At 71.2% G+C, this 46,662-nt stretch carries 35 protein-coding genes, 2 pseudogenes and 1 riboswitch; of the genes and pseudogenes, 13 read left to right on the top strand and 24 right to left on the bottom strand.

Annotated features, from left to right (window positions below; translation table 11 throughout):
* Positions 1 to 237: 237 nt before the first annotated feature.
* The gene (locus ACWD5Q_RS28685; RefSeq protein ID WP_451429959.1) at positions 238 to 1,452 is read right to left on the bottom strand and encodes an epoxide hydrolase family protein; all 1,215 of its coding nucleotides are present in this window, start codon (positions 1,450 to 1,452) and stop codon (positions 238 to 240) included.
* Positions 1,453 to 2,098: 646 nt separating this feature from the next.
* A complete protein-coding gene (locus tag ACWD5Q_RS28680; RefSeq protein WP_451429958.1) occupies positions 2,099 to 2,572 on the bottom strand; it encodes a nuclear transport factor 2 family protein in 474 nt (157 codons plus the stop codon).
* Between the two features lie 662 nt (positions 2,573 to 3,234).
* On the opposite strand from ACWD5Q_RS28680, the gene ACWD5Q_RS28675 reads away from it, so the two are divergent.
* Entirely contained in the window at positions 3,235 to 4,011 is a 777-nt protein-coding gene (locus tag ACWD5Q_RS28675; protein WP_451429957.1) for an SDR family NAD(P)-dependent oxidoreductase, read from the top strand.
* A 238-nt stretch (positions 4,012 to 4,249) separates the two neighbouring features.
* On the opposite strand, the gene ACWD5Q_RS28670 is transcribed toward ACWD5Q_RS28675, so the two are convergent.
* Both ACWD5Q_RS28670 and ACWD5Q_RS28665 read right to left on the bottom strand, forming a co-directional pair.
* Positions 4,250 to 4,588 carry a hypothetical protein gene (locus tag ACWD5Q_RS28670; protein WP_451429956.1) on the bottom strand — a complete coding sequence of 113 codons (339 nt, stop codon included), beginning with the start codon at positions 4,586 to 4,588 and terminating at the stop codon, positions 4,250 to 4,252.
* A 162-nt stretch (positions 4,589 to 4,750) separates the two neighbouring features.
* Positions 4,751 to 5,631 (bottom strand): annotated as a pseudogene (locus ACWD5Q_RS28665) (IS5 family transposase); the annotation flags it as partial.
* 1 nt (position 5,632) lies between these two features.
* Here ACWD5Q_RS28665 and ACWD5Q_RS28660 point away from each other — a divergent pair.
* Both ACWD5Q_RS28660 and ACWD5Q_RS28655 read left to right on the top strand, forming a co-directional pair.
* A complete protein-coding gene (locus ACWD5Q_RS28660) occupies positions 5,633 to 5,917 on the top strand; it encodes an RHS repeat-associated core domain-containing protein (RefSeq protein WP_451429962.1) in 285 nt (94 codons plus the stop codon).
* A gap of 86 nt (positions 5,918 to 6,003) precedes the next feature.
* On the top strand, positions 6,004 to 6,675 hold the full coding sequence (locus ACWD5Q_RS28655; protein ID WP_451429955.1) for a hypothetical protein: 672 nt from the start codon (positions 6,004 to 6,006) through the stop codon (positions 6,673 to 6,675).
* A 1,096-nt stretch (positions 6,676 to 7,771) separates the two neighbouring features.
* Here the strand turns inward: ACWD5Q_RS28655 and ACWD5Q_RS28650 are convergent.
* Positions 7,772 to 8,755: a helix-turn-helix transcriptional regulator gene (locus ACWD5Q_RS28650; protein ID WP_451429954.1), complete on the bottom strand. Its 984-nt coding sequence runs from the start codon at positions 8,753 to 8,755 to the stop codon at positions 7,772 to 7,774.
* A gap of 145 nt (positions 8,756 to 8,900) precedes the next feature.
* On the opposite strand from ACWD5Q_RS28650, the gene ACWD5Q_RS28645 reads away from it, so the two are divergent.
* Positions 8,901 to 10,313: an aminopeptidase P family protein gene (locus ACWD5Q_RS28645; protein WP_451429953.1), complete on the top strand. Its 1,413-nt coding sequence runs from the start codon at positions 8,901 to 8,903 to the stop codon at positions 10,311 to 10,313.
* A 510-nt stretch (positions 10,314 to 10,823) separates the two neighbouring features.
* On the opposite strand, the gene wrbA is transcribed toward ACWD5Q_RS28645, so the two are convergent.
* The 5 genes from wrbA to ACWD5Q_RS28620 form a co-directional block, all read right to left on the bottom strand.
* Positions 10,824 to 11,435 carry an NAD(P)H:quinone oxidoreductase gene (gene wrbA, locus ACWD5Q_RS28640; RefSeq protein ID WP_451429952.1) on the bottom strand — a complete coding sequence of 204 codons (612 nt, stop codon included), beginning with the start codon at positions 11,433 to 11,435 and terminating at the stop codon, positions 10,824 to 10,826.
* 83 nt (positions 11,436 to 11,518) lie between these two features.
* Positions 11,519 to 11,851 (bottom strand): hypothetical protein, encoded by a 333-nt coding sequence (locus ACWD5Q_RS28635; protein WP_451429951.1) that lies wholly within the window; start codon positions 11,849 to 11,851, stop codon positions 11,519 to 11,521.
* 25 nt (positions 11,852 to 11,876) lie between these two features.
* On the bottom strand, positions 11,877 to 12,494 hold the full coding sequence (locus ACWD5Q_RS28630; protein WP_451429950.1) for a TetR/AcrR family transcriptional regulator: 618 nt from the start codon (positions 12,492 to 12,494) through the stop codon (positions 11,877 to 11,879).
* Positions 12,495 to 12,711: 217 nt separating this feature from the next.
* Positions 12,712 to 13,278: a cysteine hydrolase family protein gene (locus ACWD5Q_RS28625; protein ID WP_451429949.1), complete on the bottom strand. Its 567-nt coding sequence runs from the start codon at positions 13,276 to 13,278 to the stop codon at positions 12,712 to 12,714.
* A 171-nt stretch (positions 13,279 to 13,449) separates the two neighbouring features.
* Positions 13,450 to 17,877: an HAD-IC family P-type ATPase gene (locus ACWD5Q_RS28620; protein ID WP_451429948.1), complete on the bottom strand. Its 4,428-nt coding sequence runs from the start codon at positions 17,875 to 17,877 to the stop codon at positions 13,450 to 13,452.
* Between the two features lie 151 nt (positions 17,878 to 18,028).
* Here ACWD5Q_RS28620 and ACWD5Q_RS28615 point away from each other — a divergent pair, with 151 nt between their 5' ends.
* Positions 18,029 to 18,415, top strand: coding sequence for a hypothetical protein (locus ACWD5Q_RS28615; protein ID WP_451429947.1), 387 nt, complete (start codon positions 18,029 to 18,031; stop codon positions 18,413 to 18,415).
* A gap of 123 nt (positions 18,416 to 18,538) precedes the next feature.
* On the opposite strand, the gene ACWD5Q_RS28610 is transcribed toward ACWD5Q_RS28615, so the two are convergent.
* The 3 genes from ACWD5Q_RS28610 to ACWD5Q_RS28600 form a co-directional block, all read right to left on the bottom strand.
* Entirely contained in the window at positions 18,539 to 18,673 is a 135-nt protein-coding gene (locus ACWD5Q_RS28610) for a hypothetical protein (protein WP_451429946.1), read from the bottom strand.
* Positions 18,674 to 18,934: 261 nt separating this feature from the next.
* A complete protein-coding gene (locus tag ACWD5Q_RS28605) occupies positions 18,935 to 19,384 on the bottom strand; it encodes a DUF5709 domain-containing protein (RefSeq protein ID WP_451429961.1) in 450 nt (149 codons plus the stop codon).
* Between the two features lie 415 nt (positions 19,385 to 19,799).
* Positions 19,800 to 20,678, bottom strand: coding sequence for a helix-turn-helix transcriptional regulator (locus ACWD5Q_RS28600; protein WP_451429945.1), 879 nt, complete (start codon positions 20,676 to 20,678; stop codon positions 19,800 to 19,802).
* Positions 20,679 to 20,783: 105 nt separating this feature from the next.
* On the opposite strand from ACWD5Q_RS28600, the gene ACWD5Q_RS28595 reads away from it, so the two are divergent.
* Together ACWD5Q_RS28595 and ACWD5Q_RS28590 are read left to right on the top strand one after the other, a co-directional pair.
* Positions 20,784 to 21,482: an SDR family NAD(P)-dependent oxidoreductase gene (locus tag ACWD5Q_RS28595; RefSeq protein WP_451429944.1), complete on the top strand. Its 699-nt coding sequence runs from the start codon at positions 20,784 to 20,786 to the stop codon at positions 21,480 to 21,482.
* Between the two features lie 351 nt (positions 21,483 to 21,833).
* Positions 21,834 to 22,091 carry a hypothetical protein gene (locus ACWD5Q_RS28590; RefSeq protein ID WP_451429943.1) on the top strand — a complete coding sequence of 86 codons (258 nt, stop codon included), beginning with the start codon at positions 21,834 to 21,836 and terminating at the stop codon, positions 22,089 to 22,091.
* Positions 22,092 to 22,161: 70 nt separating this feature from the next.
* On the opposite strand, the gene ACWD5Q_RS28585 is transcribed toward ACWD5Q_RS28590, so the two are convergent.
* The 7 genes from ACWD5Q_RS28585 to ACWD5Q_RS28555 form a co-directional block, all read right to left on the bottom strand.
* Positions 22,162 to 22,977 carry a carbohydrate ABC transporter permease gene (locus tag ACWD5Q_RS28585; RefSeq protein WP_451429942.1) on the bottom strand — a complete coding sequence of 272 codons (816 nt, stop codon included), beginning with the start codon at positions 22,975 to 22,977 and terminating at the stop codon, positions 22,162 to 22,164.
* Positions 22,974 to 23,843 (bottom strand): carbohydrate ABC transporter permease, encoded by an 870-nt coding sequence (locus tag ACWD5Q_RS28580; RefSeq protein ID WP_451429960.1) that lies wholly within the window; start codon positions 23,841 to 23,843, stop codon positions 22,974 to 22,976. The genes ACWD5Q_RS28585 and ACWD5Q_RS28580 overlap by 4 nt, the downstream gene beginning before the upstream one ends.
* Positions 23,844 to 24,006: 163 nt before the next feature.
* On the bottom strand, positions 24,007 to 25,191 hold the full coding sequence (locus tag ACWD5Q_RS28575; RefSeq protein WP_451429941.1) for an ABC transporter substrate-binding protein: 1,185 nt from the start codon (positions 25,189 to 25,191) through the stop codon (positions 24,007 to 24,009).
* A gap of 618 nt (positions 25,192 to 25,809) precedes the next feature.
* The gene (locus ACWD5Q_RS28570) at positions 25,810 to 26,571 is read right to left on the bottom strand and encodes an alpha/beta fold hydrolase (protein WP_451429940.1); all 762 of its coding nucleotides are present in this window, start codon (positions 26,569 to 26,571) and stop codon (positions 25,810 to 25,812) included.
* Positions 26,572 to 26,615: 44 nt separating this feature from the next.
* A complete protein-coding gene (locus ACWD5Q_RS28565) occupies positions 26,616 to 29,399 on the bottom strand; it encodes a helix-turn-helix transcriptional regulator (protein WP_451429939.1) in 2,784 nt (927 codons plus the stop codon).
* 581 nt (positions 29,400 to 29,980) lie between these two features.
* On the bottom strand, positions 29,981 to 31,117 hold the full coding sequence (locus tag ACWD5Q_RS28560; protein ID WP_451429938.1) for an AraC-like ligand-binding domain-containing protein: 1,137 nt from the start codon (positions 31,115 to 31,117) through the stop codon (positions 29,981 to 29,983).
* Positions 31,118 to 31,357: 240 nt separating this feature from the next.
* Positions 31,358 to 31,531 (bottom strand): hypothetical protein, encoded by a 174-nt coding sequence (locus ACWD5Q_RS28555; protein ID WP_451429937.1) that lies wholly within the window; start codon positions 31,529 to 31,531, stop codon positions 31,358 to 31,360.
* Between the two features lie 632 nt (positions 31,532 to 32,163).
* Between ACWD5Q_RS28555 and ACWD5Q_RS28550 the strand changes: the two genes are divergently transcribed.
* The gene (locus ACWD5Q_RS28550) at positions 32,164 to 36,753 is read left to right on the top strand and encodes an HAD-IC family P-type ATPase (RefSeq protein WP_451429936.1); all 4,590 of its coding nucleotides are present in this window, start codon (positions 32,164 to 32,166) and stop codon (positions 36,751 to 36,753) included.
* 35 nt (positions 36,754 to 36,788) lie between these two features.
* Here the strand turns inward: ACWD5Q_RS28550 and ACWD5Q_RS28545 are convergent, their stop codons facing one another.
* Complete coding sequence (locus ACWD5Q_RS28545; protein WP_451429935.1) at positions 36,789 to 37,364, bottom strand: universal stress protein; 576 nt, start codon at positions 37,362 to 37,364, stop codon at positions 36,789 to 36,791.
* A gap of 390 nt (positions 37,365 to 37,754) precedes the next feature.
* Here ACWD5Q_RS28545 and ACWD5Q_RS28540 point away from each other — a divergent pair, with 390 nt between their 5' ends.
* Together ACWD5Q_RS28540 and lysA are read left to right on the top strand one after the other, a co-directional pair.
* Positions 37,755 to 38,189 carry an SAV_915 family protein gene (locus ACWD5Q_RS28540; RefSeq protein ID WP_451429934.1) on the top strand — a complete coding sequence of 145 codons (435 nt, stop codon included), beginning with the start codon at positions 37,755 to 37,757 and terminating at the stop codon, positions 38,187 to 38,189.
* Positions 38,190 to 38,202: 13 nt separating this feature from the next.
* Positions 38,203 to 39,537, top strand: a complete 1,335-nt coding sequence (gene lysA / locus ACWD5Q_RS28535; protein ID WP_451429933.1) for a diaminopimelate decarboxylase — start codon at positions 38,203 to 38,205, stop codon at positions 39,535 to 39,537.
* Positions 39,538 to 39,762: 225 nt separating this feature from the next.
* Here the strand turns inward: lysA and meaB are convergent, their stop codons facing one another.
* Genes meaB through ACWD5Q_RS28520 form a run of 3 tightly spaced genes read right to left on the bottom strand, consistent with a single transcriptional unit; the run spans position 39,763 to position 44,750 of the window.
* Positions 39,763 to 40,749: a methylmalonyl Co-A mutase-associated GTPase MeaB gene (gene meaB / locus ACWD5Q_RS28530; RefSeq protein ID WP_451429932.1), complete on the bottom strand. Its 987-nt coding sequence runs from the start codon at positions 40,747 to 40,749 to the stop codon at positions 39,763 to 39,765.
* Between the two features lie 12 nt (positions 40,750 to 40,761).
* Positions 40,762 to 42,939, bottom strand: coding sequence for a methylmalonyl-CoA mutase (scpA, locus tag ACWD5Q_RS28525; protein WP_451429931.1), 2,178 nt, complete (start codon positions 42,937 to 42,939; stop codon positions 40,762 to 40,764).
* A complete protein-coding gene (locus ACWD5Q_RS28520; RefSeq protein ID WP_451429930.1) occupies positions 42,939 to 44,750 on the bottom strand; it encodes a methylmalonyl-CoA mutase family protein in 1,812 nt (603 codons plus the stop codon). The genes scpA and ACWD5Q_RS28520 overlap by 1 nt, the downstream gene beginning before the upstream one ends.
* A gap of 244 nt (positions 44,751 to 44,994) precedes the next feature.
* Positions 44,995 to 45,140, top strand: a riboswitch (cobalamin riboswitch).
* 35 nt (positions 45,141 to 45,175) lie between these two features.
* Here ACWD5Q_RS28520 and ACWD5Q_RS28515 point away from each other — a divergent pair.
* The 3 genes and pseudogenes from ACWD5Q_RS28515 to ACWD5Q_RS28505 form a co-directional block, all read left to right on the top strand.
* Positions 45,176 to 45,397 carry a CbtB domain-containing protein gene (locus ACWD5Q_RS28515; RefSeq protein WP_451429929.1) on the top strand — a complete coding sequence of 74 codons (222 nt, stop codon included), beginning with the start codon at positions 45,176 to 45,178 and terminating at the stop codon, positions 45,395 to 45,397.
* A 21-nt stretch (positions 45,398 to 45,418) separates the two neighbouring features.
* Positions 45,419 to 46,171, top strand: a complete 753-nt coding sequence (locus tag ACWD5Q_RS28510; protein WP_451429928.1) for a CbtA family protein — start codon at positions 45,419 to 45,421, stop codon at positions 46,169 to 46,171.
* A 346-nt stretch (positions 46,172 to 46,517) separates the two neighbouring features.
* Positions 46,518 to 46,662 (top strand): annotated as a pseudogene (locus ACWD5Q_RS28505) (RNA-guided endonuclease TnpB family protein); the annotation flags it as partial.

Here is a 46,662-nt window from a genome sequence, read left to right as displayed (position 1 = left end):
GTTCTTCCATGCACGCCGACCGGCCAGCAAGATCGTTCGAGGCATCCCCCGCCAGCCCCACCCACCGAACACTGTCCGGTTCACCACCACGCTCTGAGATGGGAGAGAGACTCTTGCCCGTGGTGTCCCGGGCGGAGGTCCGGGACACCACGGGCAAGGGCGAACAGCTGGGAGGTGTCCGCTCCCCGGCTGGTGGAGGAGCCGGGCGAGGCGTCACCGCGTGAGCGGGGCGCAGGGTCAGCGCAGCTGACGGAACGTCTCGCGGAGGTCCTCGATCCAGGCCTCGGGGTTCTCCCAAGGGCCGAAGTGGCCGCCCTTCTGGTGGGCCTTGATGTTGACCGGGTTGTACCAGGAGCCCACCGGGCCGTTCGTGAAGGCGGCGATGCGCTCTTCGGGGGTGCGCACGCCGGGCGGGAAGACGTCGCCGAGCAGGAAGGTGAAGCCGGCGGGGGCCTCGACCTGCGGGACGCGGTCGTGCGAGGGCGTCCACGGGTACCGCACGGCGTTGAGGTAGTTGCGGATGGACGAGCCGACGGACTGGGTGGCCCAGTAGATCGTCGCGTTGGTGAGGATGTGGTCGCGCGGGAAGACGTCCTCGAAGTTCCCGTACCGGTCGCTCCACTTCTTCCAGCGCTGCAGCAGCCAGGCGAGCATCCCGATCGGGGAGTCGTTCAGGCCCAGCGTGAGCGTCTGGGCGTCGAGCATGTGGGCGCTCACGTGGGAGGCGTAGGTCTTCTGGAACAGGACCATGTCGTCCCGCAGCCGCTGCGGCGCGTCGTCGGGCAGCGGGGGAGTGAGCGCGTCCCAGCTCTCGAGCATCGGCGGGATCAGCTCCACGCCCAGCTGGATGCCGTAGAGGTGGTCGGCGTACTTGTGGCCGAGCTGGCTGGTGATCAGCGAGCCGTAGTCGGAGCCGCCGGCCGCGTACTTGGAGTAGCCCAGGACGTCCGTCATGAGCGTGTGGAAGATGTCGGCGTCCTTCCAGTGGTTCAGGTCTCCGCGACCGACGGGGCTGGAGAACGCGAACCCGGGCAGTGACGGCACGATCACGTCGAACGCGTCCGCCGGGTCGCCGCCGAAGGCGGCGGGATCGGCGAGCGGCCGGATGACCTTGGACCAGTCGTGGTACGTCCACGGCCAGCCATGCGACAGGATGAGCGGGATCGGGGCGGGGCCCTTGCCCGGCTCGCGCACGAAGTGGACGGGCGTGCCGTCGATCTCGACGCGGTACTGCTGGTAGGTGTTGAGCTGCTTCTCCACCGCCCGCCAGTCGAAGCCGTCCGCCCAGTACTCCACCAGCGGCCGGATGTACTCCGTGCTCAGACCGTAGACCTCGGTCCGGTTGTCGAGGTCCGGCGCGAAGCGCGTGGCCCGCAGTCGAGTTCGCAGGTCCTCCAGGACCTCGTCGGAGATGTGGATGGTGTACGGCTCAAGGCCGGGGTCGGTCGCCATGAAAGGCTCCTTCTGTCAGTAGCTGTGGTCGAAGTACGAACGGGTTCTGCGTCGACCGGTCGCGCAGTCAGCGCGTCGGTGGCACGTGACGCGCAGTCCACGACGGTCTCGTGCGAAGAAGGCGGTGGACGGAGAGCTCTGACTGGTCGCCGGCGCCGAAGATCGCGAGGCATCTCGCTGGCCTTGTGCCGGGCTGTCCTGGCACAGGGAGGTTGCCCCAGGGTGTCTGCGCGAAGGACCTCACGCGCCATCGGGCGGCGGGTGCCGGGCGCTCGATGCCAGGGATCCGAATCCTGCCGCGGCCTTGGCTCTCAGGGGGGCCGATTGTGCCCCGTTCGAGGCGGATAGGGGAACCGTAGGACACAAATATTGGACTGGCAAGTCCAATATTGGGGCCTGTGACGTGCTTGCGACGGGGCGGCAGCGCCTGGATCGAGCTTGATGTTCCAGTCTTGTACGCACAGTGCCGCGCCCCCCGGGGGCAGGTGCATGCAGGGCGGTCAGAACAGGCCGATTGGAGGAACGGGGACAATGGCGCGCCGACTTGAGGCGTGCAACAGTTCCGGCGGCGATATCCACCAGGGGTATTGGGCGCGCGACCGTCGAGGTGTTCGCGGCCCAAGGCGTTGTCCGAGGAGCGAAGCGCTCAGGTGAAGTCGAGCCGCAGGCGCGTCTGCACCAATTTCTGGATGCGCCACACCCCGTCGGTCTTGACGAAGTCACCGTGGTAGTGGCCGGATCCGTGCATCGTGTTGAACGCGAACTCGTCGGGGATGTCCGTGCGTTCCCCTCCCTCTGTCGTCGTGCCGCGGGTGAACGAGTCCTCCATGGACCAGACGCCGTGGGCTGTCGTCGGCGAGTGCACGTCGATCTCGTCCGAGAACAGGTGGTGGATGACGACGTCGTTGGGTCCGGCGTTTCCGCCGAGGGCTGCAGCGATCTGCTCCTGGCCGTTCATGACGGTCCACTCCGTGCCGTCGACCTTCAGTGGCGTGAAGGTGCCGTCGACTTCGAACAAGTCGGCCAGATCCCGCCACCGGTGCAGGTCGGCGTAGTGGACATAGGCCGCCATTACACGGCGGATGTCCTCGATCGCGGCGAGACGCTCCAGGTCATTCATGGTTGTGCCCCTCTGCTACTCCGGCTTGATTGCCGGGTTGTGCCGCCATGGTGCGTCTGCCAAATTGGACTAGCAAGTCCATTCCATTGGAGGTCGTGGCGTATGGGTGGCTCACTGGCGGCGGCCCGATCGGCCGCCGTGGGCCCGATGTGCGCCTGGGGGGCGATTCGGGACTCGCCGCGCAGGGTCGCGCAAGTGCCTACGGGGACCCGCCGGCGGCCTTCGCCTGAGATGGGTCGCCGAGCCCGGCGCTCGACTGAGCCCGCTCCGATCGCCCCGCTTCGAGTGCGGCCGGTCGGGCTGCTGCGCAGTCGGGTCGAGTTGACGTTGTCTTCAGCTGTACCAGGTCGTCGCGCTCCAAGATTTTGGACTTGACAGTCCAAAATCCTCAGAGGACAGTTCTGGGCGTGGGAGTCCAAAACCTCCCAGGCGACCTGGGGATCGGCATCTTCTGCTCTGCGGAACGGCGCCGACCGGCCCTGACGACCTGGCACGCCGCAGTGTCACCGGCCTTGCCGCGCTTCCGGGTCGCACCGGCAGCGGCCTTCTCCGGCCAGCCTCCCGGTCGATGCGACCGTCGATCGGGGCGTCGTTGCCGACGCCGCTCCTGCGCAGTCGGCATCGCACGTCATCACGTGAATACCTAGTCAGAAGAAAGAGCCATGCCCGAGAGCATCCACACCACCAAGCGTCTTGCAGGCCGCCGTGCCCTGGTCACCGGATCCACCTCCGGGATCGGTCGCGCCGTCGCCGAAGCAATTGCCCGTGAGGGCGCAACCGTCATCGTCTCCGGCCGCAACAGCTCCGAGGGATCGGCGGTCGTCGACAGCATCACGGCGGAAGGCGGAAGCGCTCACTTCGTGGCCGCCGACCTCGTCGGCGGCACGCCGGCGATCGAGAGCCTCGTGGCGAACGCGGCCGAGACCGCTGGCGGGGCGATCGACCTCCTCGTCAACAACGCAGCCCATCTGATCCCTGCCCAGTCGCTCCTCGATGTCGACGAGGCTCTCGCCGACCAGGCCCTGGCTGTGAACATCAAGGCGCCAGCCCTGCTCACCAAGGCGGTCGTCCCCGGCATGCTGGAAGTCGGCGGCGGTGCCATCGTCAACATTGGCTCTGTCAACGGGGTGGTCGGCATGTCCGTCGCCGCCCTCTACGGGGCGACGAAGGCGGCGCTGCACTCCCTCACGGCCTCCTGGGCGGCCGAGCTCGCCGCACAGGGCATCCGCGTCAATGCCGTCGCCCCCGGGCCGACCATGACCCCCGCCAATGCGTCCTACCACGAGATGCTGCTGCAGCTGACCGCGGGCGTTCCGGACCGGCGTCCTGGCACTGGAGAGGAAGTCGCCGCCGCTGCGGTCTTCCTCCTGAGCGACGAAGCCGCACACATTCATGGTGTCGTGCTGCCGGTGGATGGCGGTTTCCTCTCGGCTCGTTGACTTCGAGTGAGACCGCTGGTGGTACACCACCCAGGGGTGCTGCTGCGAGACCCCGTTTCTTGCGATGGACGCCCGGCGTCAGGGCCCCCGACGGCGCCACCACGCCGATGATGCGCAGTCAGATCGGCAAGTCGCCGCCGGATGGGTGCTGCCACGCTTCGGCGGGCGGCAATCTCAGCACGACGGCCCGGGCTCGTAGGAATCTCATGCGAGTATGCACGGGTCGAAGCCGCGGGGCTCAGGCGCTGCTCCTCGGGGAGAAGTGCAGCTTCCGCGCGATCTCGTTCAGGCCGCGAGTGCTCTGTCGCCGCCGGCTTCTCAGCAGGCCGGCGTCCTGCATCGTCCCCAGCTGATCGCGTAGGGTGGCCGCCCATACCTCGTAGGTGCGGCCGACCAGCCCGCGGGTGACCTTGTCCGTGTCGAGCGCGCGACCTGCCAAGGCGGCGACCTCACAAGCGTCGTCCTCCGACTGCTGCTCGTGCAGTCGGAGGATCTGCGCGATCCAGTCCTCCCAGTCCTGCCAGGTGACCAGGTTTGCCGGGGCCTCGGCCTCCGCGAGCCTGGCAAGGTGACGCACGGCTGCGGCTCGGCGGAGCTTTTCTCGGCCACCCGAGTAGTAGTGGAACAACTGTCCCTCGCTCGTACGTGTCGCACGCAGGGCGTCGTCGAGGTTGATGTCGTTTCCGGCAACCAGAAGGTCGGCGGCGGCCTCCAGGATCGGGCGCGTATCGAGTCGTGATCACCGGGCGGTCTGGGTGAGGTCTTTGACCCAGATCATCGAGGCGGGCAGGTGGAGGCCGGCGAGGTAGCTGCCCGGGGTCTTGTCGTGTCGGGTGGCGATGCCTCGCCATGCCTTGAGTTTGTTGATCAGGCGTTCGACGGTGTTCCGCTCCTTGTAGAGGTCGGTGTCGTGACTGACAGGCCGGCCACCCCTGGAGCCCTTCCTCTTCCGGTTGGCGGCCTGGTCCCTCTTCTCCGGGATGACCGCCTTGATACGGCGTTTGCGCAGGTGGGCGCGGTTACCGTGGGACGAGTAGGCCTTGTCCCCGGCGACTGCGTCCGGCCTGGTGCGGGGGCGGCCGACGGGCCCGCGCACTCGCACCTTCTTCAGGACGGGGATGAATTGCGGGCTGTCCGCTGCCTGGCCCGCGGTCAGGATGAACGCCAGCGGGCGGCACTTGCGGTCGGCGGCGAGGTGGACCTTGCTGGTCTGCCCGCCCCTGGAGCGTCCGAGGAGGGCGGCCTTCAGCCGGAGTTTTCGCCGCCGCCGGATGCGTCTTCGTTCTTCCCGTGCGGGATCGCTTTCGGCCTCCTGCCCGCTTTGTTCTTCGAGGCAGCCCCCTTTGATCTGGCCTTCTCCTCCTCAGCGGAGGCTTTCTCCAGGGCGGTGACGACGTCCTCGTCGAGGTGCATCCCAGCCGCGTCGTGGTGGGCCCGGGCAGTGGTGGAGTCGATGCCGACCAGGGACAGGTCCACCTCACCGCGCTTCGCGGCTTTCGCGATCAGCCCCTCCAGCAGCGCCTCGAAGACCCCGGCGTCTCTCCACTGGCGGAAGCGGTTGTGGACGGTCGACCAGGCACCGAACTCCGTCGGCATCTCCCGCCACTGCCCACCCGTCTTGCTGCCGCAGCCGCTCGGGGGTCAGTACCTGCCCTTCGGCGGCACCACCGACGCCGCCACGAGCCTGGTCAACCTCGGTCTGCGCGAGTACGACACGCAGACCGGCCGCTTCGTCAGCCGTGACCCGCAACTGGAGGCGACCGACCCCTCGCAGCTGACGGGCTACGACTACGCCGCCAACGACCCGGTGACCGGCAGCGACCCGACGGGGGCCATTTCGATGCACGTACCCATACCTACTATTCGTCGAACGGGTACTCGTACTGAATCGTCCGCCGCTGTCTGAACTCAGGCCGTAATCCGGGACGGGGGGCGGATGCCTACCGTGACGCGTCCGCCCCTGTTCCTGTCCCTGTCAGAAAGGCACGTTCCTTGTCCTCGACGCTCTACAGAGTGCGCGAACCTTTTCCCGACGCGCGGAGCGCGTTGACGCGGGCGCGCTCGATCATGCGCGACCTGGCCGACTCGAACGGCCTCCCTTGGCCTCGACTGGAACCGGTCACCACACGCGAGCAGTATGTGCACGCAGTGCGCACCTTCAGCGTCGGACGGGTGGGCGGGGAACGGGATCTGCCTGGCCTGAACTCGTACCTGAACGAACTGACATCCCGCGGTATCGCGCTCGATCGTCAGGAGCCGAACCGCTTTTTCGTCGCGGACATCCAGCTCCGCCCCGACCTGGCAGACCTCTGGCCATTGCCCGACGGCCTGACCTTCTTCCTGAACATGACCCCGCCCTTCGGCGGCCCGGACAGCGAGCCGGAAGACGACAGCACTGAGGAGGATCTGAGCCAGATGGTCTCCGTACTCGGACCACTGACCATGAGTGTCAGCTGGGACTGTGGCTGGAGCGGTCTGCCCGAATCCAAGGACTGCGGCGTCCAGCTCTGCCTGAACAGCGTCTGGGCCGGGCAGCACGCCGAGCCGTCCCCCGGTGAGTTCGGCGTCTGGGTCAGCCTCGGTCCACGTGTCGCCTGGACGCCCGAGGGCGAAGCCTGGCGTAGGGACTCGGGACTCGCGCTGGGCGAACCCCAGCAGGGGTGACCCGGACGCCCCGAGCCTCCTGTACCGCGGTGGAGGTGAGACGTGTGCGCCAGCCGCGCGGTGCGGCATCAAGTCGATCCGCGTTCGTCCCTGCCCTGTTCGGAAGGCACATTCCTTGTCATCGACGTTCTACCGAGTGCGCGAACCCTTTCCCGACGCCCTGAGCGCGCTGGCGCGGGCGCGGGCGATCATGCGTGATCTGGCCGACTCGAAGAGCGTCCCCTGGCCCCAACGGGAGCCGGTCACCACGGCCGAGCAGTACGGCGCCGTGCCCTTCCTGGACGAAGAGGCGCGGCGGTGTCGTCACTTTCGATGCGAAGCAGCCGAAGTCCTGGTTTGCAGCAGACCTGCGGCTTCGCCTTGATCTGGCCGACCCCTGGTCGCTGCCCGAGGGCCTGATCCTCACCCTGAACCCGGCCTCTCCCTTCGGCGGTCCCGGTATTGAGCCCATGGACGACTGCACCGAGGGGGAACTGGACGGGATGGTCTCCGTGCTCGGGCTGTCCGGCCCGGGCGACATGGGTCATGGCGTCGACAGGTCTCATAGAGTGTCCGGCGGCAGGTTTACGACCACGAGCGGGGACCAGTTGGGGACCACACGGTGTGCGCGACGGTGCACGAGGGGGCCTTCTCCACGCATCCTGCGTCCTGGTTGAGTCTGCTATATCCAGAAAATTCCTTGGAGGTTCACTCCTGGGGTCAAGGGGTCGCAGGTTCAAATCCTGTCGTCCCGACAGTGATGTCGGATATTTCCGCAAGTCAGGGGCTCTCTTCGGAGAGCCCCTGACGCGTTGGCGGGAGCGGGCTGGGAGCCCTCCTCCGCTCCCAGTCGCCGTTGTCGGCGTCCATTGATGTTGACCGGTCGTCGCCCGATCTGGTCGAGGTGGCCGTGCTCCCCCGGGGGCGGGCCTGCTGCGCCCGGCCCCGGTGATGTCCCCGGGGGCATTCTTGGTCTTGGGGTCCCGGGGCACGGTGAAGGTGCGACTGGTCGGGCTCTGAGAGATGTTGCCGACGAGGGCGACAGCGAGTCGATCAACAAGACCGGAACGACAACAGCGCGCGTTCGTCCGGGTGGGGCCGGGCCAGGGGCCGGCCTTCACAACCATCCGTTGCGCTGGGCCTGCAGGGCCAGTTGGAAGCGGTTCGTGGCGCCCAGCCGGGCCATCAGGATCTGTAGGCGGCGGAACAGTGTGCGGCGGCTGATTCCCAGTTCGCGGGCGATGACGTCGTCGCTCGTGCCGCTGGCCAGGTGCCACAGCAGACGGCGGTCGGCGGGAGGCGGACCGCCTGGGCGGGTCGTGCTGCCGTGGAAGGGCAGAGCGTGCTGCCATGACTGCTCGAACAGCGCGATGAGGGCGGAGAGCAGACCGCATGGCTGTACGACCAGCATGGTGTTGTGCACGTCGGCCTCTTTGATCGACAGTGACACCAGGGCGTACGACTCGTCGATGATCAGGAGCTTGACGGGGACGGACGGCAGCACTCTGGCCTGCTCACCGGCGTTGACGCACGGTTCGATGACTTGTTTGAGGTGGTCCGGGCGTTCCAGCGACTCGCGGGAGTACACGACGCGTTGTGTGACCCCGCGGGCCAGCGTGGCCAGTGCGTCGTCGGTGGCACTGGGCACAGGGGAGTAGGGGGGTGACTCGAACTGCCGGATCTGGTGGCGGGCGCTGGCCCAGGCTTGGCGCATCCTGGGGCCGATGGCGTCACCGGTGACGATCTCGACGAGGTGGTCGTTGTGGGCCGAGAGCCGCTGGCGCCGGAACGAATCGAAGGCGCCCGCGACCGCGATACGGGATTTCTCGACCTCGGCCGCACGGCGCCGGGCGAGGACCTCGAGACCGGCCGCAGGCGCCACCGGCCCCACCACGTCCTCGTCCCTCTCGGCGGCAGGGGCCAGGCCGGCGTCGACGAGCTCGCCGTACGCCGTGGTCAGGCCCGGGCTGTCCAGACCGGCCGCGGCGGCGATGTCGCTCAGTGGCGCAGGGGCCAGCTCCAGCAGGGTGAGATAGACCCGGGACGCCGCCTGACCGATGCCCAGGAGCCGCAGTGCCTCGCCGAGATTCGCGTTCGTCATGAACCGCATTATCGACGGCCGTGGCCGGCCAGGCGTGGCCGATCCGTGCCAGTGGCACCACTGGGCACCATACGTGGGCATCGCGGGATAACGTCGCCGAGCCGTCGGCGCATGGTGGCGCGCGACTTTCAGGAAGGCGGACGCAGTGGCGAAAGGCCGCAAGAACGGTTTGTACTCAGGGATCTCCGAAGAACTGTCCGCATTGATGCGGACGGGGTGGGCGGACACCGAGCGGCGGAAACTGACGCTGGACGAGCAGGCCCCGTACGCGGCCGCGCGCCGGGCCGCGCTCTCCGCGCGCTTCCCGGGCGAACGGCTCGTGATCCCCTCGGGGAACCTCAAGGTCCGTTCGAACGACGACACCTACCCGTTCCGGCCGTACTCGGGCTATGTACACATGACCGGCGACCAGGCCCGGGACGGTGCCCTCGTCCTCGACCCCCGTGCGGACGGGGGTCACGACGCGTACTGCTACCAACTCCCGCGGGACAGCAGGGACAACAACGAGTTCTGGACCGGCCCCACAGCGGAGCTGTGGATGGGCCGGCGCCGCTCCCTCGCCGAGGCGCAGAGCGTGCTCGGCCTGCCGTGCCGGGACGTCCGCACGGCGGCCGGCGAGCTGGCAGCCGCCTCCGGCACACCGACCCGCATCGTCCGCGGTATCGACCCGTCCCTGGAGGCCGCCGTCGCCACCGAGGCGGAGCGCGACGCGGAGCTGGAAGAAGCCCTCAGCGATCTGCGCGTCGTGAAGGACGAGTGGGAGATCAAGGAGATCCGCTCGGCCGTGGACTCCACGGTGCGCGGATTCACGGACGTCGTCAGTGAGCTGTCGCGGGCGATCGCCTCGTCCGAGCGGTGGATCGAGGGCACCTTCTTCCGCCGCGCCCGCCTTGAGGGCAACGCCGTCGGCTACGGCACGATCTGCGCCGCGGGCGAGCACGCCACGATCATGCACTGGACCGACAACGACGGACCGGTGCGCCCCGGGGAGCTGCTCCTGCTCGACGCGGGCGTGGAGTCGCGCACCCTGTATACCGCCGACGTCACGCGCACTCTTCCGATCGACGGCACCTTCACCCCCGTCCAGCGCACGGTCTACGACGCGGTGTACGAGGCCCAGGAGGCGGGCATGGCGGCCGTCAAACCGGGCGCCGCGTATCGGGACTTTCATGAGGCGGCCCAGCGTTCCCTGGCGGCGCGCCTGGTCGAGTGGGGTTTCATCGAAGGGCCTGCCGACCGCGCGTACGAGCTGGGCCTCCAGCGCCGTTTCACCATGGCCGGTACCGGTCACATGCTCGGCCTGGACGTCCATGACTGCGCGCAGGCCCGGACTGAGGAGTACGTCGACGGCGTACTGGAGCCGGGCATGGTGCTCACCGTCGAGCCCGGCCTGTACTTCCAGCCGGACGACCTGACCGTGCCCCAGGAGTGGCGCGGCATCGGCGTACGCATCGAGGACGACCTGCTCGTCACCGCCGATGGTCACGAGAATCTGTCGGCGGGTCTGCCGCGGTCTGCGGATGAGGTCGAGGCGTGGATGGCCCGGTTCGCGGGCTGAGCACATCGAGAACCGTGCCCAGGGCAGGGTCGCCGTCCGGCGACCCTGCCCTGGCATGACCGTGAGTTCGCCGCGTCACGCAAGAGCGAGCGGACGAGTCGGCCTGTGCGAAGGGGCGGCACGGGCGGCGCCCGGTGGTGGGTGTTCCTTGCTCGTGGAACCTGTCTGGCGCCGGGACGCAGCATCGCGCAGGCGGCGGGATCAACGTTGCTTTCCGCGGCCGCCACGGCCGCGGAGAGCACGGGCAGGAGGCGGCTCGATCAGGCCGTGCAGCGGGTCGGCCCTGGGTCGTTGGGATGCTTCTGATGGGGATGTCGTCGGCCCGTCGCGCACGGACGGCGAGGAGCGGCGGCGCCGTCCCGCTGCAGGCCGCTTCAGCCGAACGGCGAAGCGAAGGCCGCCTGTCATCCTCGGCACCAGCAGAGCGTTCGCGGTGTAGCACACACCGGTGCCGATGCCCCCTGTCGGCGCCGCAGGGTCGGCGCCGACAGGCTTGCGTTCAGCGGGCTGTCAGGCGGCGGCCTTGAGAGCGGTGGCGATCTTGATGGCACGCTCGGCCTGTATGCGGGCGGCGGTCCGGGTGGCGTCGCCGACGGGGTTGTTGCCCTGGGCGTCGACGTGAGAGGTGCCGTACGGATTGCCGTCGGTGAACTTGGCGGGATCCGTGAAGCCGGGGCTGACGGTGATGCCGCCGAAGTGGTGGATGGAGTTGTACAGGGCGAGCAGGGTGGACTCCTGGCCCGCGTGGGCCGTGGCGCTGGATACGAAGCCGCTGTAGACCTTGTCGGCGAGCTTGCCCTGGGCCCAGAGGCCGCCGAGTGTGTCGATGAACTGCTTGAGCTGGGAGGAGACGTTCCCGAATCGAGTGGGGGTGCCGAAGAGGACGGCGTCGGCCCACTCGATGTCCTCGGGAGTGGCCTCGGGGATGTCCGCGGTGGCGGCGTGGTGGGCGGCCCAGGCGGGGTTGGAGTCGATGGCCGCCCGGGGGGCGAGTTCGGCGACCTTGAGCAGGCGGACCTCGGCGCCGGCCTTGACGCCGGCGTCGCGGAGTTCCCGGGCGATCTCGGCGATGGTGCCGGTTGACGAGTAGTAGACGACGGCGAGCTTGACGGGGGTGGCCACGGGGGCTCTCCACTTCATGGGGAACTTGGTGCACACGGTCGGAAGTCGACCGGTCGTTTACTATAGTGGACCGGTCGGCTAGTTCAAAAAAGGGTTCTGTGAAAAGGGGTCGGGATGCCGGGCCCTCGCGACCCGTCGCCGGGGCGACCTGGCAGCGCCCCGGGGTTGGCGGCCCATGACTCCCGGGCGATGTCGTCCGGGTCGGCCACGGAGACGAATTCCGTGTAACCGGCGTTCCGCGCCGGCGAACAGGGAACCCCGAGATCGTCCAGGCGCCGCACCCGGTCGTCCAGGGCGGTCCGGTCGGCAACGGCGAGCGAGACCTGGTCGAGCCAGGTGCGGGACGGATCGAACATGTCGCCGCTGCGTCGCGGGGGTTCGTGGACGGCCAGGGTGAGCCCGCTGTCGGTGAGCACCCCAGTGACCCGGGGCCGGGGTCGATCAGGAGGCTGCCGCTACGTCCGGACGGCGTGCGGAGAGCAGTGACAAGCAGTTGTCCCAGAGGGCTTCGAGGTGCCGGGTGTTGTTGTAGAGCTTGGCGAACAGCACCTGGCCCTCGAGCTGGGCGACCACCGACCGGGCGGCCTCCCGGGTGTCCCCCACGGTGACATCCCCGCGCTGCCGGGCTTCGGTGATGACCTTCTCGACCATTTCCACCTGGGCCTGGAAGATCTGCTGCAGGCGTTCGCGGATGGGCTCGGTCTGGTTGCTCAGCTCCAGGGTGAGGTTGCCGAACATGCAGCCGGAGACGGTCCCGCAACTCTGCTGGCCTGCGCGCAGATCGGCCGCGGTCTCCTGGAAGAGCCGACGCAGCCGCAAGAGCGGCTCCGTATCGTTGTGCAGGGCCCGGACCCAGTCACCGCGCTGGACTTCCCAGTGCTCGTCCAGCACGGCCAGGGCAAGGGCCTCCTTGGACTCGAAGAAGTAGTAGAAGCTGCCCTTGGGCACGCCGGCGGCCTTGCAGATCTCAGCCACGCCCAACGCTGAGTAGCCTCGCAGCTCGATGAGCGACTGTGCGGCGGTGAGGATCTTTTCCCTCGCATCACTACTGCGTCCCATGGCTGTGAGTATACGACCGATCGCCTACCAATAATAGACCGGTCGGCTAGTTGTGGTTCCGTCGCACGAAGCGTGGCGGCGTACGGCGGCAGCGTGATGCGGGACCGGCTGTAGAGACGCGGAAGGCCCCGGCTCGGTGGTGTTCACCGGCCGGGGCTCCGCCAGGCCGGGCGGGTCCGCCGCGGCCAGGAGCCCGTATGCGGCGGGCCGGGGGTGCTCAGCGTGATTCGGGCGATGCGAAGGTCACGTCCGCCGTGGTCACGGTGCCCCCGCGGCGTCCGGGCGCCTTCTGCCACGCCCAGTACAGGTTGGTGTGCGCGATCACCTGCTCCGGGGGCGGCGCACCGTACGCGGTGAGGTCCTGCGTGGTGTGGGCGTCGGCCACGAGCGTCGCGTCGTACCCGCGCGCGATGGCTCCGTGGAGGGTCGAACGGACGCATGCGTCGGTCGCGGCGCCCGTGACGACCAGGCGGCCCACCCCGTGCCCGGCGAGCAACGCCTCCAGCTCCGTGTCCTCGAACGAGTCGCCGTACCGCTTGTGGACGAGCGGCTCCGAGTCGTGGCGCTCCAACTCCGGCACGTACTGCCAGCTCTCGCTGTCCGGCACGAGGCCGTCGTCGGAGTGCTGCACCCAGATCACCGGCACGTCCTCCGTGCGGGCCTTGCCGATCAGGGTGTTGATGTTCGCGATCACGCCGTCGCGGTTGTGGGCGTCGGCCACCACCCCGTTCTGGACGTCGATGACGAGCAGCGCGGTGTTCGGCCGGTCCGGCAGGGTTGTCATGGGGACTCCGGATTCCTTTCGAGGTGCCAGGTCGAACCTCACCGTAGAGGGAGGCACTGACAACCCGGCACGAGGCGGCCATCGGCACCTGCATCGCGGCCCTTTGCAGGGCGGCCCCGGAGTGGCCCTGACGCCCGCGGTTCCGGGCGAGGCCGGTCGCCTTGGTGCCGGCTACACGGGAACGGCGGCCGGTTGCGGTTGCGGCTGTGGTTGCGGGTGTGGTCGCGACTCCGGCCGCGGTGCGAAGGCGTGCAGGCGGTGGACCAGGGCCGGCAGGAACGGTGAGACGACCGTCGCCCCGGTCGCCGAGGACAGGGCGATGGCCCAGGCGGCCGGGCCGAGGGGCGTACAGCCGAAGAACTGGCTGAGCACCGGGGTCTGGACGACGGCCGCCAGCGCCACCAGCGAGCCCACGGAGGAGACGACGATCGATCTGCTCCGGCCCCCGGCCAGCAGCGTCTGGCCGAGCTGGGAGCCCACCAGCGCGACCAGGGCGACGGTACGGGCGCGGGTCCCGCGCCCGGTGAACCGCGCGGCGAGCCATCCGGCCGTCGCGCCGAGGGTGGTGGCCACGGCGCGGCACAGGGTCTCCTCGGTCAGCGCCGTACCGAGCGAGACCTCGGGGCCCTCGTGGAGCATGCGGTCGGCGGCCTCGGGAGGCGGCGGGCGCAGCGCCACGGCCATGGCCGGCGCGAGGTCCGTGAACAGGTTCACCAACAGCAGTTGACGGGCCGTCAGCGGAGAGGTGCCGGTGGCGGCCGCACCGAGCAGTGTGAAGGCGATCTCCCCGAGGTTGCCGCCCACCAGGATCGCCAGGGCCTGGCGTACCGAGGCCCACATGGCGCGCCCCTCCACCAGAGCGGCGAGCACCGTCTCCAGCCGGTCGTCGGTGACCACCAGGTCGGCCGCCGCCCGGGCAGCCGGTGTGGCCCGCGTACCGAAGGCGATCCCGATGTCGGCGAGCCGGATGGCGGGCGCGTCGTTGGCGCCGTCGCCGGTCATCGCGACGGTGCGGCCCAGGCGTTGGAAGGCCTGCACGATGCGGACCTTGTGCACCGGAGTGCCCCGGGCGACGACGCCGATGTCGGGCAGCAGCGCGTCGAGAGCGTGGTCGTCGAGGTCGTCGAGTTCGGCGCCCGTCACCACGCGTCTGCCGTCCAGGACGCCCAGTTCGGCGGCCGTCGAGCCGGCGGTGGCCGGGTGGTCGCCGGTGATCATCACGATGTGCACGCCGGCGTCCGCGAGTTGGCGCACCGCGGCTGCGGCGGTCTTGCGCACGCGGTCGGCGAACGCCAGGAACCCGGCGAAGTCGAGCCCCCGCACCGCCTCGTCCGTGAGGTCGCCCTCGGGCGCGTCGCGGAGTTCGGCGACCGCGAGGACGCGGTGGCCCTCGGCCGCCAGTCTCTCCCCGGCGGCGAGGATGTCCGCGCGGCCCTCCGCGTCCAGCGGCCGGCCGCCCCGGGTGGCACAGCGTCCGACGACCTCCTCCGGGGCTCCCTTCACGGACAGGATGCGGCGGCCCTCGGACCGGCACAGGGTGGCGTGGAAGCCGCGGCTGGGCTCGAACGGCAGACCGGACAGGCGCTGCCAGCCGGGGGCGCCCGTCGTCCGGCGCACACCCGCCTCCTTCGCTCCCGCGGTGACCGCGCCGTCGGTGGCGTGTGCGAGCCCGCCCGCGCCGTGCGGACGCGGTGTGGCCCGCAGCGCCACGGCGAGTACGGAGCGCTGCTTGCCGCCGAGCGATTCCAGGGGCCGGCTGTCGCCGTCCGCCGCGACGGAGACGAGGGAGATGCGGCCGTGGGTGAGGGTTCCGGTCTTGTCGAAGCACAGTACGTCGGTACGGCCGGCCGCCTCGATGGTACGGGGATCCCGGACCAGGGCGCCCCGGGCGGAAAGCCTTCTCGCGGAGGCCAGTTGGGCCGCAGACACCAGAAACGGCAGCCCCTCGGGAACGCTCGCCACGGCGAGCCCCACACCGGTGCCGACGGTGTCCCGGGCCGGGCGTCCGCGCAGTGCGCCCGCCGCCATCACCGCCACGGCCGAACCGAGCGCCACCGGCAGGGTGCCGCGGGTGATCCGGGCCAGTCTGCGCTCCACCCCGACGGCGGGGGCGGCGCCCCGGCCGACCGCCGCGGCCCGGCTCGCCTCGGTCGCGGGACCGGTCGCGACCACGACCGCGCGGCCACGGCCCGCCGCGACCGTCGTGCCCTCGTAGACCATCGACGTACGGTCCGCGAGACCCGAGGCCAGTACCGGCGCCACATCCTTGGCCACCGGAAGCGATTCGCCGGTGAGCGCCGACTCGTCGGTCTCCAGGTTGTGCGCCTCCAGCAGGCGCGCGTCGGCCGGCACGACGTCGCCGGCGTTCAGCCGCACCACATCGCCCACGGCCAGGCTCTGCGCGGGGAGGGTGGTGTCCGTGCCGTTGCGCAGCACCTTCGCCATGACGGCCGACTCACGCCGCAGCCGGGCCACCGCCCGGTCGGTCCGGTGTCGCTGGAAACCGCCGAAGAGCCCGGACAGCGCGGTGACGGCCACGATGACGACGGCGTCGAGGACGGCGCCCACGGACGCGGACATGGCCGCGCCGGCACCCAGCACGGGAGTGAGCGGGTTGGCCATCTCGGTCAGATAGGCCCGGCCGAGCGAGGACGTCCGTGCCTCCTCGTCCGGGGCGGTGCCCCGCTCCCGTACCTCTTCCGAGGTCAGCCCGTCGTCCCTGCTCCCGGTCCGCGCGAGCACGGTGGCCGGGTCCATCGCGTACCAGGGGTGCCGGGACGTGTCGGTCAGGGGCAGGGGCCGCCGCAGCAGCCGGGCCGCCGACCAGACACCGGCGGCCGTGCCGAGGGCGGCCGCCGCGTTGAACGCCGTCGTGCTGTGCGTCGCGGCCCGCCGCGACTGCCCGGCCACCGCAGCCGTCGCGCCGACCGCGGCGGACGCCTGCGCGAGCCGCACTCCGCGGTGCGCGCTGTCGCGTGCGCCGCGGCAGGCGTGCACGAGGACGACGGCCGCCGCCGGATCACCCTCCACATACAGGTCGGCGCCCCAGGGCGGGCCGCTGCCGGGGCCGGCCACGCCCACCCCCACGTCGGCGGCCCCCAGCGCGCTCCGGTCGCGGGAGACCAGCAGCACGCCGGTGCCGTCACGCTGGAGGTCCCGTACGGCGTCGAGCACCCGCTCGCCCGCCTCGCGTACCGCGTCGGCCCCCCGCACGGTCGGGTCATGGGCGTACGCGCCCGTGACCGCGACGGTCAGCCCCGCGGCATGGGCGGCGGGCACGAAGGCCCCGGCGGCGTCGTGCATCTGCGGCGCCACGCTGACCACGGCGAGCAGGCGTCGTCCCTGGGCCAGGCCGAGCACGAGCCGTGCGCCGTCGCGCTCCAGCCGCTCCCGGGCCGGCGCTCCCGGGTGTCCGTCCAGCGACAGGCGCTCGACGGGTCCAAGGGTCCACTCCTCCTCCCGGGACAGCCGCTCGGGCGCCGAGCCGTCGAAGAGCCGGTGGGCCCGCGCGGCGAGTTCTCCGGCGGGCGCGTCGACCAGGGGCACCAGATCGGCCAGGACATGGGAACTCGTGGCCAGGACATCCGTGTCGAGGAGCATCGTGCCGATCCGGTCCAGTCGGCGCAGCGCGCGGGGCTCGGCCACCAGGACGCCCTGGTGCGCCAGGCCCCGGCCCAGGGCGCAGGCGAAGGCTTCACGGGCCAGCAGCGGGGCTTTGGGGATCACCGCCAGCGCGCCGCCTGCGGCCTTCCCGGGGCGCCGGGTGACGAGGAGAGATCCGGCGAAGGACGCCGCCGCCACGAGGGGTGTCCGGTCGGCGTAGCGTTCGACGGGGCCGTGCTGCAACGGGGTCTCGCGGGGGAGCGGGGGCGCCGCGCGGTGGGCGCCGGCCGCGGCGCTGCCCGTGAGGCGCGGCTCCGCCGCGGCCCAGGCCTCGCACTCCGCGTTCGCCTCCATCATCCGCAGGGCGTACCGGACGGAGTCCACACAGGTGCCGAGGAGCCCTCCGGAGCCGGCTTGGCCCAGGGCCGTGAGCGCGGCCATGAGCAGTCCGGCGGATTCGGTGCCGACCGCCCGCTCCACCAGGGACCGCAGCCGAGGGTGTGCGTCGACGAGCGGGGCGAATGCCGCGACCGAGGCAGGCAGGGGCGTCCTGCGCACCAGGCCCGTCGCGGCGGCCAGGGGTGCGGCCGCGATGTGCAGTGCCATGGCCACCCCCGCACGCCGGGCCGCCGTGCCGGAGAGCGGGTGGTCGGGCAGAGGGAGATCGACGTCGTGGTCCTCCTCGGTCGACTCGACCGCCTCGGTCAGGGCCTCGACGAGGTCCTCGGCGTCGGACGCGCCCTCGGTGGCGACGACGACGTGCCCGAGCACCGTGTTGGCCACCGCCCAGGTCACTCCGGGCACTTCGGCGAGCCGCCGCTCGGCGTCCTCGGCGAGTCTCTCGGCCCTCGCACGGGGCAGAGCGCCCTCCTGCAACCCCCGTACGGCCACATGCGCGCGCCCGTCGAAGTGCCGTATGCGCCGGCGTCTGTCGTCCCGCAGTACGACGACGGACGACACGACGGTCCGCAGCAGCGTGCCTCCCGGCAGTGCCACCACGCATCACCTGCTCCCGGGCCCGATGGCTGGCTCCGGTTGCACGAGTAGCCACCCAGCGTAGGTTTCAATCCGGCAGGAAGTCTCAGGCTGCACCAAGCGGGTCAAAATGAAATAAAGGGATGTAACGCTCTGAGAGGAGGGCAGCGGGATGTCCAAGACAGTAGGCACCGCACCACAGCGGGACACGTCCCAGAAACCGGCCATGGAAACCCACGCGCATGAGGGTGTCGGCCTGCACCTGCATACGCTCACGCTGCACCCGTCGCTGAAGCTTCCCTACATCACCAGGGACGACGTGACGAGTACGGCGAGGGCGGCGACGTCATGGGTGCCGGGTGTGCCGTCGGCCAAGGACGTCGTGTTCTACGGGGGCCTCGGCGCACTGGCCGTGGCGGGGGCACTCGAATGGCCGATCGCTCTGGCGGTCGGCGGAGCCACCTGGCTGCTGCGCGGCGGCAGGAGGCGGGACGGGGAAGCCGAACCGCAGACCGGGCAGTACGCCGGAGGCTCCGGCGTGACCGGGAGCGGTATGTGAGGCCGTAGACGGGTCACCCGACGGCGCGCGGCGTCGACGGCGCCGTGCCGGGCGCGCGTACATGTCTCGCACACGTACGTTCGCGGCCGGTGCGGCGGGGGTGGTCGGTGCCGCGGCCGTGCGTCAGGCGGCGGCCGGGGCGGCCGTGCGTACACGGCGGCTGTACGCGGCCCACAGCTCCCACGCGAGACGCAGGAGGATCGTCTCGGCCAGCGCGAGACCGATCTTCGCGGCCACGGCAACAAGAATCTCGCCCATGTCGGCTGACTTTCTGTACTCGGTGACGGATGTCCGATATCCGACAGTGCGCCTGTTTCCTCCGTGATGGGTGCCGTCTGGGCGTACATGCGATGTCGCTTCGGTGAACAAACGGGTCGTGCCCGGCCTGTGGTGGGACGAAGTGGCGATCCTGGCCGTGATCAGCACCGACCACTACACCCGTCCGGAGCAACGGTGGTCACGGGGAGCAGGCGCCGGGAGACGCCCGGTGCCCGCCCGCCCGGGTCCTTGCCGGCCGCGTCAGTAGGTGTCGGAGTCGGCGATCAGATGGATCGCCGCCTCCTCGGCCGACGCACCGGCGCCGTCCAGCCCCACGTCGGAGGCGAACAGATCGGACTCGGTGTTCTCATGGCTGCCCTCGTCGGGCGCGAGGAGCCGTCCGGCGCGCTCGCCGCCGACCTCGTCGTCGATGAGTTCACCGTCGGTGTCCCAGGCGTCCCCGAGGTCGTCGCCCTCCGGGAAACCGATGTCCGGCACCTCCTCGGCAAGGCGCTCGTCCAGGCTCTCCCCCCGTTGCTGTTCCGAAGCGGTGACACCGGCGTGCTGCACGCCCCAGGGCCGTTCCGGGGGAGAGTAGCCCTCGTCCAGGGACTCGTCGCCGCCCCCGTAGTCCAGGGTGTCCGACGCGTCCAGCAGCCCGACGTCGTCCTGCACCTCCGAACCGTCCGGCTGGTAGACCTCGTCACCCATCGCTTCGTCGCTCAACTGCGCTCCATCGTCGTTCAGTGGCCACAGGGCCGCGGGTGGCCACCCTTCACCAGGCCACACACCGCACCGCTCCCGTCCCGGCAGCGGTGACAGCTCCCCAGTATCGGCGCCGTCCGCCTCCTCACTCCCGCGACGGCGCACATCGTGCACTCCTGGGACAGCGGTGGGCGCGCTGTGGTGGATCGGCGGAGCTTGCGGGGCGCAGAAGAGAGTGCGGCGCACGGAGCCTCCGCCAACTTGAAATCACAGGTCAAGGAGCTGGTATGACCGGGGCGGAACGAGGGCGCTGTCCGGGCAGTCCGCCAGCGGGCCGTCCTGATCACCCGTCGGTGCGTGTCCAACGGTTTGGTGCGTCACGAAAACCGTGAGCCGTCGGTCGGCCGATGGGCGGGGCGGATCAGTTGCGCGTGCCGGCCGGTGGGCCGACGACGGTGGTGAGCTGGAGTTTGGTCTCGTCCTCACTGCCCGACGCGGCGGTCATGATGACAATCTTGAGCTCCGTGTCGCCGTCGGTCAGGACATCGCAGTCCACCGTGACCGGGCCCACCGACGGGTGATCGACCCTCTTGTGGACCTCGCGGTTCGCGATCACCTCTCCCGTCGCCCACAGCTCGGCGAACCTCTCGTTGCCTGCGTTCAGGTCGCGGACCAGCGCGGCCAGGCGGCTGTCCCGGGGGAAGCGGCCGGTGGCGCGGCGCAGATCGGAGACGAGGGCGGCGTCGGCGGTGTCGGGGTCCGTCTCGGTGACCGGCCACAGCGCGAGGGGGGTGTGATCGACGTCCACCGGGAACCTGTCGCGGGCGAAGTTGCGCATCCGCGGCGGCGAGGCCAAGGGGTCTCCCAGCAGGGCGGCCCACCCGTGGTTCCACCACACCAGTTGCCAGTCCGCCGCGAACACGGCCACCGGTACGTCTCCGAGGCGGACGAGTACCCGTTGCATACCGGGCGGGAGATGGTCGCAGATCGTGCCGTCCGCCGGCGGCACGATCTGGGCCAGCCGGTAGAGGTGGTCCCGCTCGGCGGTGGACAGTTGGAGAGCGCGCGCCAGGGACGCCACCACCGACGCCGAGGGTGTCGTGGCCCGCCCCTGCTCCAGGCGCACGACGTAGTCGACCGACACTCCGGCCAGGTCGGCCAGTTCCTCGCGCCGCAGCCCGACAGCCCGGCGCTTGCGGACGACCGGCAGCCCGGCGGCTGACGGGGGCAGCCGGTTCCGCCACGTGCGGATCATCGCGCCCAGTCCAGCTCCGGGGGGTGTCGTCGTCATGCTCTCCATCCTCCCGCGTCCCCGATCACATGCGGGGGCGCGAGGGTGGTACTGGTCTTCCCACCGTCGAAGCGTCCCTGGTCCGGCTCCCTCGTCAAGGCAACTATCGAAGGCATGACGATCACTTTCATCACCGGAGCCAACAAGGGCATCGGCCGCGAGACCGCCCGCCGCCTCATCGCGTGCGGTCACACCGTTCTCCTGGGAGCCCGCGACCGTGAGCGGGGTGAGGAGGCAGCCGCCGCGCTGGGCGCACGCTTCGTCCCCGTCGACGTGACCGACGGCGCGTCCGTGGCCGCCGCCGCCGCGGACGTCGCCGAGCACGAGGGCAGGATCGATGTCCTGATCAACAACGCGGGGGTCCAGGGTCCCTTCGGTGATCCCGGCGACCTCACCGCCGCCGACGCCCGCGCCGTCCTCGACGTCAACGTCATCGGCGTGGTCCGCACCACCACCGCGTTCCTGCCGCTGCTGCGCCGTTCGGACGACCCCGTGATCATCAACGTCAGCAGCGGCATGGGCTCCCTCGCCTTCACCCATGACCCCGGCCGGTCCGAGTCGCACGTCGTCGTGCCGCTGTACGCCTCCTCGAAGGCGGCGCTGACGATGTTGACCACGCAGTACGCCAAAGGGCTCAAGGGCATTCGCGTCAACGCCGCCGACCCCGGCTACACAGCGACCGACATAAACGGTCACAGCGGCTCCCAGACCGTCACCGAGGGCACGGACGCGATCGTCGCCCTCGCCACCGAGGGGCCCGGTGCCGGCACCGGACGCTTCATCGACCGCCATGGCGAGATCGCCTGGTGCTGAGACCGGCGGTGCCGGGTCACCGGCCCTGAAGAACAGAACGGGCAGAACATCGAGACCGGTCCCGGACAGGAGAACCGCTGCCGCTACTGGCGTCGGCGGAACCTCCGGCCGAGGTGATCAGGACGTACGAGCCGGGGCCCTGCGCGTCGAGACGGTAGCCGCCGTCGGGCGACGCCAGCCCTTTGACCTGTGCCTTCAAGTTGGCGGAGGCTCACGGGGGTGCACCGCCGGCTGCCGGTGCGCCCACGCGATGCACCAGAACTGCACGACCCTGTGCTCAGCGTGCAGAATTCACCGTTCGTATCCCGTAGTCCGTTGTCGGGACCCTGTGCTTGCCCGATGATGTGGGCCATGAGCGAAGCCGATGAAGCCGATGCACACGAGGACCACCACCATCACGGCGTGCGCGGTCTTGTCGAACGGATGGGTGAGCACCACCGGGAGGCCGTCCAGCGCCGCGAGGACGAGGAGCTGGCACGGGCGGCGGAGAGCGCCGGGTTCGATCTGGGCGCCGACATAGCCCTCCCCACGCCGGGTGGCGCCGCGGTCGGCTATGACGTGGAAGCCGATGTCGGGCTGGACAACGAGCCGCCGGAGCTGCGCCGGTAGGCGACCGGATGACCCGGCTCCCGTAGGTCCGGACGACCCAGTTTCCGTAAGAGGGACGGGGCCGCCCTCTTCACTTGACGGCTCCCTTGGCGGCGCCGGCGGCGACGTAGCGCTGTGCGATGACGATCAGTACGGCCGCCGGGAGGGACGCCAGCACGGCGGTGGCCATGGTGGCGTTCCATTGGTTGGTGTGGGCGCCGATGTACTGGTAGACGCCCAGGGTGATCGGCCGCACGGTGTCCGTGGTGGTCAGCGTGAGGGCGAAGAGGAAGTCGCTCCAGGCGAAGAGGTAGGTGAAGAGGGCGGCGGTGATCATCGCGTTGCGGCTCACCGGGAGTACCACGGAGCGGAAGGTGCGCAGCCGCCCGGCGCCGTCCAGGCGCGCGGCCTCGATGATCTCGCGGGGAATGCCCTGCATGAACGAGCGCAGGATGAGGATCGCGAAGGGGACACCAGAGGTGGAGTCGGCGAGGATCAGTCCGGCGTAGGAGTTCAGGAGTCCCAGCTCGTTGTAGGCGCCGTAGAGCACGGTGGCCACGACGATGCCCGGCACCATCTGGGTGACGAGGATTCCGAAGAGGTACAGGTTGACTCCCCGGATGGGGAAGTGGGCCAGTGCGTAGGCCGCTGGGGCCGCGAGGCCGAGGCTGAGCAGCACGCTGCCGAGGGACACGACGAGGCTGGTGACCAGGTTACGTCCCTGATCGCGCAGCGCGGTGGCATAACCGCCGAAGTCCGGGTGGAAGGGGAACCAGCCTGCCCGCAGTGCGTTCCCTGTCGGCTGCAGGGAGGCGTTCACCATCCAGTAGACGGGGAAGAGCATCACCGCGAGCAGGACGATCCCGGCGATCGTGGACCAAAGACCCCGGCGGGGTGCGCGTTTCACGGCATCGCCTCGGAGATGTTCCGGGCACGACGGCCCACCCGCAGGTAGACGAGGGCGAAGGCGAGCGCGACGACGACGAGCAGGTTGTCCATCGCGGCACCGCGCCCGAACTCGAACTGCTGGAAGGACAGCTCGTAGGCCCGGGTGGCGATGGTCTGGGTGGCGTCGGCCGGTCCTCCGCCCGTCACGATGAGGATGATGTCCAGCACCTTGACCGTGTAGACCAGGTCCAGCAGCAGTACGACGCCGGCCACGGGCCGCAGCAGTGGCCAGGTGACATGGCGGAACGAGGCCACCGGACCGGCACCGTCCAGCTTCGCCGCCTCGTACAGATGTGGGGGGATGTCCTGCAGGCTGCTGTAAAGGATCGCGGTGTTGAAGGGGATGCCGACCCAGACGTTGACGAGGATCACCGACGCGAGTGCCTGCGAGGTGCCGGTGAGCCAGGGGACGCCGGACGGCAGGAGGTGGAGATGCCGCAGCGCGTTGTTGACGACCCCCGAGTCGGTGTCGAGCATCCACCTCCACGTCGTGCCGGAGGCGACCAGCGGCAGCAGCCACGGCAGCAACAGCAGCGACCGCAGTACGCCGCCGAGCGGGAATCTGCGCTGGAAGAACACGGCAAAGGACAGGCCGAGCACGAACTGCCCGCAGAGCGACCCGGCGGTGAACACGACCGTGGTCAACAGGGTTGTGGGGAACTGGTTGGACGACAGGATCTTCGAGTAGTTCTGCAGCCCCACGAACGGCGCGGCACCGGTGTAGAACGTCGTGGTCGTGTACTGCTGCAGGCTCATCACGAGGTTCTTGACGACCGGGTAGCCGAAGAACAGCAGCAGATAGGTCCCGGCGGGCACGAGGAACATCCAGCGGGCGAGGGGCTCCGGGAAACGTGCCCGGGGTACGGTCCGGCCCCCGCCGGACGCGTCCTCGGCGCCCTCCTCGTTGTTCTCCGCACCGGCGGCGGCCGTCCTCGCGGCGACGGCGCCGGCCTTCCGCCCGATGCTCTTGCGGCGGGTCGGGGGCAGGTCAGGAGCCGGTCGCGATCTGCTGCGCACGTTCGAGCGCCTCCTGTGGTGTCTGCTCACCGGTCAGCGCGGACTGGATCGCGGTGTAAATGCCGGTCGCCGCCTCGGGCCACTTGACGCCGAGCCGGTCGGTACGGGCCCGGGCGTTCGCGACGCTGTGGACGAAGGCGGTCATCGACGGGACCTGCTCGGTGTACTGGGCGGCCACCGTGGAGCGGGACGGCACAGTGAGGTACTGCTTGGCCAGGGCGAGCATGTTCGTGGAGTCGTTGAGGCAGGCGAGGACCCGGGCGGCCTTCTCCTGCTTTTCCTTGGAGCTGTTCTGCGGAACCGTCCACACCTCACCGCCGAGCGGGGTGACGGGGGTCTGCCCCGCCCGGGGGACGGGAATGGGAGCTACCCCCCAGTGCAGGTTCTTGGTCTGGTCCATGGCGTGGATCCGCCAGGGCCCGTTGATCATCATGGCCGTCTTGCCGGCGACGAACTGATCGTGGAGGTCGGACTGCGTCCAGTTCAGCACCGACTTCGACATGGATCCGCTCTTGACCAGGTCGACCCACAGCTGAAGCGCCTGCGCGGCCTGCGGGGTGTCCAGTCGCCTCTCGTCCCCTCCGTTGGACCACAGGAACGGCATGAACTGCCAACTGCCCTCGAAGGTGGGATTCGCATCGACCGCCATGCCGTAGCGCCCCGGGCGGGTCAGCTTCTTCGCCGCCGTCTTCAGCTCGTCCCAGGTCTTCGGCACGGCGACCCCGGCCTCGGCAAGCATGTCCTTGTTGTAGAAGAGGGCGACCGTGCTGACGGTGGGGGCCAGCCCGTACAGCTTTCCCTGGTAGGTGCCCGCCGACACGATGCCCTGGGCGAATCCGCTGGAGTCGATTCCGTAGCGGTCCAGCGGGGTGAGCGCGCCGCTCTGGGCGATCTGCTGCAGGTCGGGGTTGTCCAGCATCAACAGGTCGGGAAGGGTTCGCGACGACGCCTGCTGCAGGACCTTGGGTATGAGCGAGGACCCCGGAACGCTGGTGTGCTCGACCTTGACTCCGACGGTCTTGCCGCAGGCGGTCAGCCGCTCGCTCCACTGGGCGTGCTCGGTCTCGTCGGTGTAGTAGTCGAGGGCGGTGATGGAGGTGACCTTGTCTGCGGCCGATCCCGGGCTGGATCCGTTACCGCACCCGGTGGCAGCCACTGCCAGGACGGCTCCTGTGCTCAAGAAGGCGGCGATCCGCCGCGCTGACGGTCTGGCCGATGCGATCATGGTGGAGCCTTTGCCGAGTGACGTCTGGGAGCGGAGTGCCGTGTCGGGAAAGGCGGGATCCAGGACGTCCCATGGCGACTCGCCCGGGGTGTGCCTGCCGGTGAAGGGCGGGCTTCCGGGCCGTCGTCGAAACGGTGCATACCTGCGTCTGCCGACTTCGGCGCAGGATATCCGACCCGGTCAACCGGTCGGCGTCGGGCATTCGAAGACGGGCGGCCACACTTCGGAACGTGGGCGTCCACACCTCGGAACGCGGGTGTCCACAGATCGGAAGGCGAGCATCCGTAATGGAAAGCGGGCATTCGCAAAATGAAGCGGGTATTCGCAACGGGAAGCAGGCATGCGCAACGGGAAACGGGCATCCGCAATCGGAAGGAGGGCCTTCACGGATCGGATGGCCGGGGTCCACGGACCGCGAGGCCGGCTTCCGCGCGTCGGAAACGGGCATCCCCGGATCGGGAGACAGGCTTCACCGGTGAGCGGCGGGAGGGCCGGGCTCGGGGCGGGCGCAGTGCCCGGAGGGACTCCGCGGTCGCCTCCCTCATCGGCTCAGAAGGCCGGTCGAAGCCCCGAGCCGTGGCTGTCATCGCAGACATTGCCCTGTTCTGCGGCTTCCCGGATCATCGCCGCCACGGCGTCGGGCCGTGACAACACCGCGGCATGCGAAGCGTCCATGAAGTGTTCGGTGGCGGCCATGCGCTGCGCCATGAAGCGCTGAGCGGTGGGGTTGAGCATGCGGTCGGCCGTCGCGATGGCATACCAGGACGGCTTGCCGGCCCAGGCCGGCGGGCCCGCTCTGCCGGTCAGCGCCCGCCAGGCGATCGGGCGCTGCGCCAGCGACCGCACCTGCGTGACGTGGGCCGGCAGATCGGCCCCGTACACCTGCGAGAACTGTTCCTCGCGGATGTACAGCTCGCCTTCGTCGCCGGCGGCGAACCGGGTGGCGACGGCCGCGTCGGACCCCGGCATCAGGGGGAAGCGGTAGGCGATGTCGAGGGCGCACTCCCCGGCGTCGAGGCCGAACGCCGCGACATAGCACAGCGCCACGACGTTGTCGGCGTCGGTGGCGGCCTCCGTGATGACCGCGCCGGCGTAGCCGTGGCCGACCAGTACGACCGGGACGTCGAGATGCCGCACCACACTCCTGAGGTAAGCGGCGTCCTGCGCCAGCCCGCGCAGCGGATTCGCAGGAGCGCGGACCGGTAACCCGGCGGCGTGCAGGAGACCGATCACCCCGGCCCAGCACGAGGCGTCGGCGAACGCTCCGTGCACGAGCACGATGGTCGGCGGATGGGGGGTGGACGTGTGCATGGTCCGTGACCTCCGACTGAGTTCGATGCCCCAGCCAAGCGCACTCACGTCACGCGGGCATCGCGTGAACGTACCAACCGGTCGGCTCGGTCGTCGGGCAAGGCCATGACCAGCTTGGCGAGCTGAACCCGGGAGTTCACCGACAGCTTGCGGAAGACGGAGGTCAGGTGCGTGTTGACAGTGTGCGGGGAGACGACGAGCAGGTCGGCGGCCGACCGGTTGGTGTGGCCCTCGGCGATGACGCGCGCGACCTTCTTCTCCGAGGCAGTGAGTGCCTCCCAGCCCATGACCGGGCGCTCCACCGCCGCTGCCCGGCGGCTTCCGGCGGCCTCCAGGTCGCGCTGGACGCGTGCCGCGGCGGCGTGCGCGCCGGCCTCGGTGAACGCGCCATGGGCCTGCGCCAGGGCGGTCACCGCCTGGGACTTTCGGCCCGCCGCCAGGAGCGCCTGTCCGAGGTCGGCCTGGGCGGTGGCTCTGACCAGCGGGCGAGGGCCGGCCCCGAGCAGGGTGACGGCGTGTTCCAGCAAGGTGAGATCGTTGCGCACGAGCCCGAGGGCCTGCGCCGCGATGCCCGCGGCGGTGGGCACGGTCGGGTTGCGTGCGGCGTGGGCTTCGGCCTGTGCGGCCAGGTCCTCGGCCAGCTCGTGGTCCGCGCCGCGCAGAGCCATGCGTATCGCGGTGTCGACCCAGTTGCGCAACAGCCGCCAGCGCATGAAGGGACCTTCGTCCTGGACGCGCCGAATCCTGTCGACGGCGAGCCCGATCTCGCCGTCGGCCTCGGCGTGGACCGCCTCCAGGAAGCGCACCGCGGCCGTGTTGCCGGGGTTCGGTTTGGCGGTCAGCCGTGCGCGCGCCTCGGTCAGATGCTGCAGCGCCGCCTCGCGATCGCCGCGATGCAGGGCGATCCGGGAGCGGATCACCCGAGCGTTCACCTGTTGGACGGGTACGTGTACGTCGTCCTCCAGGCGCTCCATCGTCACGAAGTCCGCTTCGGCGTCGTCTAGTCTGCCCAGGCCCAGATGGTGCTGGCCCTGCCCCCACAGCAGCATGGCCTGGCGAAACGTTCCTGCTTTGTCCGTCGCCTGCAGAATCAGTCGTTCGCTCGTCTCGAAGTCGTCCAGGTGCTGGTGCGCGACGATCTCCTCGGGGAGGAAAGCGGGATCGACGGCGCTGAGCGCGGCGAAACGATCCAGTGCGATGGCGTTCTCACCCGCGTTGAGCGCGATCTCGCCGAGCCCGCACAGGGCCAGCACATGCGCCTCCAGGTCACCGATCGCGGTCGCGGCACGCAGCGCGGTCTCGCCGGCGTCACGCGCCGCGACCAGATCCTGGCCCCGGGACAGGGCGAGCGCACGCAAGGCGGCCAGCCTCGCCTCGATCTCCGGGGCGGCGCCCCCGGTGGCGAGGGCCGTCTCGGCCCGGCGGCGCAGCTGCTCGGCGAGATCCATGTTCCACAGCGTCCCGCCGAGGGCGGCCTGCAGCCGGCCGAACACGTCCAGCGGGGGGCGGCCGGCCAGCAGTCGGTCACCGATCGCCAGCGCCTCCCGGTTCCGGCCGGCCCGGGTCAGACAGATGATCGCCTGCTCGCCCACCGCGTACCTCAACGGTCGCGCGGACGGCACCAGTTCCAGGGCGCGCGTCAGCAGGTCGGCCGCGAGCCCCGGTGTGACCGGCAGTACGTCGTCGGCGGCCTGCCGCAGCAGGGCCACGGCCTCCTCGTCCCCGGGCAGGGCGCCCCTGAGGATGTGCGGTACCGCGTCGATCGGCTGGTGCCCTGCGGAGACGAGGTGGCCTGCGGCCTCTCGGTGCAGAGCTTTCCGGGCCGACGGCGGGATGTCGACGTAGACGGCCTGGCGCAGCAGATCGTGCCGGAAGACCAGATCATCGCCGTCGTCGTCGAGGAGTCCGGCGCGCACCGACTCCTCGAGCGCCTCGATCAGCGTGGCGGGCGCCCGCCCGCAGAGCGCGGCGGCGGCGTGGAAGCCGAATCTGCGTCCCAGCACCGCTCCCATCTGGAGGAAGCGCAGGGTGTCCGGCTGCAAGGACTTGAGTCTGCCGCGCACCCCCACCACGAGCCCCGGAGGCACGGGATCGCCCGAGGCATCGGGGGTCCGCAGCCCCCCGAGCATCTCGACCGCCAGGAACGGGTTCCCGCCGGCTCCGCCGAGGAGGTCCCGTACCCGATCGTCGACGGCCGCCCCCAGGGTGTCGTCGGCGAGCTGGTGGATGGCCGTGCCGGACAGCGGCCCCAGGGACACGGTGCTCGCCGGGAGTTCACCCGTCGCGGCAGCAACGATCTCCTCCGCCGGAGCGGCGGGCTCCTGTCGCGTGGTGATCATCCACAGCACCGGCGAGCATCGTAGGCGCGTGGGAAGCTGCTTCAGGGCGAACCGGCTCAGCGGGTCGGCCCACTGCACGTCGTCCAGCGCGATCAGCACCGGCGTAGTGCCCGCCCTGGCCTCGATCGCCTCCGCCAGGCGCTCCACCAGCCAGATCCGCTGATCGTGATGGCGTGCGAGAGCGACGAAGGCATCACCGGACAGCAGTGGCTGGTCACCGTGCAGGACGCAGGCCGCGATCGACGAGAGCGGCACGATGTGATGCAGCTCATCGGTCTTGCCGAGGCCCACTGAGTATCCCGCCGCCCTGGCCCTGTCGGCGGCCTCGGTGAGCAGTGTGGTCTTGCCGATGCCGGGCTCCCCCCGGATCAGCGCCAGTGAGCCGCTCCCGGCGCGGGCCACCGAGGCGATCAGTGTCTGGAGCTCTTCGAGCTCGGCCTCCCGCCCGCGCAGGCCGCGTCGAGACAGCGATCCGCCCGACACCGCCACGTACGTCCCTTCCTGTCCGCACCCGCCAGCCGGTCCCGGTCCGTGCCGGCCGTGACCGTGCGCGTCGGCGTTGCCTGCGGAGCCGGAGGCGGCTCAGGCAGGCGCGGACGATGCATCGGGTGTCACTATCTCAAGATCCGCTGCTCAAGCAAACCCGTTTGCAGGGGGAGTGATGGGGGCCACGCCGGTGGCGGACGCCCTGGCAGGGCTGGGCGGCGAAGCGCCGGGGACGATCGGTGCTCCGCCGCCGGTGCCCCGGCAGGCGACGTTTGGCCGACGAACGTCGCTTGCCCGGGTACTTGGTCGTGATGTAGGGGCGAGGTGGCCGGGGCCGGGCTGGGCGCTGCCGGGATCGGACCGGAAAGCGTCGGAGGCGGGTGTCCGTGCCGGGCCCGGGTACCCGGCGAGATCAAGAGCTGGGCCGGGAACTTCCTGGTGCCTGCCGGGGCACCAGTGTCGCGGCAGGCAACGTTTGCCCGTCAAGGAGCGGCGTCATGGGGGTCCCCCCTGCTCGAGCGAAGCCGAGAGCTTGGGGGAGCGTGCCGGGCGTCGCGACGGGGCGAACGTTGCCTGTCGGGGCACTAGAGGCATCCTGCCGTCGCCACGGCCTCTTCGGTGAGGTGGGTTCGGTGCCGGACGGCGGGCGGGGTGACATGACGGTAGCGCGGCGCCCCCGCGCCCTCCGGCCCGCCGGACGAGGCCTTGGGCAGCAGACGCGTAGGAGGCCCCGGTATCACCACGGAGTCCCGCCACTCGGTGGGGGACATCCCGTAGACGGCCCGGAACGCCCGGCTGAAGTGGGCGGCGCTGGTGAATCCCCACCGGCGGGCCACCGCGGCGATGGTCCGGCCTGCCGATCCGTGGTGGGCCAGCTCCCGCCGGCACTCCTGGAGCCGACGGCGCTGGATCCACCGGCTGACGGTCATGTCCTGCGCCTGGAAGAGCTTGTGCAGATAGCGCACGGAGATCTGGTGGGCGCGGGCTATGGCCTCCGGTGTGAGGTCCGGTTCGCCGAGGTGTTGGTTGATGAATGCCTGGATGCGCAGGACCAGTTCGTCGGCTGCGGTCGGAATGGCGTCCAAGTCCTGGCGAAGCTGTTCCTCGGCCAGAGCGGTGAGGAAGTCGACGACGTTGTGGGCCAGCGCCTCACCGGTACGCGGCGGGTACGTTGCCGCAGTGTCCACCACCCTGTTCAGAAAGGGCGACAGCAGTGAGCCCAGCGTGGTGTCGGGGCGGATGGGGACCGCCACGATCCGCCGCAGGTCCGGCTCGCGCAGGCCGAGGAGCCGGCGCGGCAGCACAACGGACTTCGTCTGGAACGGACGGGGGAATTCCATCTGCATCGGGCGTGCCATGTCGCAGAAGACGATCTCCCCGGGGCCCAGGACGGCCACCCGGCCGTCCTGCTCGACCCGGGCGGTTCCCCTGGCCAGGAGCTTGACGAGGAAGTGGTCGTCGCCGTCCCGCGCGATCAGCCGCGAAGTCCGCCACACCCGCAGCGGATTGCTCTCCACGGTGGCGACCCGCAGCCGGCCCAGCGGGGACGTCCGGACGGCTCCCGAACAGGCCTGGTCCAGGACGGCGATGTCGAGGGCGCCGAACGTCCGGGACAACGTGTCGCGCCAGTACTTCGTTCTCCGGTGGGTGGGCACGGAATCGGTGGTGCAGAGCGTGCCTGAGAGCTGCCCGGTCTTCGGTATCGCTGGATCCGCCGACATGATCTCCGCCCTTCGGCCGGTGTGCTGTCCCTGAGCACCGTGCCAGCGAGCCGGGGTCCGGCACATCGCGTGAATACGCTAGATGACGTGAGTCCGCGTGATGAGGGGTGCGGGACCACGACAGAGGGAGACTTCGCCTACGCACGATGCCCTGACCAGCCGTATCAGTCAAGAAGGCATCGGGCCGGGCCCTTGTCCGAGCGGTCGGTCCGGACGGCCGCCGGCGGGGACGCACCCGTCTCATCCAGAGGTCGCGGACCGTGGGGACAGACCCCTGGGGCGCAGCACGGCGTAGCCGATGCCGAGGCCCACCGCCAACGGCCACTCGACGGCGCCCACGACCGCCAGCGCGCCGAGACCGGCGTACAGGGGCAGGCCGCGTCGGGCGGTCAGTGCGCGTCGGGCGGTGGCCACGGGGACCGCGGCGGCGTCGACCGCCCGGGTGGCCGCCTCACCGAGCCCCGGGAGAGTGAGGGTGATCGTACGCGCGCCGGTCCCGGTGGTGGCCTTTCGCTTCGGCGACTCCCCGGCCCCTTCGGCCGCGGGCGGCCGCGACGTGTGCGTCCCTGACCGCTTCCGCGTGCCCGATGCCTTCCGTGTCCCCGGTGGTTTCCGCGTGCCCGATGCCTTTCGTGTCTCCGGCGGTTCTTGTGTGCCCGGTGCTGTCCGTGTCTCCGGCGGTTCTTGTGTGCCCGGTGCTGTCCGTGTCTCCGGCGGTTCTTGCGTCCCCGCCCCCTCCCGCGTCCGCGATGTCGTCTGCGTCTCCGACGCCTGCTCGGCTTCCGGCGTTTTTGAGGCCGGGCGTGACGGCTTCGGCGTGGTCTTCGGGCGCTTCTCGCCAATCCTCGGCGTGGTCACGGCTCACATCCGTTCCTGGGGTCCTGAACGTCGCCCCCCGGGAGGCTCAAGCTACCCCGGGGTCCAGGGGCCTGCGAGCCGGGAATCCGTTCGGACCAGCAGGGCGGGCGGGCGGGTCCGGGGTGGCACATGCTGATCGAGAACGGACGAAGGACGAGGGACTGACCTGCTGCGGAGGTATGAGGCGGATGTCGTTGTTGTCCGGAGTGCTTCCGCCGCTGCCGGCGCCACTGACCCGAAACCTGAAGGGCGGGGTGGCCGCCGGGGTGCACAAGGCCGTGGGCGGGGCCGCCCTGCTGCTCGGCATGGACAAGCGGGATGTCTGGTCCCGCCCGGGGCGCTGCCATATCGATGTGCGGGGGGTACGGGGCCCGCGCGGCATGTGGGTCGGCCGGCTCGTGGAGCGCGCGCTCGAGGAGCACCCCGGCGTACTGTGGGCGCGGGTGAACGCTCCCGCGGAGCGGGTGGTCGTGGAACTGGCCTCGCCGCCACCGTCCCGTCAGGAACTGATCCGGATCATCGCCCACGCGGAGGCCCACGGGGCCGCCGGCACCGCGGATGAGGGCGGGTTCGACGGATGGTGCCCCGAGCCGCACCATCCGTGCGAGGCACCGCACACACGGCCCGCTTTTCCGGTCCTCGCGGCGGACATCGCGGGGCTCATGCTCACGGTGGCCACGCGCCTGTCGCCGTGGACCCCACTGCCCGCGGAGGTGGGGGCTCTTGCCACGGCCGTCCAGTGCCACCCCCTTCTGCGCCGGCTGGCGGCGTCGGTCCTCGGCGAGCGGGAGCGCCCGGAATCAGTACTTCCGGCACTCAACGCGCTGGTCCAGGGCGTGGCCACGCGCGGCGGGGGGCTCGTCCTCGACGCCGCGCAGCGTCTGGCGCAGTGGCGGGAGGCGAACGCGGCCCTTCAGGCGTGGGCGGAGGCGGAGCCGCGACTGGTACGGGGACCGGAGGACGCGAAGGCCGAGCCGACCCTCACCCAACGTCCCCAGGTGCACCAGGATGTGACGGCGCGCTATGCCGAGCGGGTCATGGGGGCGGGCGCGGCCGTCGGCGCCCTCGCGACCCCCGCCGTGGGGCCGAGGCGCGCACTCGCGGTGGCGTTGTCCAGCATGCCGAAGGCGCCGGAGGCCGGGCGGGAGGGCTTCGCCACCAGTCTGGGCCGATTCCTCGCGCTGCGGGGCGTCGTGGCCATGGACCGCGGCGCGCTGCGCCGCCTGGGCCAGGTGGACACCGTGCTCCTGGACGTGAACGCACTGCGCAGCGGCCGCTGCGAACTGACCGATCTGGAGCTGCTCGACGGCGCCGAGCCCGCGCAGGTCTCCGATCGGCTGTTCTCCCTGTTCGACCCGGCCGCACCCGGGCGCCTCCACCGCGACGGCGACGGCTGGGTGCTCGGTCCTCTGGAGGACCTGGAACTGACGGACGGCACCGGCCGCGGGGCCGCGGACCGGCTGCGGCACCGCGGCGGCGAACAGGTGCTGGGCCTGGCCCACGGGCGCCGACTGGTGGCCGTGGCGGGGGCCGCGACGCAGACGCTGCCCGGCGCGCAGGCCCTGGCCGCCGCGGCCCGCCGTTCCGGGATTCGCGTGATCCTCGCCGGTGACCAGCCGTATCCGGAACTCGGCTTCGTCGACGCGATGGTGCCGACGGGGAGCCGACTGGTGGCGTCCGTACGCGGGTTGCAGGCGGACGGCGCCGTGGTGCTGCTCGTGTCGGGCAACCGCCGCGCGCTGGGAGCGTCCGACTGCGGCATCGGAGTGCACCGGGAGGGAGAGCCCCCGGCCTGGGGCGCACACCTGCTGGTCGGCACCGACCTGGACTCGGTCGCGCTGATCCTCACCGGTGTCGGCGTGGCCCGCCAAGTCGACCGGGACAGCGCGGTGCTGGCCGCGAGCGGCAGCGGCATCGGCGTGGTCGCGGCGATGCGGGCAACGGCCGCCGAGGCGTGCTCGCGCGGACAGGCGGCGTGCAACACCGCCGGGGGGATCGCCTTCGGGCTGGGCGTCTGGCGCGCCCGGCAACTGTGCTCGCGTCCGGTCACCCCGTCCGTGGAGACCGTGCCCTGGCACCTGATGCCGCCTACGCGGGCCCTGGAACGGCTGCGTACGAGCATCGACGGACTGTCCGCGGCGGAGGCCGAGGCACGGGCCAAGGGACCGTCACGGGCAGGCGTGCCGCCGCGGACCACCCTGCCGTCGGCGTTCGTCGAGGAGTTGGCCAACCCGCTGACGCCCGTGCTGGCCGGCGGGGCGGCCCTGGCCGCCTCCGTGGGTTCCCGGGCGGACGCCCTGCTGGTCGCGCTCATCACCGCCACGTCGGCACTGGTGGGCGGCGCTCAGCGGGTGCGGACCGAACGCGCCCTCGCCGAGCTGACCGCCCGCTCCGCCGTGGGTGCCCGGGTACGGCGTGGAGGCGCCGATCGGCTGGTCACCGCGGAGGACCTGGTGCCGGGAGACGTCGTACTGCTCCGGCCGGAGGACGTGGTGCCCGCCGACTGCCGGCTGCTTCAGGCCCAGGGCCTGGAGGTCGACGAGTCATCGCTGACCGGCGAGTCCCTGCCCGTCGCCAAGGACCCCGCCCCCGTGGTCGCCGCACATCTCACCGACCGCCTCTCGATGCTCTACGAGGGCACCACCGTCTCCGCCGGAGAGGCGGTGGCGGTGGTCGTGGCCACCGGGGCGGCCACCGAGGTCGGGCGGACCATGGCCACCGCCCGGGAGGCCGCACCGGTCACCGGCGTCGAGGCACGGCTGTCGTCCCTCACCAAAGCCAGCCTGCCCGTGGCGACGATCTCCGCGGCGGCGGTGGCCGGGGCCGGGCTGCTGCACGGACGCCCGCCCGCCGAGAGCCTGGCCTCGGCGGTGAACCTGGCCGTCGCCTCGGTCCCCGAGGGGTTGCCGTTCCTCGTCAACGCCGCCCAACTGGCCTCCGCGCGCCGCCTGGCCGAACACGGCGCGCTCGTGCGCAACCCCCGCACCATCGAGGCGCTCGGCCGGGCGGATGTACTGTGCTTCGACAAGACCGGCACCCTCACCGAGGGCAATCTTCAGCTCGCCGCCGTCGGCGACGGAGATCGCACGCTCCCCGTCGACCGGCTCGGCCCACGGCACAAGTCGGTCCTGGCGGCCGCCCTCCGCGCCACCCCCGCCGCCCGCCAGTCGGAGCCGATGGCTCACCAGACCGACCGGGCGGTGGACGCGGGGGCCCGCCGGGTGCGGGTGTCGGTCGGCCGCGGCGCGCCCCGCTGGCGGCGCACCGGAACGCTGCCCTTCGACCCGTCCCGCGCCTACCACGCCACCACGGGCAGCACCGCCGGCCGCCTTCTGCTCAGCATCAAGGGCGCCCCCGAGACCGTGCTGGACCGCTGCCTGTACCGCCGCCTGAACGGGGTGCGGACCGTGCTCGACGACGCCGGGTACAAGGCGCTCACCCGGGCCACCGAGCAACTGGCCGGAGCCGGCCGTCGCGTCCTCGCGGTCGCCGAACGCACCATGGAGCCGGGGGAGGAGCTGACCGACGAGGCGGTGCGCGATCTGGTCTTCGTAGGATTCGTCGTGCTGGCCGACCCGGTGCGCCCCGGGGCGGCGCCGGCCACCACCCGGCTGCGGGCGGCCGGGGTGCACACCGTCCTGCTCACCGGGGACCACGCCGCCACCGCCGAGGCCATCGCGGCCTCGGTCACCGGCGACCCCGACCAAACCGTGTGCACGGGACCGGAGTTGGACCAGCTCGACGACGACACCCTGGACGCCCTGCTGCCGACGGTGGACGTGATCGCCCGGTGCACCCCGCACCACAAGGTCCGCATCGTCGAGGCGTTCCAGCGTCTGGGCCGAGTCGTGGCGATGACCGGCGACGGGGCCAACGACGCCCCCGCCATCCGGCTCGCCGACGTCGGAATCGCCCTGGGACGGCGCGGCACCCCCGCCGCCACGGCCGCCGCCGATCTGGTCATCGGTGACGACCGCCTGGAGACGATCGTCACCGCCCTGACCGAGGGCCGGGCGATGTGGACCTCGGTCAGGACCGCGCTGGCCATCCTGATCGGCGGCAACCTCGGCGAGGTCACCTTCAGCGTGCTCGCCTCCGCGCTCTCCGGCAGCTCACCGCTGCGTGCCCGTCAGATCATGCTGGTCAACCTGCTCACCGACCTCGCCCCCGCCCTCGCCATCGCCGTACGCACCCCGGCCGAGGGCACCGGGGAACAGCTCCTGGAGGAAGGCCCCCACCAGTCGCTGGGCACCGCGCTCACGCAGGAGATGCTCCAGCGCGGGCTCACCACCGCCCTCGGTTCAGGGCTCGCCTGGACGGCCGCCCGCTTCACCGGCACCCAACGCCGCGCCGGAACGGTGGCACTGGCCGCGGTGGTCGGCACCCAGCTCGCACAGACCCTCGCCAGCGGCGGTGCCGACCGTCACGTGCTCGCCGCCACCATCGGCTCGGCAGCGGTGCTCGTCGCCATCATCCAGACCCCGGGCATCAGCCAGTTCTTCGGATCCACCCCGCTGGGCCCCGTCGGATGGGGGATCGCTCTGACCGCCATCACCACGGCCACGCTCCTCCACGGACGACTGGAGCCCCTCGCCGGTCGCCTGGCCCGCACGGGCTGGCTGCCCTCCTCGGCGGAGCAGGCCGGCGAAGCCGGCACATCAGCGCTGCCGTCGTCGGCCGCTGCCGCGCTCGCCGCGGCCCCGATGTCCTGGCTGAGCGGGGTGCTGTCCCGCTTCGGCCTGCCCACACCGGGCATCGGCCGGCCGGCTCCTTCCTGAGAGGCCGGCCACCGGGCGGACCCGGCCCAAAACCCTCACCCCGATGCCGAGTCCCCGGGCGGCACGGTCTCCGACTCCCGGGTGAGACGGCCCGTGTCCAGGCGCAGCCGCCAGGTGTTCCGGCGATGGGCGGACGCGAGGGCGGCCTCGAGCGGCGACGGCGGCACCGCCAGGACGGGGCAGGCGGCGTGCGCGAGGCAGTACCGGCTGACCGACGGCCGGAGCGCGCGGTGCCAACGGGAGCGGTGTCCGGCGCCGACGACCAGCACATCGTCCTCCCGGTCCGCGATCTCCACCAACGCCGGACCGGGGGCGCCCCGGGCGATGAGCGCCCGCATCGGCACCCCCGGGCCCTGAGCGCCGAACACGCCATGGAGCGCCTCAAGCAGCCTCTCCCGCGCCAGGCGCTCCCACTCCCCGGCCATGAAGGACGCCGCCGGGGGCCGGGCGGCCAGATCCCCGCCGGGCGGCTCCCAGGCCAGCACCGGCCACAGCTCCGCACCACGGCGCCGGGCTTCGTCGGCGGCCCGGCGCAGGGCGGCGACACTGCCCAGCGAACCGTTCAGGCCGACCACGACACGGCCGGCCCAGGGAGCGTCGGACTCGGACATCACACACCGTTCCTCACACGCCGACGGGGTGGCCCCCGGGCGGTTCCCGGGTGCTCGCCCCTCGTCGGCGATGCTCGTCGATACCGCTTCCATCTCACGCCCGGCCCGGGCCCCGGAACAGCCCACGCGCCCTTTCCTGACGCCCTTCTGACGGTCTTGCCCAGACCCCTGGCCAGGAGTGTCAGCAACGCGTCAGCGTCGCCCCGGTCGCCGTCAGCATCCCGTCAGGAGAGGTCCGGCATCCGGGGTGCCCGGGCGTAGCGTCATCGGCGAGCCACGGTCCGCCCCGCCAGGTGAGGGGCGTCTCGCACACCCGGCAGGACCACCCGGCTCATCCGGCGAACCAGCCGCCAGTCCTTGCACCACCGCGGATCCTCCGGGAGGCATCCCATGGCAGAACCCCTGTACGACGAAGACCCCGAGCCCTGCGATCGGTTCCCGGCCGGACCTCTGTACGTCCCGGTCCGGTCGGGCCCGTCCCGGTGCACGGCTCGGCTCTTCTGTACCCCCCTCGGCGAGCGTACGGCTGTCGGCTTCACCTCCGAGCGCAGGCTGATCGCCACGCTCGGGCCCGAGCAGACGTGGATCAGGCTCGCCGAACCCGCACTGCGCGCGCTGACCGCCCCGCTCGGGGTCACCACCGTCACGGTGGACCCCCAGTTCACCGCCCCCGCGCCGACCCGCGGCGAGCGTCTGCCCCGCATCCGGAAGCACCCCGGCGCACACCGTGAACGTACGCACACCTGGGATCCGCAGGCCGTCGGCGTGCTCCGGGTCACCGGCGCCGCGGCCTTCGTCTCGGCGCTGTCGCTCTGGCTCGGCTGAGAGGGAGAACCCGATGACCACCCTTCACGAAACCGCGCTCACCACCACCGCCCACGAGCTGTCGGTGTGGCCGGCGTCCACCGCCGAGCCCCGCCCCGGTGACCTCGCCGTCGGCGGCGTGGCGCTCGCCGAGGTGGCCGACCGCTTCGGCACCCCCGTCTACGTTCTCGACGAGGCCGAGGTCCGTGAACGCTGCCGCACCTACCGGCATGCCTTCCCCGACACCGAAGTCCTCTACGCGGCCAAGGCGTTCCTGTGCCGGGCCATGGCCCACTGGATGGACGAGGAGGGCCTGGGCCTGGACGTCTGCTCGGCCGGCGAGCTGGAACTCGCGGTCACCACCGGTTTCCCGCCCGAGCGGATCGTGCTGCACGGCAACGCCAAGTCACCGCACGACCTGGAGACGGCTCTGCGGCTGGGGGTGGGCCGGATCGTCATCGACAGCCCGTCGGAGATCGCACGGCTGGCCGCCGCGGTCGGACCCGACGGCCATCAGAAGGTCATGGTCCGGGTGGTGCCCGGCATCCACGCGGGCGGCCACGAGAAGATCCGCACCGGCACCGAGGACCAGAAGTTTGGTCTGTCGATCTCCGACGGCTACGCCCAGCACGCCATCGCCCGGATCCTGGACCAGCCGCAGCTCGAACTCACCGGCCTGCACTGCCACTTGGGCTCACAGATCACCAGCGTCAAACCGTATCTGCAGGCCGTACGCCGGCTGGTGGGCCTCATGGCCCGGCTGCACGGGCAGCACGGCCTCGTCCTGCCCGAACTCGATCTGGGCGGCGGCCACGGCATCGCCTACCGGCCCGGCGAGCAGGCCCTGGACCTGACCACCCTGGCGCGCAAGGTCCGGGCCGAGCTGAACGAGGCGTGCGCGTCGGCCGGGCTCGCGGTGCCCCGCCTGATCATCGAACCGGGCAGGGCCATCGCGGGACCGGCGGGCGTCGCCCTGTACCGCGTCCTCGCGGTCAAGCGCACCGGCGGTCACACGTTCGTGGCCATCGACGGCGGCATGAGCGACAACCCGCGACCCGCCCTGTACGGAGTGCGCTACGCCCCCCGCCTGGTGGGCCGGCGCGGCAGCGCCCGCCTGCACCCGGCGACCGTCGTGGGCCGGCACTGCGAAGCCGGTGACGTACTGGCCACGGATGTGGACCTCCCCGACGACATACATCCCGGGGACCTGCTCGCCGTGCCCGTCGCCGGTGCCTACCACCTGTCCATGGCCTCCGGCTACAACCTGGTCGGCCGCCCGCCCGTCGTCGCCGTGCGCGACGGCCACGCCCGGCTGCTCGTCCGCCGGGAGTCCCTGGACGACATCCGCAGCCGCGACGTCGGCCTGTAGTACCGCCGCACCCTCCCCAAGCCCACCTCCGGGCGAGCCTTGGCCCAGCCCTCGCCCGGAGGTGGCCCAACCCGAGACCGGCCGCCGGCTGGGCGTACACCGTCTCCGATGGACCGGCGACGCCTCGCACGACCCGTATCCACGCCGCCCGTTCCGCTCCGCCGACGGCACGACGCAGGCGCGCCGACGAGGGACCGGCGGCGGGCGGGAGCCGGCCGGCCTGCCTCAGGTCTCCTGCCCCCCGAAGGTGTCCAGAATGCGTTCGGCGGCCCGGGTGGCCGTCACTTCGCCGTTCCTGACCTGCCGTTCCAGGGTGGGCGCGAGGGCGCGGACGGCCGGGTCGGCGTGCAGACGGCCCAGCAGTCCGTCGCGGACCATGGTCCAGGTCCAGTCGACCTGCTGGTCGCGGCGCCGGGCGGCGAGGCGTCCGGTGGAGTCCAGCAGCGTGCGGTGCTGCTCCAGCCGCTCCCAGGCGGTGTCGAGGCCCGTCGACTCGCGAGCGCTGCAACTGAGCACGGGCGGCGTCCAGAAGGCGTCCTTGCCGTGCATCAGCCGCAACGCGCCTGCCAGTTCACGCGCGGCGGCGCGCGCGTCGCGTTCGTGCGGGCCGTCCGCCTTGTTGACGGCGATCACGTCGGCCAGCTCCAGGACGCCCTTCTTGATGCCCTGCAACTGGTCCCCGGTGCGCGCCAGGGTCAGCAGCAGGAAGGAGTCGACCATGTTCGCGACGGCCGTCTCGGACTGGCCGACACCGACCGTCTCCACCAGGACCACGTCGTAGCCGGCGGCCTCCATCACCACGATCGACTCGCGGGTCGCCTTGGCGACCCCGCCGAGCGTGCCGGCGGTGGGGGAGGGGCGGACGAAGGCCGCCGGGTCGACGGCCAGCCGCTCCATCCGGGTCTTGTCGCCGAGGATCGAGCCGCCGGTCCGGCTGGAGGACGGGTCGACGGCGAGCACGGCCACCCGGTGCCCGAGGCCGGTCAGCAGGGTGCCGAAGGCGTCGATGAACGTCGACTTGCCCACCCCCGGCACCCCGCTGACCCCGATCCGCCGGGCTCTCCCGCTGTGCGGCAGCAGCTCGGTCAGCAACTCCTGGGCCAGCGCCCGGTGCTGCGGACGGGTCGACTCGACCAGGGAGATCGCGCGGGCGATCACCGCCCGCTTGCCGTCGAGGACGCCCTTGACGTACGTGTCGAGGTCGATGGCCATGGACTCACGGCCTCACAGGTCGCCGTGTCCGAGGCCGGCCGCCAGCCGCGTCACCAGGTCGTGGGCCGCGTCCGGGATCACCGTGCCGGGCGGGAACACCGCCGCCGCGCCCATCTCACTCAGCGTCGGCACGTCCTGAGGCGGAATCACCCCGCCGACGACGATCATGATGTCCTCGCGGCCTTCCTCGGCGAGTGCCTCGCGCAGCGCCGGTACGAGGGTGAGGTGCCCGGCGGCCAGGGACGACACCCCGACGATGTGCACATCCGCCTCGACGGCCTGCCGCGCCACCTCGGCCGGGGTCTGGAACAGCGGGCCGACGTCCACATCGAAGCCGAGGTCGGCGAAGGCTGTCGCGATCACCTTCTGCCCTCGGTCGTGGCCGTCCTGGCCCATCTTGGCGACCAGGATGCGCGGCCGGCGGCCCTCGGCCTCGGCGAAGGCGTCGACGAGGGCCCGGGTGCGGTCCACGTTCGGCGACTCGCCTGCTTCGTTGCGGTACACACCGGAGATCGTACGGATCTGGCTCGCGTGCCGTCCGTACACCTTCTCCAGGGCGTACGAGATCTCCCCGACGGTCGCCTTCGCGCGGGCCGCGCGCACCGCCAGCTCCAGCAGGTTCCCCCCGCCGTCGGCCGCCCGTGTGAGCGTGTCCAGCGCGTCCTGGCAGGCGGTCTCGTCCCGCTCCTCGCGCAGCCGCCGCAGCTTGGCGATCTGCTGACTGCGCACCGAGGAGTTGTCGACCTTGAGCACCTCGATCTGCTCGTCGGAGTCCACCCGGTACTTGTTCACCCCGATCACCGGCTGCCGCCCGGAGTCGATGCGGGCCTGGGCGCGGGCCGCTGCCTCCTCCACGCGCAGCTTGGGGATGCCCGCGTCGATGGCCTGCGCCATGCCGCCCGCCTGCTCGACCTCCCGGATGTGCTGCCAGGCCCGGCGGGCGAGGTCGTAGGTCAGCCGCTCCACATACGCGCTGCCACCCCACGGGTCGATCACGCGCGTCGTGCCGGACTCCTGCTGGATCAGCAACTGGGTGTTGCGGGCGATGCGGGCGGAGAAGTCGGTGGGCAGCGCGAGCGCCTCGTCGAGGGCGTTGGTGTGCAGCGACTGGGTGTGGCCCTGGGTGGCCGCCATCGCCTCCACGCAGGTGCGCGTGACGTTGTTGAACACGTCCTGGGCGGTCAGGGACCAGCCGGAGGTCTGCGCATGGGTGCGCAGCGACAGCGACTTGGCGTTCTTCGGGTCGAACCCCCGGACCAGCTTGGCCCACAGCAGCCGGGCCGCACGCAGCTTGGCGACCTCCATGAAGAAGTTCATGCCGATCGCCCAGAAGAAGGAGAGCCGGGGCGCGAAGGCGTCCACGTCCAGGCCCGCGTCCCGGCCGGCCCGGATGTACTCCACGCCGTCGGCGAGGGTGTAGGCCAGCTCCAGGTCGGCCGTCGCGCCCGCCTCCTGGATGTGGTAGCCGGAGATGGAGATGGAGTTGTAGCGGGGCATCCGCTGCGAGGTGAAGGCGAAGATGTCGGAGATGATCCGCATCGACGGCTTCGGCGGATAGATGTAGGTGTTGCGGACCATGAACTCCTTGAGGATGTCGTTCTGGATGGTCCCGGCCAACTTCTCGGGCGGCACGCCCTGTTCCTCCGCCGCCACGATGTACAGCGCGAGCACCGGCAGCACGGCGCCGTTCATCGTCATCGACACCGTCATCCGGTCCAGCGGGATGCCGTCGAACAACTGCCGCATGTCGTAGATCGAGTCGATCGCCACGCCCGCCATGCCGACGTCGCCGGTCACCCGCGGGTGGTCGCTGTCGTAGCCGCGGTGTGTGGGCAGGTCGAAGGCGACCGACAGGCCCTTCTGACCGGCCGCCAGATTGCGGCGGTAGAAGGCGTTGGACTCCTCGGCCGTGGAGAAACCCGCGTACTGCCGGATCGTCCAGGGCTGGTTGACGTACATCGTCGGGTACGGGCCCCGCAGATACGGGGCGATGCCCGGGAAGGTGTCCAGGAAGTCCAGGCCCTCGAGATCCTGCCCGGTGTAGAGCGGCTTGACCGTGATGCCCTCGGGGGTCTCCCAGCGCAGGCCGGCACCGTCGGTGGCCTTCTTGACGGCCGTACGCCACTCGTCGGAGCCGGTGCCGGCGACCGGGGTCCCCAGCTCGATCGCCGAGAAGTCGGGGATGGACATCAGGACACTCCCATGCGGTCGAGCGTGGCGGAGAGCACGGCCACGGCGTCGCAGCCGGCGAAGACATAGGTGTCGGCACCCGCGTACGAGCCCGGACGCCCCGCGAGGAACACGTGCTGCGCGCCCGCCGCCCGCAGCTCCTCGGCGGCGGACTCGGCCCGCTCCTCGTACACCGTGTCACTGGAGCACAGGCATGCCTCCCGCGCCCCGCTCTCCTCGAAGGTGCCCTCGGAGACGGGCTCGATGCCACCCGCCTGGAAGAGGTTGGCGGCGAAGGTGAGCCGGGCGGTGTGGGCGGCGGCCGGGCCGAGCGCGGCCAGGAAGACGCGGGGCCGGGCGCCGGTCGCGGCGAGGTGGGCGTCGGAGCGGGCGCGCAGCGCCTCGAACGCCTCGTCCCGCCGTACCCGGGGCAGCCCGCCGGACGGCGGCTCGGGAGCGGGAGCGCGGACGACCGGTTCCTCGGCCAGGTGCGGGAACTCGCTGACGCCGGTCACGGGCTCACGCCGCTGGGCGAGCTTTGCGCTGCGCACGGACCAGGTCGCGGCCAGCCGCTCGCCGACCAGGCCGGAGCGCAGAGCCGCCGCCTGCCCGCCGGACCGCTCGATCTCCTGGAAGTACGCCCAAGCGGCGTGCGCGAGGTCGTCCGTCAGCCGCTCCACGTACCAGGAGCCGGCCGCCGGGTCGATCACCCGGGACAGATGCGACTCCTCGATGAGGATGGTGGAGGTGTTGCGGGCGATGCGGCGCGCGAAGGCGTCCGGGAGACCGAGCGCGTGGTCGAAGGGCAGCACGGTCACGGCGTCGGCGCCACCCACCCCGGCGGCCAGGGTCGCGACCGTGGTGCGCAGCATGTTCACCCAAGGGTCGCGGCGCGTCATCATCACCGGCGAGGTCACGGCGTGCTGGAGCTGCGCGCCTGCCTGCGGCGCCCCGCAGACCTCGGCCACCCGGGCGAACAGCCGCCGCGCCGCGCGCAGCTTGGCGATCGTCAGGAACTGGTCGGCGGTCGCGGCATACCGGAACTCCAGTTGGGCGCAGGCCTGTTCGATGCTCAACCCCGCCCCTGTCAGCTCACGCAGATAGGCGACCCCCGTCGCCAGGGAGCAGGCCAGCTCCTGCGCCGCCGAACCCCCTGCCTCGTGGTACGGCAGCGCGTCCACGGTCAGCGCCCGCAGCCCCGGATACCGCGCGGCGCACAGCCGGGCCAGCTCGGCCACGGGCGCGGTGTCGTACGACTCCCCGGTGCGGGCCTCATGGCCCAGCGGGTCGGCGCCCAGGTTGCCGCGTGCCGCGTCCGCGGCGACGCCCCGGTCCTCGTAGAGCCGCAGCAGCCGCCGTGCGGCGGGCTCGGTCTCGGCGCCCGCGTCCAGGACGACGGGCGCCAGGTCGAGATAGACGCCGGCGAGAGCGCGGTCGAGCGACGGGACGGGGATGCCGGCGGACTCGCCGACGGCCAGCCACAGGGAGGTGACGCCGTTCTCCAGGTCGGTCAGGACCGCGCCGTCGTCCGCGGCCGTGTGCCGCTGACGCACGTCCCAGCCGCCGGGCGCGTTCCCCTCGGGCCGGCCGCCGCGCACGAAGGGCGCGAAGCCGGGCAGGCCGGGGTCGGGTGCGTGGTCGCGCCGGGTGTACAGGGGCCGGGTGCGCAGCCCGTCCTCCAGCGCGGTGGACAGGGCGTGCTCTGCCTCGGCGTCCGGGACTTCCTTGCCCGACTTGCGCAGCACACCTGCCACCAGGTGGTGCCACTGCTCAAGGGTCGCGTCAGGGAACTCGGCCGCCAGGGAGAGTCCTTCGTCAGGCAGGACGGTCATGCTCGGATGTTAGGGCAGGTCGGCAGAAGAGCAGCAGAGGGCACGGTTGTGACCTTGTTCTCGTTGAACATCCGACGGGGATCTCATGGAGTGTCCGACGGGGTTCTCCTCGCGCGGGTGATGGGGGTCGGAGGATGATTGACAAGCGCCCGCCGGAGTTCCGCCACCGCTCACCCCGAGGTCACCGGATCGTCCGCCCGGCGCGGAGAGAACGATCACGCCAGGCGGACGCGGTCTTGGCCCCGCTCCCGACACGCGATACGGTCTCTCCGATATTGACGACGGTACGACGGAAGCCGGTGGGAATCCGGCACGGTCGCGCCACTGTGTGCGAGACGCCCCCAAGGCGCCTCGTGAGTCAGACCCGTGGCCGTCGTCCTGTGCACCACCGAGATGGGACGCGAACTCCCAGAGGAGGTCCTGCCATGGTGCAGACCGTCGCCCAGCCGACAGCCGCCACCCCCGCCGTTCCCGCCAAGCTGCCGCTGAACGCGATTGCTCCCTGGGCGGTTTTCTTCGGCATCCTCATGCTCATCCTGCTGTACTTCGTCGGCGCCGAGCAGGGCGCCACCTCCGTGTTCAGCGGCACGGACGTCCACGAGTGGGTGCACGACGGCCGTCATCTGCTCGGCTTTCCCTGCCACTGACGCAAGGGGCGCCGCACACCCATGAACTCCGCAACCGTGCGCAACCTTCTGGTGCGGGGCATGCTCGGCGGCCTGGCCGCCGGCGTGCTCGCCCTGATCGTGGCCTACCTCCTCGGCGAGCCGAACGTCGACAGCGCGATCAGCTTCGAGGCGGCCCACTCCCACGAGCACGAGAGGGAAGTCGTCTCCCGCTCGCTGCAGTCCACCGCCGGTCTCGCCACCGGCGTCCTGGTCTACGGAGTCGCGTTCGGCGGCATCGCCGCGCTCGCCTTCTGCTTCGCGCTCGGCCGGGTCGGCCGCTTCTCCCCGCGGGCGACCGCGCTGCTGCTGTCGGGCTGCGCGCTGCTGGCCGTGTATGTCGTACCGTTTTTGAAGTACCCGGCCAACCCGCCGTCGGTCGGCAACCCCGACACCATCGGCAAGCGGACCACCCTGTACTTCCTGATGATGCTGCTCAGCGTGCTCCTGGCGATCGCCGCCACCATCCTGGGCAAGCGACTCGCACCGAGACTGGGCACCTGGTACGCCACCGTCGCCGCGATGGCCGGCTTCGCCGTCGTGATCGGCCTGGCGTACGCGTTCCTCCCGGCGGTCAACGAGGTCCCGAGGGACTTCCCGGCCACCCTGCTGTGGCGGTTCCGCCTCTCCGCCCTGGCCATCCAGGCCGTCCTGTGGGGCGGATTTGGCCTGACCTTCGGCGAGTTGGCCGAGCGCCGGCTGAATCCGAAGTCCACACCGGCCGCCAGGGACCAGGCGGTCGCCGCCCCGAACTGACAGGACCCGAGACACGAGAGGGACCGCGGAACCATCCGGGGGCCTTCTCGTCCTCCGGGCATCGACGGATCGGATCACACGCAGGGCACAGCGGAGCGCCCGGCGTCGCGTCCCACCGGCGAAGCGACGAAGGGGGCTACGCGAACCGGCTGCCTGCGCTGCGCGATGGCGACCCTGCTGCGTCGTCACCGGGACCGAACTGCCCGCCGCGGTGCTCGCCCGCACCCTCGACATCGCCGACGCCGTCAAATGGCAGCGAGCCGCCGCCGGAGAATGGGCCGCCTACGCAGCCGATCTCTGTGTCGACGGCATCGCGGTCGACACAGGCCCCGCTGAAATGTGCTTTTCGGAACGTACCTACACCTGCACCGCGTGCGCAGTGGTGTCCCCCAGGGGCAAGAACTCCGCCCGCGTGATGCTGGTCCGGGCTGGTCTCAACCCGGCTGGTGCTGATGGCGGAAGACCTCCGGGAGCGCTGCTCCCGAAGGCAG

This window comes from Streptomyces sp. NPDC002513 (genome assembly GCF_053595355.1).
This window is presented reverse-complemented; position numbering and strand designations above follow the sequence as displayed.

Coding starts and splice junctions, on each gene's coding strand:
- ACWD5Q_RS28685 (WP_451429959.1), bottom strand. CDS start 1,452: ATGGCGACCGACCCCGGCCTTGAGCCGTACACCATCCACATCTCCGAC.
- ACWD5Q_RS28680 (WP_451429958.1), bottom strand. CDS start 2,572: ATGAATGACCTGGAGCGTCTCGCCGCGATCGAGGACATCCGCCGTGTA.
- ACWD5Q_RS28675 (WP_451429957.1), top strand. CDS start 3,235: ATGCCCGAGAGCATCCACACCACCAAGCGTCTTGCAGGCCGCCGTGCC.
- ACWD5Q_RS28650 (WP_451429954.1), bottom strand. CDS start 8,755: ATGACGAACGCGAATCTCGGCGAGGCACTGCGGCTCCTGGGCATCGGT.
- ACWD5Q_RS28630 (WP_451429950.1), bottom strand. CDS start 12,494: ATGGGACGCAGTAGTGATGCGAGGGAAAAGATCCTCACCGCCGCACAG.
- ACWD5Q_RS28625 (WP_451429949.1), bottom strand. CDS start 13,278: ATGACAACCCTGCCGGACCGGCCGAACACCGCGCTGCTCGTCATCGAC.
- ACWD5Q_RS28615 (WP_451429947.1), top strand. CDS start 18,029: ATGTCCAAGACAGTAGGCACCGCACCACAGCGGGACACGTCCCAGAAA.
- ACWD5Q_RS28610 (WP_451429946.1), bottom strand. CDS start 18,673: ATGGGCGAGATTCTTGTTGCCGTGGCCGCGAAGATCGGTCTCGCGCTG.
- ACWD5Q_RS28605 (WP_451429961.1), bottom strand. CDS start 19,384: ATGGGTGACGAGGTCTACCAGCCGGACGGTTCGGAGGTGCAGGACGAC.
- ACWD5Q_RS28600 (WP_451429945.1), bottom strand. CDS start 20,678: ATGGAGAGCATGACGACGACACCCCCCGGAGCTGGACTGGGCGCGATG.
- ACWD5Q_RS28595 (WP_451429944.1), top strand. CDS start 20,784: ATGACGATCACTTTCATCACCGGAGCCAACAAGGGCATCGGCCGCGAG.
- ACWD5Q_RS28590 (WP_451429943.1), top strand. CDS start 21,834: ATGAGCGAAGCCGATGAAGCCGATGCACACGAGGACCACCACCATCAC.
- ACWD5Q_RS28580 (WP_451429960.1), bottom strand. CDS start 23,843: ATGTTCCTCGTGCCCGCCGGGACCTATCTGCTGCTGTTCTTCGGCTAC.
- ACWD5Q_RS28570 (WP_451429940.1), bottom strand. CDS start 26,571: ATGCACACGTCCACCCCCCATCCGCCGACCATCGTGCTCGTGCACGGA.
- ACWD5Q_RS28560 (WP_451429938.1), bottom strand. CDS start 31,117: ATGTCGGCGGATCCAGCGATACCGAAGACCGGGCAGCTCTCAGGCACG.
- ACWD5Q_RS28550 (WP_451429936.1), top strand. CDS start 32,164: ATGTCGTTGTTGTCCGGAGTGCTTCCGCCGCTGCCGGCGCCACTGACC.
- ACWD5Q_RS28545 (WP_451429935.1), bottom strand. CDS start 37,364: ATGTCCGAGTCCGACGCTCCCTGGGCCGGCCGTGTCGTGGTCGGCCTG.
- ACWD5Q_RS28540 (WP_451429934.1), top strand. CDS start 37,755: ATGGCAGAACCCCTGTACGACGAAGACCCCGAGCCCTGCGATCGGTTC.
- lysA (WP_451429933.1), top strand. CDS start 38,203: ATGACCACCCTTCACGAAACCGCGCTCACCACCACCGCCCACGAGCTG.
- meaB (WP_451429932.1), bottom strand. CDS start 40,749: ATGGCCATCGACCTCGACACGTACGTCAAGGGCGTCCTCGACGGCAAG.
- scpA (WP_451429931.1), bottom strand. CDS start 42,939: ATGTCCATCCCCGACTTCTCGGCGATCGAGCTGGGGACCCCGGTCGCC.
- ACWD5Q_RS28520 (WP_451429930.1), bottom strand. CDS start 44,750: ATGACCGTCCTGCCTGACGAAGGACTCTCCCTGGCGGCCGAGTTCCCT.
- ACWD5Q_RS28515 (WP_451429929.1), top strand. CDS start 45,176: ATGGTGCAGACCGTCGCCCAGCCGACAGCCGCCACCCCCGCCGTTCCC.
- ACWD5Q_RS28510 (WP_451429928.1), top strand. CDS start 45,419: ATGAACTCCGCAACCGTGCGCAACCTTCTGGTGCGGGGCATGCTCGGC.